Source organism: Ferrovibrio sp. GW821-FHT12D07 (assembly GCF_058807275.1).
Window position 1 is genome coordinate 1275059 of the sequence record NZ_JBXAQN010000001.1, and the last position, 54230, is coordinate 1329288.

A 54230-nucleotide genomic window follows, 5' to 3' on the forward strand; every position below is an offset into this window, starting at 1 on the left:
ATCTCGGCAAGCCCGCATGGAAGTGACGGGCCGCACCGTCACAACCCTGCAGGTCTCCCGGTCCGCCTGAGGCCGATGTCATGGCTTCAGGCGGACCGGGGCTCATTCCAGGTCTGATTCTGACCGGCTGATATTTCTATATTTCTATTAACCGCTGTCTCATTGCAGAAAAGGAAGACACCATGTTGAAGCTTTCGCATTTCTCCCGCAGCCTCGCCGTCGTGATGATGCTGGGCGGCGCCGTCGCCGTCTCGGCCTGCTCCTCCACCACCAAGCAGGAATCGACCGGCGAATACGTCGACTCCGCCGCCATCACCACCAAGGTGAAGGCCAACCTGATCAACGACCCGGTGACCAAGGCCTCGCAGATCAGTGTCGAGACTTTCAAGGATACCGTGCAGCTCAGCGGCTTCGTCGATACCGCCGCGTCCAAGTCGCGCGCCGAACAGATCGCCCGCAATGTGCAGGGTGTGAAGGCCGTGAAGAACGACCTGGTTGTGAAGTAAGGAGCGCGCCACCATGCCGATGGGACGTGTTCTGGGCGCCATGGCGCTCGTCGCCGGCCTGATCCTGCTGGGTTTCGGACTGAATGCGTCCGATGCACCGATGGACCAGATCAGCGAGACCTTCACCGGTCGCTATACCGACCGCACTATGTGGTACCTCGTCGGTGGCGGTGCTGCCGCCTTCGGTGGTCTGGTGCTCCTGCTGATGGGCCGCAAGGCCTGATACCGAAAAACGCCGGGGCGGTCCGCCGCCCCGGCGTTCGCATTTTCATCCATTTGTTTTTTAAGTCGTGGAGGTCTTCATGGGTATCGGCACCATTCTGCTCATCGTCCTGATCGTTCTCCTGATCGGCGCGGCGCCTACCTGGCCCTACAGCAGCGGCTGGGGCTATTACCCCAGTGGCGGCGTCGGCCTCATCCTGGTGATCGTGATCGTGCTGTTGCTGATGGGACGCATCTAGTCGTCCTCCCATCGCAGCCCGGACAGACGGTGCGCGGCGAAGGCTGCGCGCCGTTTTTCTTATTTGTGTTCCTGGGCGATGGCTTCGTGATGCCGAATCACTTCCTTGACGATGAAGGCGAGGAACTTCTCGGCAAAATCAGGATCGAGCCGGGCGCTCTCGGCCAGTTGACGCAGGCGGGCGATCTGCTGGGCCTCGCGGGCCGGGTCGGCTGGTGGCAGCTTCTCGGTGGCCTTCAGGCGACCGACCTGCTGGGTGCAGTTGAACCGCTCGGCCAACAGATGGATCAGCGCAGCATCGATATTATCGATGCTGTTGCGCAGACGCTGCAATTCGGGGTGCGTGGCGGTCGGGGTCTGGGTCATGAGATCGCGATGATGGCTGGGCTGAACGGGGCCCCATCATGCGGAGCGGGGCGGGCGGGTCAAGCTGTTCCCGCCGCGGGCCGGCTCAGGTGGTGTGGATGTCGATTTTGTAGCGTTCGTAGCCGGCATCGTCGACCATGCGATCGACGCCGATCGCGGTGACGTCCTGGCGCATGACCAACGTGGGCAGATGGCCCAGCAGATGGGCATAGGCCGCTTCGCCATTGGATGGTCCGTCGAAGGCGATGCCGATCGAAATCATGCGGCAGTCGACGCAATAGCCCGCCCGCATGTAGTCATGCGGCGAGGCCATGTCATGGAAGATGATGCCGTGGTTGCGCTCGGTCGCCGCCTGCTTGATCTGCGCCGTGGTCATGTCCTGGCCATCGATGCGGTAGGGGCGCTTCAGGGTCTGGAAATACGTCAGCGCCACCATCAGGGCCGCCTTGGTCTTGCCGCCGCCGGCCGGTCCGGAGACGTAGACGAATTGGGGCACAGCAAGCCGGACCGCCAGTGTCTGCACATGGAAGTCGGTGAAGCCGAAGGCGGCCAGTGGATTGTAGATTTGCTGCGTCATAGCCCTTTAGTACTGAATGGGTACTAATAGGGGTAGTGTTTACAAAGGTTTAAATCTCGTAATATCGCGAAGTATTCCGGAGCATAAGATGCTCCGGACGGCTCAGGCGGCCTGACGGCGGAGCCCCAGCCGCTGCCAGACGTCGAGCAGGGCGGTGGTCAGCGCCTGCATCATGGCGTCGGTATGAACCGGCGTCGGCGTGATGCGCAGCCGCTCGGTGCCGCGGGGCACGGTGGGGTAGTTGATCGGCTGGATGTAGATGCCGTGCTCGGCCAGCAGCAGGTCGGAGGCGGCCTTGCACAGCGCAGCGTCACCGATCATCACCGGCACGATATGGCTCTGGTTGACCAGCACCGGCAGGCCCGCATTGATCAACATGCGACGCAGCGTGGCGGCCCGCTCCTGGTGGCGGGCACGTTCGACCTGGCTGCGCTTGAGATAGCGCACGCTGGCCGTGGCGGCCGCGGCGATGGCCGGCGGCATGGCGGTGGAGAAGATGAAGCCCGGGGCATAAGAACGCACCGCATCGATCATGGTGCTGCTGCCGGCGATATAGCCACCGACGACGCCAAAGGCCTTGCCCATGGTGCCCTGGATGATGTGAATGCGGTGCATGGCGTCGTCACGATCGGCAATGCCGCCGCCACGATTGCCATAGAGGCCGACCGCATGGACCTCGTCCAGATAGGTCATGGCATTGTACTTGTCGGCCAGATCGCAGATGGCATGGATCGGCGCGATGTCGCCATCCATCGAGTAGACGCTCTCGAAGGCGATCAGCTTGGGCCGGTCAGCCGGAATGCTTTTCAGCAATTCTTCCAGATGGGCGACGTCGTTGTGGCGCCAGATCTTCTTCTCGACACCGGAATGACGGATGCCCTCGATCATCGAGTTGTGGTTGTCGGCATCCGAGAGAATGATGCAGCCGGGCATCAGCTTGGCCAGTGTGGCCAGCGAAGTCTGGTTGGCGATATAGCCCGACATGAAGACCAGCGCGGCCTGCTTGCCGTGCAGGTCGGCCAGCTCGTGTTCCAGTTCGACGATGGCGTGGCTGTTGCCCGAGATATTGCGGGTGCCGCCGGCGCCGGCGCCAAACTGCGCGACCGCCTGCTGCATAGCTTCGATCACCACCGGGTTCTGGCCCATGGCGAGATAGTCGTTGGAGCACCACATGGTGATCTTCGCCGGACCGATACCGCTATGGTTCTCGGCCACCGGGAAACTGCCGCAGTTGCGGGCCAGTTCGGTGAACACCCGATAGCGCTTTTCGGCGCGCAATGTTTCGACCGCCTGGCCGAAGAGGGCTTCGTAGTCCATGGGGCTGATGCCTGGTCGCCGGAAGAACAGTCCGCCGGAAAAATCGTTGCTGGTGCCGGATATTAGCGTCTCGCCCGACCGGCTGGCTAGAGGGCCTGAAGGCCTGCAGGCGCGGCGAGGGGTCGCAGGCGGCCGCAGTTCACGGTCAGTTGAGTGGCCGGATCGCGATGCTGAGACAGATTCTCGGGCTATTTCGGGCGCACCATGCGGAACATCGTTTCCGGCGTCGCTTCGAAATAATCGGCCATATATCCGGCCCGCATGATCGGCCGCGCCGCGCTGGTGTCGAACAGGCCGTCCTTGATATAGGCCTTGTTGAGATGCACGCCGACGACCTGGCCCAGCACCATCCAGCCCTGCAGCGGATTGCCGTCCAGATCCTTCAGCGGCAGCACCTGCAGCAATTTGCATTCCAGCGCCGCGGGACTCTCGGCCACGCGCGGCGCCTTTACGTTCCGGCACGGCGCCGGTGTCAGGCCGGAGAGGGTGAACTCATCCACCTCATGGGGCACGGTGGCCGCGGTCTTGTTCATCGCCTCGGCCAGCGGCCGGGTCGCCATGTTGGCGACAAATTCGCCGGTCGCCTCGATATTGCTGACGCTGTCTTTGTTGTTCTCATTGTTTTTCCAGCCGGCACTGCCGAAGGCAATGATCGGTGGCTTGTCGAAAAACGCGTTAAAGAAACTGTAGGGCGCAAGGTTGACACGGCCCTGGGCATCGCGCGACGAAATCCAGCCGATGGGGCGAGGGGCGACAATAGCCTTGAAAGGATCGTGCTTGAGGCCATGGCCGGCGGACGGCTCATAGAAATGCATGTCGGTATCGGAGAGGGTGGTGGTGGACATTTCTGCTCCGCTGCTCTGTCGCAGGCTGGGGATAATGCGCTATAGAGTGGTGCAAAGCCGGGGCGGGGGCAATCGGCGAAGCAGAAGAGATCGCGTCAATGATCTGTGAAGTAAACGGCGTCTGTGAAGTAAACTGGGTCTGTGAAGTGAATGACCTGTGCAGTGAGGTGCGTGACCTTGCATGCCCTATGACCTGAGTCGCCTCGCCCTGCTGATCGTCGAATCCGACCCCGCCGTCATCATCACATGGCGGCGGCTGCTGACCACCCTGAAAATCCGCGATGCCCGTTTCGTGCCCGGCGTGACGCAGGCCTGGACGGTGCTGAGCGGAGCCCAACCGGACGAGCCGGGCTTCGATATCGTGATATGTCGCTGGGAACTGGCGGGCGAGGATGGCCTCAGCCTGGTGCGCCGTCTGCGGCGCGACGAGGCCTCGCCGAGCCCCTTCATGCCGGTGGTACTGGTGACGCAGACTGTGACGCGCGAACGCGTGGGGCAGGCGCTGCAGGCCGGCGTGCATGAAATCCTGGTGCTGCCGCTGGCCCCCAAGACGGTGGAGGCACGTCTGCGCGAGATCATCGAGCGACCGCGCAAGTTCGTCCGCAATGACGGTTATTTCGGGCCGGACCGGCGCCGGCAGCTGCGTCCCGGCTATGCCGGTCCGTTCCGGCGCACCGCCGACAAGGCCTGAGGCTTATTCGCTCGGCGCTTATTCGAAAGTCTTCTGGGCGGCGCCTTTCAGCGCCTCGACGATTTCCTCACCCAGCTCGCCGGCATGACCCTGGATGCGGTTGTCGACCACCGTGCGCAGCGCGGCGACATGCGCATCGATGACATCGCGGTCGACCTTGCTGTGATGGACGGCATCTTCGGTATAGCGGCACAGCAGCTGGCTGATGCTGGTGATCAGGGGGTAGCCGAACGTGCTGCCCTGTCCCTTGATGTCGTGGGCGACGCCATAGACCTCGCGCAGGGCGGTTTCGTTGCGGCCATCGGTTACCGCGGCGACCGCGACATCCAGCCGTTTCAGGTCGTCGGTAACCCAGCCGATATACTGGTCCGCCAGACCGGCGACGGCGGCCTGAGCGCTGGCGACCGCCGCACCAAATGCTTGATCGGGCGTGTTTTTCTTGGAATCGGGATGGGTCATGAGCCTGTTGGGGACGCGTAAGATTCGGGTCCCGGTATAGGAAAGGCCCGCCCCCCCAGAGTCTAGGTTATCAACTGATAACCTGACCTTACGAGGAGGTCACTCGGCCGGCGCGGCCTTGTTATCCACATCCGGACGCTGCTCAAGCTCCGATAGCTTGCGGGCGATGAAGCCGGCCGGTTTGGTGTACCGGGCCAGCAGCAGATACAGCACCGGCACCACGAACAGGCTGAGCAGGGTGGCAAAGGTCATGCCGCCCACGATGACCCAGCCGAGTGCCGAGCGCGATTCGGCGCCAGCGCCATGGGCGAAGGCGAGCGGTACCGCGCCGAAAATGGTGGCGATGGTGGTCATCAGAATCGGGCGCAGGCGGGCGATCGAGGCTTCGACGGCGGCGTCGTAGATATCGCGGCCTTCGTCGCGCAGCTGGTTGGCGAATTCCACGATCAGGATGCCGTTTTTGGCGATCAGACCCACCAGCATGATGATGCCGATCTGGCTGTAGATGTTCAGCGTCTGGCCCGCCAGCAGCAGGGCCGCCAGTGCGCCGGTCACCGCCAGCGGCACCGACAGGATGATGATGATCGGATGGATCCAGCTTTCGAACTGGCCGGCCAGCACCAGGAACACCACGATCAGCGCCAGCGCGAAGGTGACGAAGATCGCCGACGAGGAGTCCTTGAACTCGCGGCTCTGGCCGGCATAGGAAATGCGCACTTCCGGCGGCAGCACCTCGGCGGCGACACCATCCAGATAATCCAATGCCTGACCCAGCGTATAGCCGGGCACCATCGAGGCCTCGATCATCACCGACCGCAGGCGGTCATTGCGGTTTAGCTCACGCGCGTTGGCACCTTCCTTCAGTGTCACCAGGCTGGCCAGCGGTACCAGCTTGCCGCCGGTGTTGCTGCCGCGCACATAGATGTTGTTCATGTCGTTCGGGGTGACGCGCTGTTCGACCGGCGCCTGCACCAGCACCTTGTACTGCTTGCCATCGCGCTGGAAGTTGGTCACTTCACGCGAGCCCAGCATGGTTTCCAGCGTGCGGCCGATAGTCTCGATCGGCACGCCCAGATCGGCGGCGCGGTCGCGGTCGATCTGCACCTGCACCTCGGGGCGGTTGGGCAGATAGTTCTTGCGCACGCCCAGCAGGTTCGGATTCTGCAGGGCACGCTCGATCACGCGATCCGACCATTCGTCGAGCTGCGCATAAGTCGAGCCGCCCAGGATGAAGCGCACCGGCGCCTGCGCGCCCGGCAGGCCAAGGCTTGGCGGATTGACGACGACGGCGCGGACGGAGGTCAGGGTCAGCAGCTTCTGGAAGGCCTGGCGGGCCACTTCCTGCTGCTTCACGTCGCGGTCGCCCCAGTCGGCCATGCGGACGACGATGAAGCCGGAATTGACCGGCGAGGGCCGGCCGCCGAAGGCTGGCGCGACATTCGACTGCACGACGGTCACGGCGCCCGACTTGATGAAGGGCTCGAGTGCCTGCTCGATGGCGACGACGGCCTTGCGGGTATAGTCATAGGACGCGCCCTCAGGGCCGTCGACAATGACGAAGAAGACGCCACGGTCTTCGGTCGGCGCGAATTCGCGCGGCAGCACCTTGAACATCAGGAAGGCGGCGACCGAGACGGCGGCGCCAATGGCCAGCACCATCATCGGCGCACCCAACGACAGGCGCAGGATGCGGCCATAGCCGTTGCTCATGCCGACGAAGAACTTCTCTGTCACATGGTAGAACCAGCCTTCTTCCTTGGCGTCGTGCAGCAGCTTGGAGCACATCATCGGGGTCAGCGTGAGTGCGACGAAGCCCGAGAACATCACGGCGGCCGCGACCGACATGCCGAATTCGCGGAACAGGCGGCCGGTATTGCCATCCATCAGCGAGATCGGCACGAACACAGCGATCAGCACCACGGTGGTGGCGATGACGGCGAAGCCGATCTGGCGTGCGCCGCGTAAAGACGCCAGCAAGGGTGGCTCGCCCAGCTCGATGCGGCGATGGATGTTTTCCAGCACCACGATCGCGTCGTCGACCACCAGGCCGATGGCCAGCACCAGTGCCAGTAGGGTTAGCACGTTGATCGAATAGCCCAGCGCGCCGATCACCATGAAGGAGCCGATCACCGACACCGGAATGGCGACGGCGGGGATCAGTGTGGCGCGCCAGGAGCGCAGGAACAGGAAGATCACGCCGATCACCAGCGCCAGCGCGACGGTGAGCGCGTGGAACACTTCATAGATCGACTGGCTGATGAATTTCGACTGGTCGTAGGTCACTTCCATGCGCACGCCGGTCGGCAGGCTGCCCTGCAGACGTGCCACGGTGGCGACGACGCCATTGGAAATGTCCATGGCATTCGCTTTGGACTGCCGGATGACGCCGAGGCCAATGGCCGTGACGCCGTTGATGCGCTGCTCGGTGCGCTCGTCTTCTGCGCCCAGCTCTACTTTGGCCACTTCACCCAGACGCAGCAGGTAGCCGTCCTGCTCGCGCAGCACGATGTTACGGAACTGGGCGGCGGTGCGCAGGCCGGATTCGGCGCGCACGGTGAATTCGCGCATGTTGCTTTCGATGCGGCCGGACGGCAACTCGACATTCTGGCGGCGGATCGCTTCCTCGATGTCCTGCACCGTGACATTACGGGCCGCCATGGCCATGCGGTCGAGATAGACGCGCATGGAATAGCGGCGCGCACCGTAGATGTTCACCGAGGCCACGCCGTCGATGACCGACAGCTGGTCGACCAGGAAGCGGTCAGCATAGTCGGTCAGTTCGAGCAGGTTCAGGCGTTCGGAGAACAGCGAGATGTAGATGATCGGGCGGGCATCCGCTTCGGTCTTTGCAATGATCGGCTGGTCGGCTTCGTCAGGCAGCTTGGACAGGATGCGGCCGACCTTGTCGCGCACGTCGTTGGCAGCGGCATCGACATTGCGGGTCAGGTTGAATTCGATGCTGATCGAACTGGATTCCTCGCGGCTGGCCGACGTAATGGTGCGGATGCCCTCGATGCCAGCGACCGAATCCTCGATCACCTGGGTGATCTTGCTTTCGATGATCTCGGCCGAGGCGCCACGGTAGATGGTGGTGACGTTCACCGCCGGCGGATCGATATCGGGATATTCACGCACCGCCATGCCGCGCAGGGCAAAGAGGCCGAAGATCACCAGCACCAGCGACAGCACGGTGGCGAAGACCGGGCGCTTGATCGAAACGTCGGAGAGGACCATGACTGCGTTCCCGTGCGGCGCGGTTTAGCTGGCGGACTTTGCAGGTGCGGCGCCCGAGATCGGCGGGGTGCCCGACTGCGTGTTGGTCTGGCGCACGCGCGAACCGTCGCGCAGCTGCTGCAGGCCCGTCACGGCGATCTGGTCGTCAGCATGCAGGCCGTTGGTGATCTGGGCGAGACCCGGCACGCGCTGGCCGATGGTGACGCGGGTACGGGTAGCCTTGCCGTCGCGGATGATGAAGACGAACTGTTCGCCACCCTGGGCCAGCAGCGATTCTTCGGGCACCATCATGGCATCCGGCACCTTGCCCATGCTGAGCGCCACGGTCATGAACATGCCGGGCTTCAGCATGTCGTCGGCATTGGGGATCTGAGCGCGCACGCGGACGGCGCGGGTGGTGGGGTCGACGCGGCTGTCGACCGTGCTGACCACGCCCTCGAACTTGGTGCCGGGCATGGCAGCGGCTTTCGCGCTCACCGTGTTGCCGATGGCGATGCCGCTCAGCACGGTTTCCGGAATCTCGAATTCCAGCTTGATCACGCTGGTATCATCCAGCGTGGTGATGATGTCGCCCGGACGCACCAGTGCACCGAGGCTGACACGGCGCAGGCCGAGTTTGCCGGCAAACGGCGCCTTGATCACGCTGTCGGAGAATTTCGCCTGCTCGGCACGCAGGCGCGCCTCGGCGCCTTCATAGGCCTTGCTCAGTTCGTCCAGGCGGGCCTGAGCAACGGTCTTGGTCTCGATCAGCTGCTTGGCGCGGTCATAGGCCAGCTTGGCCCCGTCGCGGGCGGCGCGTAGCGCGCCGATATTGGCGGCACCCTCGGCCGCTTCCAGTTCGACCAGGATGACGCCGGCCTTGACCAGTTGGCCTTCCTGGAAGTTCAGGCGCTCCACCATGCCGGTGGCCTTGGCGGTGATGGCGACGGCTTCATTGGCCTGGGCGGTGCCCACGGCCTCGATGGTGCGGGTGATGTCCATGCGGCGGACCGGCACGGCCTCGACCGGAATGACCGGTGCGCCGGTGGCGGCCTTGGGGGTCGCCTGCCCGCTGCCAATGAACGGCAGGCTGTCACGATACGCATAGCCGAGCGCGCCGCCGGTCGCGAGCACGCCGATCACCAGGACCTGACCCCAAAGCTTCATTGCCCTCTACCACCCTGTTCACACGGGGCCGCTTGCTGGCGTACCCCGTAAATCCCCCGGAACTGCCGTTTCAGGGCCGCCTGACGGTGGTCCTGCTGATTTCGGCAGTCGTATGATCTATTGTATACGTGGGTCGGTGCAAGGTCCTGCGGTTTCACTTGAAATTCTTGTGTCGGGCCGGCCGGGAGGAGATGAATTGATGGTCATGGTGCTGATTTGGTAACCGGGCTGTTCACCCATGCCGCCTGCCTTTCCCATGATACGGGAGATGGTCATCCGGAATGCCCGGAAAGGCTGCAGGCTATTCTGGCCCGCCTGGAGGGCGAGGATTTCGCCTATCTGGATCGCCGCGAGGCCCCGCGGGCGACGCCGGAGCAGATCGCCCGCGTCCATCCCGGCGACTATGTCGAGCGCATGCTGCGGGCCATCCCGGAATGTGGCCTGAGCGCCATCGATGGCGACACCATCATTTCACCAGGCTCTGGCGAGGCGGCCTTGCGCGCCGCTGGCGCGGTTTGCGCCGCCATCGATGCGGTGATGCAGGGCGAGCTGCGCAATGCCTTCTGCGCAGTTCGGCCGCCGGGCCATCACGCCGAGCCGGAACAGGCCATGGGCTTCTGCCTGTTCAACAACGTTGCCGTCGGTGCCCAGCATGCGCGCGCCCATTGGGGCCTGAAGCGCATCGCCGTGATCGATTTCGACGTGCATCATGGCAATGGCACGCAGTCGGCTTTCGCAGCTGATGCCGATCTCTTTTATGCCTCGACGCACCAGATGCCGCTCTATCCCGGCACCGGGCGCGTGAATGAAGAGGGCGTGGCTGGCAATATCGTCAACGTGCCGCTGCCGCCCTATGCGGGTTCGGGCGAATTCCACATCGCCTTCGAACGCATCCTGTCGAAGCTGGAAGCCTTCGCGCCGGAACTGGTGATCATCTCGGCCGGCTTCGACGCCCATGCCAGCGATCCGCTGGCGCAGCTGCAGTTCAACGACCAGGATTATTACTGGGCCACCGAGCGTCTGGTGGCGCTGGCTGACAGGACGGCCAAGGGCCGGCTGGTTTCGGCCCTGGAAGGCGGTTACGACCTGCGGGCCCTGGCCAGCGCCACGGCAGCCCATGTGAAAGCCCTGATGGTGGCCTGAACCCCGTTTGCAGGGCTCCCGGCATTGCCCCCGTAGCCCCGTTTCTGTACAACTCGGCCGGATTTAGACTTCCAACGCCCGGAGCGAAAAATGGCGTCGTATCAGTACATTTACGTGATGAAGGATCTGGCCAAGACCTATCCGGGCGGCAAGCAGGTCCTCAAGGGCATCTGGCTCAGCTTCCTGCCGGGCGCCAAGATCGGCGTGCTGGGCAATAACGGCGCCGGCAAGTCCACCCTGCTGAAGATCATGGCGGGCCTGGACAAGGAATTCACCGGCGAGGCCTGGGCCGCCGATGGCGTCAAGATCGGCTACCTGCCGCAGGAACCGCATCTCGATCCCTCCAAGGACGTGCTGGGCAACGTGATGGAAGGCGTGGCCGAGACCAAGGCTTTGCTGGACCGCTTCGAGGAAGTCTCGATGAAGTTCGGCGAAGTGACCGATGATGACGAGATGAATGCGCTGATCGCCGAGCAGGCGGAGCTGCAGGAAAAGATCGACGCCGCCAATGCCTGGGATCTCCAGCGCAATGTCGAGATCGCCATGGACGCGCTGCGCTGCCCGCCGGGCGAGGCCGATGTGAGCAAGCTCTCGGGTGGTGAGAAGCGCCGCGTGGCGCTGTGCCGCCTGCTGCTGTCGAAGCCCGACATGCTGCTGCTCGACGAACCGACCAACCATCTGGATGCGGAATCGGTCGCCTGGCTCGAACGCTTCCTGCACGAATATGAAGGCACCGTGGTGGCGATCACCCATGATCGCTACTTCCTCGACAACGTCGCCGGCTGGATTCTCGAACTCGATCGCGGCTCGGGCATTCCGTGGGAGGGCAACTACTCCTCCTGGCTGGAACAGAAGGAAAAGCGCCTGGCCCAGGAAGGCAAGGAAGAGGATACCCGCCGCAAGTCGCTGGCCCAGGAACTGGAATGGGTGCGCCAGAGCCCGCGGGCGCGCCAGGCCAAGTCCAAAGCCCGCCTCAAGGCCTATGAAGAGATGCTGCAGCAGCAGAACGACAAGGCCGCCGATGCGGTCTCCATCACCATCCCGGCCGGTCCGCGCTTGGGCAATGTGGTGATCGAGGCCGAGGGCCTGTCGAAGGGCTTCGGCGACCGCCTGCTGATCGACAAGCTCGATTTCAAGCTGCCGCCGGGCGGCATCGTCGGCATCATCGGCCCGAACGGCGCCGGCAAGACCACGCTGTTCCGCATGCTCACCGGCGGCGAGCCGCCGGACCAGGGTGAGTTGCGTGTGGGCGAAAGCGTCAAGCTCGGGTATGTCGACCAGAGCCGCGACTCCTTGAACGACAAGAAGACCGTCTGGGAGGAAATCTCCGAGGGCAACGACATGATCTCGCTGGGCAAGCGCGACGTGCCGAGCCGCGCCTATTGCTCATGGTTCAACTTCAAGGGCGCCGACCAGCAGAAGAAGGTCGGCATGCTGTCGGGCGGTGAACGCAACCGCCTGCATCTGGCGAAGATGCTGAAGACCGGCGCCAACGTGCTGCTGCTCGACGAACCGACCAACGATCTGGATGTTGATACGCTGCGTGCGCTGGAAGAGGCGCTGGAATCCTTTGCCGGCTGCGCCATCGTGATCAGCCATGATCGCTGGTTCCTCGATCGCCTCGCCACTCACATCATGGCCTTCGAAGGCGACAGCCATGTCGAGTGGTTCGAGGGCAACTACCAGGATTACGAGGCCGACAAGAAGCGTCGCCTCGGCGCCGATGCCGACCAGCCGCACCGCATCAAGTACAAGCCACTCGAGCGGCGCTAAGCCGGTCTGATGAACCGGCCATGAACCGTAAAGAGCGACGGGCCCAGAAAAAAGCCGGCGGCGGCATCGCGCCGACCGCGGGCCAGCCGCTGGTCGCCAAGGCCGGTGCCGGCGGCATCAGTGACATGCTGATGCATCTGGGCGGCGTGAAGGTGCCGGTGCAGCCGGTGACGGTGATGGCGGAAGCGCCGGTCGATCCGCTGCATGCGGCGCTGGCGCAGTTACGATTGGATGAAAGTCTGGCGACGCGGCTCTCGCGTCAGGAACAGGCGCTACGCGACAATCCCGACTCTGTTGCTCTGCTGCATGCCGTGGCGCGCCTGCAGGTGCGGCTGGATCGTCGCGCCGATGCGCTGGTGACCTATCGCCGCCTGTTGGCCGTGCAGCCCGAGCAGGCTGAGGCCCGCCACATGATCGCCGTGCTGTCAGGCGTCGCGCCCGACCAGCCCGATGCGGCTTATGTGGAGAAACTCTTCGACAATTTCGCTGACAGCTTCGATGACAAGCTGGTCAACTGGCTCGATTACAAGGCGCCGCAGCAGGTCGCCGCGGCGACACGCGCGGTGCTGGACGGCGCCACAGCGGAGCATGCCATAGACCTAGGCTGCGGCACCGGCCTGCTGGGTCCGGAAGTGCGCAAGCTCTGCGCCCGGCTGGATGGCGTCGACCTGTCTTCGCGCATGGTAGAGAAGGCCAGGGAGCGTGGCAGCTACAACACACTGATTGTCGGCGAGATCGTCGCGACGCTGCAAAAGCGTAAGGCGGCCTATGATCTGGTGCTGGCCGCCGATGTGCTGTCCTATTTCGGCGATCTGCGCATGGTCTTCACAGCTGTGCATGACGGCCTGCAGGACGGGGGATTCTTCGTCGCCACGGTGGAGCGCGGTACGGGTGCACGGTATCACGCGACCAAGACTGGCCGTTACCAGCATGGCGAGGCTTACCTGCGTAAGCGCGCCTCTGAGGCCGGCTTTGCCGTAATCAGCCTGGAAGAGACTGTGCTGCGTCGGGAAGAAAACCGTCCGGTCGAAGGCTTTGTCTTTGCCCTGCGCCGGCTGGCCGCCAATGAACCCGGCGCCGAAGTTGCATTGTCGACGGAAGAACTGCTGACCGGCCTGGATTCACTGGGCGCGGAAGTGGTGCTGGCAGCCGCGCAGCGCACCATCGGCGAGGGTTTCACTGTCGGCTGGGCCGTCGATCTGGGTGGCTATCTGGGCCAGCATATCCTGACCCTGCGCGGCATGGCCCAGCATCTGGACATGGTGTCGCCTGACGAAGCGCGCAGCCGTCGCGCTTTCGAGGCTGGCATCTACGATGACAGCGAGGCGGAAGACATCATTCCGTTCCTGGAAAACCGCCCGGATCATTTCGATCTGATCCTGGCGACCGATCTGGCGCCGCTGGTCTCCGACCTGCCGCTGCTGTTCTCGGCCGTGAAGATCGCGCTGGCGCTGGCCGGCGCCTTCATCGGCCTGCTGCCGGCGAATGTCTGCACGGAAGCCGAGCTGCGCGAGATGGCGAAAGCCGAAGGCCTGTTCGTGCTCGCCGTCGATCCGGTGACGCTGGCCGATGGCAGTGCCGCGCTCTGCTTCTCGGCTGAAAGCTGAGTTTTATTTCGTCGCGGTGGCGCGGGTCAGCACTAGGCCGGCGATCACCACCGTTGCGCCGATCAGCTGCGCCGTCGAGATATGCTCGCCCAGGAATGCCACGGCGCTGAGCATGGCGAAGACCGGGATCAGGTAGGAATAGACCACCGACCGTGCGACGCCGATCCGGCGGATGCCCTCGTACCAGAAGACATATCCCAGCGCGCCGGCCAGGATCGCCGTGTAGAGGAAGCTGGCCCAGTGACCGGTGCCCATGGCGTCCCAGTGCATGTCGCTCCAGCCCCAGAGCATCGTGGGGATCAGCAACAGGGCGCCGAACAGCATCGACCAAGCCGAGACATAGAGCGCGCCCAGACGCGCGAGATAGGGCGGCGACAGTACGGAATAGAGCGCCCAGCAGAAGGCGACCATCAGGAACATCAGGTCGCCGATGACATGGCCGCCGCCCACCGTGATGGCGGTCAGGCTGTTGTTGATCACGAGGAAGACGCCGCAGAAGGACAGCAGCACACCGCCCCAGGCGAGCGGCGGCAGACGCTGGCCGCGCAGGCTGCTGAAGATCATCGCCCAGATCGGAGATGTGGCGACAAGGATCGCGCCTTTTGAGGCCGTGCTGAGCGCCAGGGCATTGGTCCACAGCAGCTGCATCATGGTGATGCCGAGGAAGCCGAAGCCGGTCAGCACCAGCAGGTCGCGGCGCTGCGGCAGTCTGAGGCCTTCGCGCCAGGCCAGCACCGCTATCAGGGTCAGCGCCGCCAGCATGTAACGCGTCGAGGCATAGACATTGGGCGGCATGATGCCCAGCACGTATTTCGCCGTGGGAAAGGTGTTGCCCCAGATGATGACGGTGAGCAGCAGGTAGGCGTCGCCGCGATCGTATTTGTTCTTCATGCACCGGCCTTCCTGTCCAATGCGCGCAGGCCCAGTGCCAGCAGCAGGCCGATGCAGCCCGCCGCCAGCAGCAGCCAGCGGCCGTCGCTCCAGCCGCCGAAATGCGTCACCAGGGCCGCCAGCGTCGGCGGGCCTATGAAGGAACCGATATTCAGCAATTGCACGACAATGCCGTTCACCGTGGCGATCTCGGCCGGATTCTGGGCCTGTCCGGGCACGCTGGCCAGCACGGCGGCTGGCAGCATGCCGCCGAAGCCGCTGGCGGCCATGGCAAGCGCAATGCGCAGCAGCACGGGAAGATCGGGCGCGAAGCACAGCACACCGAAGATACCCATCCCAAGACTGACGGTGGCGATGATGGCCCAGCGCGGCAGGCCGCGATGCATCAGCGCTGCCGAGGTCGTCGTGCCGACGGCATTGACCAGCACCACCATGGCGACGCCGATGGCGATGCCGGTATCGCCGATCAGGCCGCTGTCATGCAGATAGGTCGGCATCCAGGTGACGATGGAGAACCATTGCGTGGTGTAGCAGGCGAAGCAGCCGGCCAGCAGCCAGGGGCCGGGCCGCCGCAGCGCTGCGCCACTGAAGCCGCGTGCTTTGGGTAGCATCGCGCCGACGGTGAGGCGGTCGATGGCAATGGCGGCAATGACAAGGATGCCGGCCATGACCAGCCACAGGTCGCGCCAGTCGAGCAGGCCGAGATTGACGAACAGTGCGCCGAGCAGACCGCCGGAAACGCCGAGCGGCATATAGCTGCTCCAGAAACCGAGCGCGAGGCTGCGCTGGGCCGTGAGACTGGATGCGGCGATCAGGCTGGGGCCGCAGACCACGGTGAGCACGAAGCCCAGGCCTTCGATCAGGCGCGCGACCAGCAGCAGAATGGTGCCGGCCGCGCCATCAGGGGCGAAAGCGCCGAGGGCGCTGCCACAGGCTGCGATCAGCAGGCCGAGACTGACGCTGCGGCGGCCGATCCGGTCGCTGGCGAAGCCGGCCATGATGCCGAGCGAGGCGCCGATCAGGTTGACCGAGGAGGCAAGCAGTCCGCCCAGCACCAGGTCCAGGCCGAATTCGGCACGCAGCTGCGTCAACAGCGGCGGCAGCTTGCCGATCTGCATGGAGACGATGATGCCGGCGGCGAGGACGGCGAACACCGCCTGCCAGTTGGTCCGGGAGGATGCGGTCATTGTTATGGTTGGCGAACTGCGAAAGACGGACCGGGGAAGGCACAAAAGAAAGCGGCGGGGTTTCCCCCGCCGCCTGACTGTACCCGTTTTCGGTCATCCGATCACGGCATCATGCGCTCGGCTTTGGGCGGCAGGAAGCCTTCCTCGAAGAGGTCGGTGGCCTTCGGGGCCTTTTCCAGGCCGGTGGCGGCGGCCACGGCATCGGAAGACCGCTGCAGGCGGGCCATGTCGACACCGCCGAAGCCGTTCTCCTTGACGTATTTGGTGATGACGTTGCGCTCCAGCGACAGCTTCAGGCGGCGCAGTTCCAGCGCTTCGTCGGTCAGGCCATCGCGGGTCTTGGTCGCCTTGATGCCCACGTCGGGGTTCGCGGCAATTTCCTTCCAGGCCTTGATGGTCGCCTTGACCACGGCCTTGATGGCGGCAGGGTTTTCCTTGATGAACTTCGGCGAAGCGACAATGGCGTTGCCGTAGAAGTCCATGCCGGCATCGGCATAGGGGAAGGCGATGATCTCGCTTTCCTTCACGCCGATCTTCTCAAGGTCGAGAATGGACGAGAAGTAATGGCCGCTGATGAAGTCGACGCTGCCGTTCTTCAGGCTGGGTTCGCGCAGCGGCGGGGTCAGGTTGATGTTGGTCACCTTGCTGCGGTCGATGCCGACCTTGGCGGCGTAGGCCGGAAACAGCTTGAACGACGCATCGAAGACCGGCGCGCCGAGCTTCTTGCCTTCCAGGTCCTTCGGCGTCTTGATGCCTGACGACTTCAGCGCGTAGACGCCGAACGGCGGGGCGTCATAGGCCATCATCACGGCCTTCACCAGCCCATCGGGGTTCTTCGCGTTGTATTCGATCAGGGCGTTGATGTCGGCGAAGCCCATTTCATAGGCGCCGGTGGCGACGCGTTGCAGCGCGCCGGCCGAGCCCTGGCCCGCATCGATGGTGATGTCGAGGCCTTCGGCCTTGTAGTAACCCTTCTGCTCGGCGACCAGGAAGGCCGAGGTCGGGCCCTGGAAGGCCCAGTCGAGGGTGAATTTCACTTTGGTCTGGGCAACGGCCGTGCCGGCGGTTCCCAGTGCCAGCGCAAGGCCGGCCGCCGCAAAGGTCATGCTGCGCGCGAAGGTCATCGATAGTCTCCCCGTAGAACTGTTAATCCTGGCCGATCTTTGCGAGTCGGGTCGGTTGCAGGCCCGGCAGTCTATGCCTTGGGTTGCACACCCGCCAAGGGCGAATCGGGCACAGGCCCGGGGCAATCCGCATGCAATTCCAGGACCAGCCATGGGCCCTGTGGGCAAGCCCGGAAACCGGTTCAAAAACCAGTCCGTTACGGATGGGGCAGGATTACTGCCCAAGCTGCGGCCGCATTGCTTGCTTTTGCGGCAAAACATTGTCGGGCGACAAGTTGATATGTTGCACCGCCCAGAGGCCAGACGTATGGTTCGCCCGCCTTTCCCCTCTGTTTTTCGCGCCTAGGAGTCGCAATCGTCATGCCGTTCCTGTCCGATGCTCTCGGTCGCATCAAGCCGTCTGCCACCATTGCCGCCACCCAGAAGGCCCGCGCGCTCAAGGCCGCCGGCCGCGACGTGATCGGCCTCGGCGCGGGCGAGCCCGATTTCGAGACCCCGGCCAATATCCGTGACGCGGCCAAGGCTGCGATCGATCGCGGCGAGACGCGCTACACCGATGTCGACGGCACCGTCGCGCTGAAGCAGGCGATCGTCGCCAAGTACAAGCGCGAGAACAGCCTGGACTACAAGCCCGAGCAGATCAGCGTCGGCACCGGCGGCAAGCAGGTGCTGTTCAACGCGCTGCTGGCCACCATCAATCCCGGCGATGAAGTGATCATTCCGGCGCCTTACTGGGTCAGCTATCCCGATATCGTCAACTTCGCTGGTGGTACACCGGTGTTCGTGACCGGCAAGGCAGATGACGGCTTCAAGCTGCGCCCCGAAGCGTTGGAAAAGGCGATCACGCCGAAGACCAAGTGGGTGATCCTGAACTCGCCGTCCAATCCCTCGGGCGCCGCCTATACGCGTGACGAGCTGAAGGCGTTGACCGACGTGCTGGTACGCCATCCGCATGTCTGGATCCTGACCGACGACATGTACGAGCATCTGGTCTACGACAATTTCGTCTTCACCACGCCTGCCCAGGTCGAGCCTGCACTCTATGAGCGCACGCTCACCATGAACGGCGTGTCGAAGGCCTATTGCATGACCGGTTGGCGCATCGGCTATGCCGCCGGTCCCGTGCAGTTGATCAAGGCGATGTCGAACCTGCAGTCGCAGTCGACCTCCAACCCGTCCTCGATCAGCCAGGCGGCTGCTGTGGAAGCGCTGAACGGCCCGCAGGATTTCATCCCGAAGAACAACGCCGTGTTCAAGCAGCGCCGCGATTTGGTCGTCAGTATGCTGAATCAGGCCAAGGGCATCCATTGCCCGAAGCCGGAAGGCGCCTTCTACGTCTATCCGAGCTGCGCTGGCACCATCGGCAAGACCTCGAAGGGCGGCGTGAAGATCACGTCGGATCTCGATTTCGCCAATGCGCTGTTGGAAGAGAAGGGCGTCGCTGTCGTCTTCGGCGAGGCCTTCGGTCTTTCGCCGCACTTCCGCATCTCTTACGCCACGTCAACCGAAGCGCTCAAAGATGCCTGCGGCCGCATCCAGGAGTTCTGTGCCCAACTTTCCTGAGGGTAACTGGTGACGGCCATCACGCCGACCGGGAAGGCTGTCTTGGCGCGGACATATCCCGATGCTAAGCAGCCCCGGTCACGGCCCTCTGGCCGGGCAGGTTCGATATGCCGACGACGGTAAAGAAACGCTCCGTCGTTGTTGGCGGGCACCGCACCAGCATCTCCCTGGAACAGGCGTTCTGGGAGGCGATGCAGGTGCTGGCCGCCGCAGACGGCAAGACCATCAATCAGGTGGTCAGCGATATCGACTCAGCCCGAACCGGCAATCTTTCCAGTGCGATCCGGGTGTGGGTTCTGGAACGCGCGAAAGACGGGCTGCTGAAGCCGACGGATACCGCCGACAGAGCGGTGCTGCCGGCAGGGAAGCAGGAACAGTAGCGTACGGCGTTCGGGGGATTATCGACATCGCAGTGTAGAGGCGCTCCCGCCCGGCCGTCCGCAGAAGAGGCGGCGATGCGTGCGAACTCTCTAAAGCTCAATTCCATGAAACTCGCTGTTATGGCCGCGGCCCTAACGCCCGTGCTGCTGCTGGCCGCCTGCGGCCAGGATGCGCCGCCGCCCGAACCGGTCCGCCCGGTACGGGTCACCACCGTCTCGCCCCAGATTTTCGAAAGCCGCTCCAGCTATACCGGCGAAGTGCGTGCCCGTTATGAAACCAACCTGGCTTTCCGGGTCGGCGGCAAGATCGTCGCGCGCTATGTCGAGATCGGCTCGGAAGTGAAGAAAGGCACGGTGCTCGCGCGCCTCGATCCCGAGGACACGCGGCTCGCCATCCAGAATGCCCGCGGGCAGCTGAGCGCCGCGCAGGCCAACTTCAATCAGGCCCAAACCGAACTCAATCGCTACAAGAAGCTGTTCGACAGCAAGGTGATCAGCCAGGCCGAACTGGATCGTCGCCAGAATACCTACAACACCGCCGAGGCTCAGCTCGACAGCGCGCGCTCCCAGATGCGGGTTGCGCAGAACCAGATGGATTACACCGAGCTGCATGCCGATGCCGACGGTGTCGTCACCGCCATCGGCGTCGAGAGCGGGCAGGTGGTGGCCTCGGGCCAGACCGTGATGAAGCTGGCGCGGCCGGAAGAAAAGGAAGTGGTGTTCAACGTTTCCGAGAACCGGCTGGATGAACTGCGTCAGGCCACCGGCATTGCCATCAGCCTCTGGGCCCAGCCCGATAAGGAATATGCCGGTGTGGTGCGCGAAATCGCGCCAGGCGCCGATCCGGCCACGCGCACCTACGCCGTGAAGGTCAGCGTGCAGGCCGCGCCACCGAATATCCGGCTGGGCATGACGGCGACCGTGGCGATCATGCGCCGCGCCGATGCCAGCGTGGTGGCCCTGCCGCTTGCCGCGCTCTATCAGGATGGCGACAAGCCGGCGGTCTGGGTCTATGTCGGCGCTGATGGCAACGGTGGCCCAGGCAGTACTTCTTTGGGTAAGGTCGAACTGCGCCCGGTGCGTGTCGCCGCCTATATCGAGAAAGCCGTGCTGGTGGCCGATGGCCTGAAGGCGGGCGAGAAGGTGGTTACGGCTGGCGTGCACAAGCTGATCCCGGGCCAGACCGTGCGCCTGCTGCCCGAGACACGGTCGACTTCGTCGACGACCATGCTGCCGGGGATCAAGTCGTGAGCCAGCCGGAAGACACCGGCCCGGAAGACCGTTTCAATCTGTCCGCCTGGGCGCTGCGCCATCGCAGTCTGATCGGCTTCCTGATGGTGCTGCTGTTGGCGGCGGGCGCGATGTCCTATGTCCAGCTTGGCCGTGCCGAGGATCCGGACTTCACCTTCAAGGTGATGATCGTGCGCACCAACTGGCCGGGCGCCACTGCACGCGAGGTCGAGCAGCAGGTCACCGACAAGATCGAGAAGAAGCTGCAGGAGACGCCGTATCTCGACAACGTGCGCAGCTATTCCAAGGCGGCGGAGTCGACAATCTTTGTCTCCTTGCGCGACAGCACGCCGCCAAAAGCGGTTGCCGGCGTCTGGTACGAAGTGCGCAAGAAGGTCGGGGATATCCGCCAGAACCTTCCGGCCGGCGTGCAGGGTCCGTATTTCAACGACGAATTCGGCGACACCTTTGGCACCATCTATGCTTTCAGCGCCGATGGTTTCACTCACCGCGAGCTGAAGGATTACGTGGAGGACGTGCGCGAGGAACTGCTGCGCATCCGCGATGTGGGCAAGGCTGACCTGCTGGGCGTGCAGCCCGAGCGCATCTTCATCGAATTCTCGAACAAACAGCTGGCCAACCTGGGCATCAATCCGCAGCAGATCATCAGCGTGATCCAGCAGCAGAATAGCCAGACGGCCTCGGGCGTGGTGCAGACGGCGTCGGACCGTATTGCTACCCGGGTCAGCGGCGACCTGTCCACCGCGCGCGCCTTGCAGGAGCTTTCATTCCAGGCCAATGGCCGGCTAATCCGTCTGGGCGACATCGCCGAGATCAAGCGGGACTATGCCGATCCGCCGACCGCCCATGTGCGATTCAATGGCCAGGACGTGATCGGGCTTTCGGTGTCGATGGCCAAGGGCGGCAACATGATCGAGCTGGGCAAGCAGCTCGATGCCACCATGGCGCGGATCAAGGCCGATATGCCGATCGGCATCGAGGTCGAGAAGGTGGCCGACCAGCCGACCGTGGTGCAGCGCTCGATTTCGGAATTCATGCGGGTATTGCTGGAAGCCGTGGTGATCGTGCTGGGTGTCAGCTTCCTCAGCCTCGGCCTGCGCAGCGGTCTGGTGGTCATGTTCTGCATCCCGCTGGTGCTGGCGATCACCTTTGTCTGCATGCAGATATTCGGCATTGATTTCCACCGTATCTCGCTGGGTGCGCTGATCATCTCGCTTGGGTTATTGGTGGATGACGCCATTATCGCGGTCGAGATGATGCAGGTGAAGATGGAGCAGGGCTTCGACCGCTTCCGTGCCGCCAGCTTCGCCTACACCACCACGGCCTTCCCCATGCTGACCGGCACGCTGATTACGGCCGCCGGTTTCGTGCCGGTGGGCTTCGCCAAGTCCTCGGCCGGCGAATACACCTTCTCGATCTTCGCCGTGGTCACCATCTCGCTGCTGGTCTCCTGGGTGGTGGCGGTGATCTTTACGCCCTTCATCGGCTACACGCTCCTGCCTACGCCCAAGGCCGGTCATGGCCACAGCGAGGATGTCTACCATCGCGGCGTCTACCGCTTCGTCCGCCCGGTGGTGGAATGGTGCGTGGCCCGTCGCTGGATCGTCATCGGCGCCACAGGCGGCATCTTCCTGCTCAGCGTTTTGGGCTTTGGCCTGGTGCAGCAGCAATTCTTCCCGTCCTCCAACCGCCCTGAGCTGATGGTCGATCTGCGTCTGCCACAGGGCGCATCCATTGCCGCTACCGAGGCCGAGGCGCTGAACCTGGAGGCGCTGCTCAAGGGTGACAAGGATATCGAGAATTTCACCACCTATATCGGCAGCGGCTCGCCGCGCTTCTACCTGCCGCTGGATGTGCAGCTGCCCAACGAGAATTTCGCCCAGGTCGTGATCCTGACCAAAGGTGATGCCGAGCGCGAACGCGTGCGCGATCGCCTGATCAAGGCCTTCCAGGAAGACTTCACCCTGCTGCGCGGTCGTGTCAATCGGCTGGAGAATGGTCCGCCGGTCGGCTTCCCGGTGCAGTTCCGTGTCAGCGGTCCCGATCCGATGGAGGTGCGCCGCATCGCCTTTCAGGTCGCCGACGTGATGCGCGCCAATCCCAATACCCGCGACGTCAATCTGGACTGGAACGAGCTGTCCAAGACGGTGCTGCTGGATGTCGACCAGGCCAAGGCGCGTCTGCTGGGCATTTCCTCGCAGGACCTGGCCACCACGATGAACTCCATCGTGTCAGGCATCACAGTGACACAGTATCGTGAAGGCCGTGAGCTTATCGATGTGGTGGCGCGCTCGGAAGCCAGCGAACGCCTCAGTCTCACCGGCATCAAGGACCTGAATGTGGCTGGCGCCGACAGTACCCGTCCGGTGCCGCTCAGCCAGGTGGCTGAAATCCGCTATGCGCTGGAAGAGGGCATCATCTGGCGGCGCGACCGTCAGCCGGTGATCCTAGCGCGTGCCGATATCGTCGACGGCATCCAGGCACCGGTGGTGGCGATGCAGATCGAGCCGAAGCTGAATGACCTACGCAAGCAGTTGCCGCCGAATTATCGCATCGTGATGGGCGGCGCCATCGAGGAGAGCGCCAAGGCCAATGCCTCCATCGGCGCGGTCGTGCCGGTGATGATCATGATCATGGTGACGCTTCTGATGATCCAGCTGCAGTCGGTGTCGCGCATGTTCCTGGTGTTGCTGACCGCGCCGCTGGGCCTGATCGGGGTCACGCTCGGCCTGCTGGTTTTCCACGTGCCTTTCGGCTTCGTCGCCATGCTGGGCGCCATCGCGCTGGCCGGCATGATCATGCGGAATTCGGTGATCTTGGTGGACCAGATCGAGCAGGATATCGGCGCGGGCGAGACGCCATGGGAGGCGATCGTCAATGCCACGCTGCGCCGCTTTCGCCCGATCGTTCTGACGGCGCTGGCCGCCATCCTGGGCATGATCCCGCTGTCGACCAGCAACTTCTGGGGACCGATGGCCTATACCATCATCGGCGGTCTTCTGGTCGCCACGATGCTGACGGCGCTGTTCCTGCCGGCGCTCTACGCCGCCTGGTTCCGGGTGAAGCGCCCGGCCTGAGGAGAGAGGCTTACAGGGTCGACTCGATTCTGACCTTGTCGGCCTTTACCTTGCTGGGCGTATTCACCGGCTGATCAGTCCAGTCCTCGCCGCCGGTGACCACACAGGCGCGCCCGTCGGTGCTGGTAATCAGCAGCGTCCAAGATCCGCTTTGCGAGACTAGCAGTTCAACGACGCGGTCGCCGACGACGCCGGCAGCCTGCGGCTGTTCGCCGAAGCGCTGATTCAGCATCTTGCCCATTTCATCACGCAGGCCACAGAGCATCTGCTGCTGTGCCTGCGCAGGCGTGGTGGTTGTTCCGCTGATGGCGAGAGCAGTGGTGAACGCGAATGCACTGGTGAAGATGGCCTTGCGCATAGCGGCCTCCTTTGCGGTGTGTGCGTCTGCGTTCTGCAAACGCCATTCACTGACCAAACTGGAGGCGAGGTCTCAAGTTCCGTTTTTGGGGGAATTCCGCCGTGACAGGATCGTGATAAAAGGCCGGGCCGTGATAAAAATCAGGCAGCCGCGTCATTCAGATGGCAGGCGGACAGGCGGCCCGGCGCAATCTCTTTCAAAGGAGGCACTTCTGTTTTGCAGCGCGCGAAAGCCTTGGGGCAGCGCGGATGGAAATGGCAGCCCGGCGGCGGGTTCAGCGGCGAGGGGATTTCACCCTTCACCGGCATGTAGTCGCGCCGCTCGGCCACCAGCTTGGGGGCCTCCGCCAGTAGCGCCTGGGTATAGGGATGGTTCGGTGCGGCGAACAGCTGTTCGGTCGGCGCACTTTCCACCACGCGGCCCAGATACATGATGACCACGCGGTCGGAGATATGCTCGACGACCGAGAGATTATGGCTGATGAACAGATAGGTCAGGCCCAGCTGCTCGCGCAGGTCCATGAACAGGTTCAGCACCTGGGCCTGGATCGAGACGTCGAGGGCGGCGACTGCCTCGTCGCAGACGATGAACTTGGGCTGCACGGCAAGCGCGCGGGCGATGCCGATGCGCTGGCGCTGGCCGCCGGAGAACTGGTGCGGATAACGGCGGCGATAGCGCGGGTCGAGACCGACCTGCAGCATGATCTTCTCGACATAGGCGCCCATCTCGCTGCGCTTGATCAGGCCATGCGCCACCGGCGCCTCGCCGATGATCTCTTCAACGCGCATGCGCGGATTGAGCGAGGCGTAGGGGTCCTGGAAGATCATCTGGACGCCCAGCTTGTAGGCGCGCTGTTCTTCCACGCTGCGGTCGGCCACAACCTTGCCGCGATAGTTGATGGTGCCCTCGGTGGCGTCCAGGATGCCGGCGACGATGCGACCGAGTGTGGACTTGCCGCAGCCGCTTTCCCCCACCAGACCGACCACTTCGCCTTCCTGGATGGACAGGTCGACATGGTTCACCGCATGGACGGCGCGCTCCTTCATGCCGGCGCCGAACAGGTTGGCGATCTTGGCGGCAATATCCAGGCGCCAGACGAAGCGCTTGGAGACGGCTTTCAGTTCGAGAATGGGGATGGTGGTGCTCACGACACGGCCTCCGCCGGCGACAGCGGCTTGGCTTCGAAGGGATGGTGGCAGCGGGCGCTGTGCTGCGGATGCAGTTCGGTCAGATCGGGCATGGTGTCGCAGAGGGCATCGGCGCGACTGCAGCGGGCCTTGAAGCGGCAGCCCGGCGGCAGGTTGAGCGGCGCGGGCGCCATGCCCGGAATCTGGAACAGGCGTTTGCCGCGCGGCATGGCCCCGGGCACCGAGCCGATCAGGCCGCGGGTATAGGGATGCTGCGGACGTTCGATCACCGTGGCGATCGGGCCGGTCTCAACGATCTTGCCGGCATACATGACCATGATGCGGTCGGCTAGGCCGGCCACGACCGAGAGATCGTGGGTGATCCAGACCAGGGCGGTGCCGGTATCGCGGCAGAGCTTGCGCATCTCGTACAGAATCTGGCCCTGGATGGTGACGTCCAGCGCCGTGGTCGGCTCGTCGGCAATGATCAGGTCAGGCTTGTGCAGCAGCGCCGTGGCGATGGCAATGCGCTGGCGCATGCCGCCCGAGAACTGGTGCGGATAGGACTTCAGGCGATCTTCCGGCGCGGCGATGCCGACGGCCTGCAGCGCCTCGATGCAGCGGGCACGGGCGGCCTTGTCGCTGACCTTTTCGTGCGCCTGCACGGTTTCGATCATCTGGGTATCGACGCGCAGAACCGGATTCAGCGTCATCATCGGATCCTGGAAGATCATCGCGATGCGCGCGCCGCGCAGGTCGCGCAGGCGTTCCGGACCGGCGGTGGTCAGCTCTTCGCCCTTGAACTTAATGCTGCCGGCAGCGATGCGGCCGGGCTGGTCGATCAGACCGAGGATCGAGAAGCCGGTGATCGACTTGCCGGAACCGGACTCACCCACCAGGCCAAGGATTTCACCAGCCTCAACCGAGAAGCTGACGCCGTCGACCGCGCGGACGATGCCGTCGCGGCTCGGGAACTGGGTTTCGAGATTTTCGACCTGGAGCGTGGCGGTCATGGACTGGATCAGCGCTTGAGGCGGGGGTTGAGTACGTCGCGCAGCTGGTCACCGACCAGATTGATCGCGATGATGACCAGCGTGAGCACCACGCCGGGGAACAGCGAAATCCAGTAGACGCCGCTGAGCAGGTAGTCGAAGCCGTTCGAGATCAGCATGCCGAGCGAGGGCTCGGTCACCGGCACGCCCAGGCCGAGGAAGCTGAGGGTTGCTTCCAGCGTGATGGCGCGGGCGATGTTGATGGTGGCGATGACGATCAGCGGCGGCATGCAGTTAGGCAGCAGGTGCTTGAGCAGCATGCGGGTGCGGCTCAGCCCCAGGCAGCGCGCCGCCTCGACATATTCCTTGTTGCGTTCGACCAGGGCGGCGCCATGGGCGGCGCGGGCGAAATAGGCCCACTGCACGGCGATCAGCGCGATGATCACCTTGTCGACGCCGTTGCCCAGGACGGCAAGCAGGATCAGCGCGATCAGGATGGCGGGAAAGGACAGCTGGATGTCGACGATGCGCATGATCAGGGCATCGATCTTGCCGCCGCTATAGGCGGCCAGCATGCCGGCGACGGCGCCGATGGCCAGCGCCACCACCACCGACACCACGCCGACGATCAGGCTGATGCGCAGGCCGTAGAGCATGGCGCTGAGCATGTCGCGGCCCTGGCCATCGCTGCCCAGGATGAAGGTGAAGCCATCGCCCGACTTCTCGCCCGGCGGCTGGCGCGCATCCATGATGTCGAGGATGGCGAGGTCATAGGGATTCTGCGGCGAGATCAGCGGCGCGATCAACGCGGCAAGCAGGAACAGCGCCAGCATGACGAGGCCGAAGACGGCCAGCTTGTTCTCGGCGAAATCGGCGACGACACGCTTCCAGGGCGCCTCGGTCTTGGCCAGAGGCGCGCCGGTCGTGGCGGTGGCTGCGGCGGGAGCCTGGCTCATTTCACCTCTCCCAGCCGTACGCGCGGATCCAGCACGGAATAGAGGATGTCGACGATCAGGCTGATCATCACCAGCAGGAAGACGACGACGATCAGGTAGGCCACCACCACCGGGCGGTCGAGATGCACGATGGAATCGATCAGCAGCTTGCCGGTGCCGGGCCAGGAGAAGATCGTCTCGGTGATGACGGCAAAGCCGATTAGGCTGCCGAGCTCCAGGCCGGTCACGGTGACGATCGGCACCATGATGTTCTTCAGGATGTGCACGCCGATGACGCGACGCTCATTCAGGCCCTTGGCGCGCGCGAACTTCACATAGTCCATCAGCATCACCTCGCGCGCGGTGGCGCGGGCAAGGCGGATGATCAGCGCGCATTTCGACAGGCCGAGCGTCAGCGCCGGCAGCGCCAGGTATTTCCAGCCGGCCAGCGTCAGGAAGCTGACGTGGATGCCGAGCACTTCCACGGTGGGGCCGCGGCCTGAAGCCGGCAGCCAGCCGAACTGCACGGCGAAGACCATGATCAGCATCAGGCCGACCCAGAAGTTCGGCAGCGAGAAGCCCAGCACCGAACCGGCCATGATGGCGCGCGCGGTGACGGTCTGGTGGCGCAGGCCTGCGTAAAGCCCGAGCGGCACGCCGATGACGACCGAGAGGAAGGTGGCGATCAGGGCGAGTTCAAGCGTCGCCGGCAGGCGCTCGAGGATCAGGTTGATCGCGGGCTGGCCGAAGACGAAGGACTTGCCGAATTCCCCCTTCAACGCCGACAAGACGAAGGCGAGATACTGTTCCCAGACGGGACGGTCGAGGCCGAGCGCACGCGCGATCGCTTCCTTGTCGAGCTCGGTGGCTTCCGGGCTGACGAGAATGGCGAGCGGGTCGCCGATCATGTAGATGCCGATGAAGACCAGCACCGACATCACGGCCATGACGAGGGCCGCCTGCATCAGTCGTCTGATGATAAAGACCAACATGAGTTAGAGACGCCCCGAAACCCTGTTCTGCCGGTGCCAATTCATGGTCGTTGTTCCGGCTTCTCCTGACGTCAGCCTATACCGGAATCCCGTTGCAGTGCCTAGGCTTTCGTGAATGAACCGATAACGCCACGGCATGCCTTGGTGTGGGCGATCCGCTCGGCAGGCGTGCAGAGGCTGCGCGCTACGTAATCAGAAAGATGATCGCACCGCCGCTCGAACCATTGCGGGGGATTGGTTTGAATGCGGCATCCCTCTGTTCAGAAGGATTCGCAGGCTCGTACCAACGGTCTCGTGCGGCTGATGTGAAAAAGGCTCTGGCGGATGCCAGAGCCTTTGATCTCACTCTTCGCTGGTGCCGGTAGCTGGCGGCGCCGCGGGCGCCGCTTCAGTGCGGGCCTTGGCCCGGGCTTCGCGCGCGTCGCGCTTTTCCTTGTTGTCGCGGCGCTTGGCCGCGAGTATCAGCACGCGGTCGAGTTCGGTCTGGCTGCAGATGCCGAGATAGACCGGATCGCGCGGCTTGATGTTGGCGTAGTTCGGATGCGTGTGGTTCTTCACGCGATCAATCGTCGCCTTGGTGGTGCCGAGCAGCTTCTGGATCTGCGCAGTCGGCACTTCCGGATGATACTTGAGCAGCCAGGCGATGGCGTCCGGGCGATCCTGACGCTTGGAGACCGGGGTGTATTTCGCACCCTTGGTCTTCTGGCGCATCAGCGGCACACTCGGCGCCAGCAGGCGCAGGTCGGCAGAAGCATCGGTTTCGCAACGCTCGATCTCGCCCGGGGCGAGCTGGCCGTTGGCGACCGGGTCGAGGCCGACGATGCCGACTGCCACTTCGCCGTCGGCAATGCCCTTCACTTCCAGCGGATGCAGGCCGCAGAAGCGGCCGATCTGGTCGAAGGTCAGCTTCGTGTTGTCGATCAGCCACACGGCAGTGGCTTTCGGCATCAACGGCAACGCCATGGGTAAATCCTCATTGGTCCGGGCGGTCGGGCCCGATCAGAAACGTAAGGGGCGACCCCACCCGCGGGGCTTTGTAAGAAATCGCGCGACAATATAGTGCATCGGCCTGTCGGTGCAACCGCCCGATACTGGCTAAGCCATTGTTTTTAATTCAAATCGTTAGCAAAACTTTGCCCACATGGTCGCCATGGTCGATCCGGGCATGGGCCTGGGCGGCCTGATCCAGAGGGAAGCGGCTGTCGATGATGGCCTTCAACCGGCCATCGGCGAAGGCGGGCCAGACCTTCTCTTCCAGCGCCCTGGCGATGGTGCCCTTGAAGGCCGCCGGCCGGGGCCGAAGCGTCGAACCGGTGACGGTCAGGCGCTTGCGCATCAGCAGGCTCAGGTCGCCCTCGCCCTTGGGGCCGCCCTGTACGGCGATGATGACCAGTCGGCCTTCCTCGGCCAGGCTCTTGATGTTGGGTGCGAAATACTTGCCGCCAACCATGTCGAGGATGACGTCGACGCCCTTGCCATCGGTGAGTTCGCCGATGCGTGCGGCGAAATCCTCGGTCTTGTAGTTGATCGCCTTCTCGGCACCGATACTTTCGCAGAAGCGGCATTTCTCGTCGGTGCCGGCAGTGGCGAAGATGCGTTTCGCCCCAAGCAATTTGGCGAGCTGGATTGCCGCAACGCCGATGCCCGATGCGCCGCCGTGAATGAGAATGCTTTCGCCGGTCTTCAGCTGGCCGCGATCGGCGATATTGGTCCACACGGTGAACCAGTTCTCCGGCAGCGCTGCAGCTTCGGCCATGTCGAGGCCCTTGGGTACCGGCAGGCATTGTTCGGCCGGTGCGATGCAGTAGGTGGCGTAGCCGCCGCCGGCAACCAGCGCGCAGACCTGGTCACCCAGCTTCCATCTTTGAACGCCGCTGCCCACAGCAACGATCTCGCCCGCCACTTCCAGGCCCGGAAAATCCGGTGCGCCAGGCGGCGGCGGATACATGCCCGAACGCTGCAGCACATCGGGACGGTTCACACCGGCCGCGGCGACTTTGATCAGCACCTCACCAGCCGCGGGCTGGGGCAGCGGGCGCTGTCCGGGTTTCAGAACCTCGGGTCCGCCCGGCTGGCTGATCTCGATCACGGTCATCTGCTGCGGCAACATGGTGCTTTCTCCGTATGGCGATCTTTGATCTAACCGTCTGCCGGTGGTCCGGCAAGGCGGCAGGTTTCGCTTTATTGTGACTTTGCCGGCCGATTAGGATGGACCGGTACAGACGGGAGGACGGCATGGACTGGGATGAAGCACAATCGCGTAAACCGGCGCCGCCCAAATTCGACGTCATGTCGATCGAGGATCTCGAAAGCCGCATTGCCGATCTGGAAGCCGAGATCGTCACCATCCGCGGTGTGATCAAGCAGAAGCAGGCGGCGCGCGGCACCGCCGCCACTTTTTTCAAGAAGTAGGCGTTTCCGGCGCGCGGATATGCGCCGGCGCCAGGTCGCTGCTGGACGCATCGGCCCAGCGCAGGGCGACATGGCAGGTCGTCACACCCGGCTCGGCTTGGCTCTGCAGCACGATGAACTGCCCGCCGGCTGCTTTCGCCACCGCGCGGTCGTATTCCATCATCCGCCAGCAGGCCGATGTCTGCCTGCTGCCGCGCAGCGGGCAGGGTGTTTCGATGCGGGCATAGACGGTATCCGGCGTGACAGCGTCGACCGGCACCTGCTTGGCTGTGGGAAAGCCACGCTGCCAGGCCAGCCCCAGTCCGGCCAGATCGCTGGCCAGTCCGATCCGCTTGCTCCGGACGACCCGGGCGACGGGCCAGGCCGGCCGAAATCGTCAGCATGACGGCCATGCCCCGCCGGATCAGGATTTTCTGAAAGGGGTTCATTATATTTGACATATGACATTATTTGTCATATGTCAAAGCTGATCAGCGTGCGCGGACAGTTCTCATGATCATGTCGACCGCCGCTGCAGCCCGGTCCCGCCATACATTTTTATCCAGCTGGGCGGCCAGACGGAGGTCATGGAAGCGGCTCATCAGGTCGTCGATGGCCACGGCCAGTTTCTCGGCCGGCTCGCCCCGGAAGGCGCCCGCCATGCTGCCCTCGGCCAGCAGGCCGGTCAGGTGACGGCGGATGTGATTGCGATGTTGCAGCAAGATCGCGCCCAGGTTCTGCACCACCTCGTCCAGCACTTCGACCAGGCAGGGATCGCTCAAATATCGCCGCGTGCATTCGGCATCGGCAAGCAGAAAGGCCTGTAACCGTGCGGCCGGACTGCGTCCGTGGTCGCGTGCGATTTCAGCCAGCCGGGTCTCGTCCTCGGCCAGCCAGCGGGTGGCCAGCGCGGCCACGATGGCGCGTTTGTTGGGGTAATAGCGATAGACCGCGGTGCGGGCGATGCCGCCTTCGGCGGCGATGTCCTCGATACGGGTCCGCTTGCTGCCCAGGCGCCGGAAACAGGTCAGGGCGGCATCCAGCAGCCGGTCCTGCACGGGACCCGACAGGCCTTCGGGGGCTTCATCGGGCGAGGGGTGTGACACGGCGGCCGGATTTGTCATGGGCCGACCATACAGGAAGCGCCCCACTTCACGAAATCTTAAGTGGGCCCGGCCATACTGACCTCACTGAGATTTAGTTCGGTCATAGTTTCCTCCCTGTTGTTGATGACTTTGCAGGCCGCCGGCCCGTCCGGCGGCCTCTTTTTTATGTCTGCGGCGGTTTCCGGGGGGCTGGCTTGACTTCACTCCGGCACGCATGGATTAAGGACCCGGACAGATAACAATCCCGGGAGGCCGCCATGCTGGAAGCGAAATTCCTGCGGTTCGATACGCTCAGCCTGCATGCGGGCCAGCAGCCTGACCCGGTGACCGGCGCACGTGCGGTGCCGATCTACCAGACCACGTCCTATGTTTTCCGCGATGCCGACCATGCGGCGGCGCTGTTCAACCTTGAACGCGGCGGCCATATCTATTCGCGCATCTCCAATCCCACGGTCGCGGTACTGGAAGAGCGTCTCGCTGCCCTTGAAGGCGGCGTCGGTGCTGTCTGCACCAGCTCGGGCCAGGCGGCATTGCACCTCGCCATCGCAACACTGATGGGACAAGGCGGCCATATCGTGGCCTCGCGCAACATCTATGGCGGCAGCTACAACATTCTCGTGCATACGCTGCCGCGTTTCGGCATCACCACCACTTTCGTCGATCCGCGCGACCATGCGGCGTGGAAGGCGGCGATCAAGCCGGAGACACGGCTGGTGTTCGGCGAGATTCTCGGCAATCCCGGCCTCGAAGTGCTGGACGTGCCGGCCGTGGCCAAGATCGCGCATGACGCGGGCCTACCGCTGATGCTCGATTGCACTTTCGCCACACCGTATCTGTTCAAGGGCTTTGAGCATGGCGCCGATCTGGTCATGCATTCGGCCACCAAGTTCCTCGGCGGTCATGGCGTCGCCATCGGCGGCGCGCTGATTGATTCCGGCCGCTTCGACTGGGAGGCATCTGGCAAGTTCCCGACGCTGACCGAGCCTTATGCGGGCTATCATGGCCTCGACTTCGCGGAAGAATTCGGCCCGGCTGCTTTCATCATGCGGGCGCGCGCCGAAGGTTTACGCGATTTCGGTGCCTGCATGTCGCCGACCAATGCCTTCCATCTGCTGCAGGGCGTCGAGACGCTCCCCTTGCGCATGGCGCGCCATGTCGAGAACAGCCGCAAGGTGGTGGCCTTCCTGAAAAGTCATCCAGCTGTCGCCTGGGTGTCGTATCCCGAACTGAACGAGCATCCCGATCATGCGCTGGCGAAAGAACTGCTGCCCAACGGTTGCGGCGCGGTCTTCTCGTTTGGCGTGAAGGGCGGGCGCGAAGCTGGTCGCGTGCTGATCGAAGCGCTGCAGGTCTTTTCGCATCTGGCCAATGTCGGCGACGCCAAGTCGCTGGTGATCCATCCGGCCAGCACCACGCATCAGCAGATGAGTGCATCTGAGTTGAAAGCCGCCGGCATCGGTGAAGAACTGGTGCGTCTGTCGGTCGGCCTGGAAGACAGCCAGGACCTGATCGACGATCTGAACCAGGCGCTGCGCGCGGCCCAGAAGTCCGCGAAAGCGGCGGCGGAATAAGAGCGGAGACGAAGTCGATGTGGTTTGATGTAGCGGGCAAGAAGGTCTTCGCCGCCACCGGTGGCAAGGATTTCGACAAGACCAAGCCCACCGTTGTCTTCATGCATGGCAATGCCTGCGACCATACGGTCTGGGCGCTACAGACTCGCTGGTTTGCCTATCACGGTTATGGCGTGCTGGCGGTCGATCTGCCGGGCAATGGCCGATCCGAAGGTGCGATGCCCGACAATGTCGGCGCCTTTGCCGACTGGGTGCCGCAGCTGCTGGATGCAGCCGGTGTGCAGCAGGCGTCGCTGGTGGGACATTCGATGGGCGCGCTGATTGCCCTGGAAGCCGCGGCGCGGCATCCATCGCGCGTCAGCAGGATTTCGCTGCTGGGCTTTGGCTATCCGATGGTGGTCAATCCCGAGCTGCAGGCGCTGGCCGATCAGGGCGCGTATACCGCGGTTGAGCTGATGAATGACTGGATGATCGCCAAGCGCAACCAGATTGGCGGCAACAAGGTGCCCGGCTCCTATCTGCTGACCAGCAGTATCCGTTTGATCGACGGCGCGCCGCGCAGCGTGCTGGCGCAGGGCTTCCGCGTCTGCAACGGCTATGACAATGGCAAGCAGGCGGTGGCCGCAGTTGCCATGCCGGCCCAGATCATCGCCGGCGAGCGCGACCAGATGACGCCGCTGCGCGCTGCACGCGGCTGGGTGAAGGAATTCAAGAATGGCCGCATCGACGTGCTGCCGGGCTGCGGTCATCTGATGATGGGCGAACGTCCCGATGAAACACTGGATGCCCTGAAAAGCTTTATTGCCGGTTGAGTGAATGACAAAGACAGCCAAGACTGAACCCGTACAGCGCCTGTATCTGATCACTCCGCCAGTGATCGAGCCCAAGGTCTTTGCCGAGGACCTGAAGAAGGCATTGGATGCCGGCGATGTCGCCTGCCTGCAGCTGCGGCTGAAGGAAGGCGAGCAGACGGCTGGCGATCATGCCTTCCGTCATGCCACCGAAGCGCTGTTGCCTGTCTGTCATCAATACGATGTCGCCTTGCTCATCAATGATCGTCCCGATCTGGCGATCAAGCTGGGCGCCGATGGCGTGCATATCGGGCAGGAAGACGCGCCTTATGAGGAGGCGCGCCGCATTCTCGGGCCGGATCGCATCGTCGGCGTCACCTGTCATGATTCGCGCCATCTGGCGATGGAGGCCGGCGAGGCCGGCGCCGATTACGTGGCCTTCGGGGCCTTCTTCGTCACCGAGACCAAGCAACCCAAGACTCGGGCCGAGCTCGAACTGCTGGAATGGTGGTCTGGCCTGTTTGAAATCCCCTGTGTGGCCATCGGCGGCATCACGGTGGAGAACTGCGCGCCGTTAATCGAGGCCGGGGCCGACTTCCTGGCGGTTTCGGCCGGTGTCTGGCGCCATCCCAATGGCCCGGCGGCGGCAGTGAAAGCCTTCAATGGAGCGATTGCCAAGCACGGGAACCGCTGATAGGTTCCGCGCCTTTCCGAAAGAGCTTTTCCCATGGCCCTGCGATCCGCCCTGATCAATGCGATGGCGAACGCCGCGCGTAAAGCGCAGCGCAGCCTCACCCGCGATTTCAATGAAGTCGAGCACCTGCAGGTCTCGAAGAAGGGTCCGGCTGACTTCGTATCCGCCGCCGACCGCAAGGCCGAGAAGATCCTGCAGCAGGAACTGGCCAAGGCGCGGCCGGAATTCGGCTTCGTCATGGAAGAGGGCGGCCGGATCGAGGCCAAGGATGGCAAAAGCTTCTGGATCATCGATCCACTCGATGGCACGACGAATTTCCTGCACGGCATTCCGCATTTTGCCATCTCCATCGGTGTGCAGCGTGAGGATGAACTGGTCGCCGGCATCGTACTCGACGTCGTGCGCGACGAACTCTTCTGGGCCGAGAAGGGCGCTGGCGCCTATGTGAACGAGCGCCGCATCCGCGTGTCGGCCCGTCGCAAACTGCCTGAGGCCGTATTCGGCACCGGCATTCCCTTCCATGGCAAGCCGGGCCATGAGCCCTTCCTGAAGGAAGTGGGTACCGTGATGGCCGAGGTTGCCGGCATCCGTCGCATGGGTGCGGCGGCGCTGGACCTTGCCTATGTGGCCGCCGGTCGCTTCGACGGTTTCTGGGAAACCGGCCTGCAGCCCTGGGACATCGCGGCGGGCATCGTGCTGGTGCGCGAAGCCGGTGGCACCGTCACCGATTTCGCCGGTGGCGAGAAGATGCTGGAGACTGGTCGGATCATTGCTGCGAACGATGTCCTGCATGGCCCGCTCAGCAAGCTGATCAAGGCCTGATCGGGCCTGTCGTCCGGACCATTCCCAAACCTGTGAAATACCCTTCCGGGGTGTACTGCCGGGTTGTCGGACTCGCTCGCCTCCGCTATCGTTCCCGCCATCTCTGGGGTTAGGGGGAATAATCCGATGGCCGCCAAGCCGGTTCCGCTTTCGCTTGCTGCCGTCTCGCTGGCTTTCACGCTGGCTGTGCCTGTTCAGGCGCAGACCGTGATCGGCAGCGGTAACGTCCAAATCAATCTTCAGGCGCTTGATCAGCTTGGCCGCGGCCGCGGCAACGCTGTGCCTGCAACGCCGCTGCTGGGCGCGACAGGTGCCCGTGGCGCCGCTGCTGCGACACCGGCTCGCCGTCTGCCGGCCGAACCGGCAGGCCCTCAGCCGCTGATCGGCGAAACCGGTCGTCAGCAGGTCGTAGCGGCCAAGCCGCGCAAGGCACCGGCCCGTCAGGCTGTGGCCACGGCCGCCGCGCCGGCTCCCGCTGCAGCACCGACGCCTTCGCCCGCTCCTGTTCCCGCGCCTGCAATGCCGCAGGCGACCGTGCCCGGCGGCCCGATGCCGGTGATGCCGGCCCCGCAGGCTGCTGCGCCCGCTCCTGAGCCGGTGCCTACACCGGCTCCCGCGCCTGCACCGCAGGCTGCGGCTCCTGCGCCTGCTCCGGCTCCGGCCGTGCCGCCGCCGGTTGCTGCTGCGCCGCCGGCGCCTGCACCAGCGCCCGCACCTGTACCGACTCCCGCGCCGGCTCCGCAGCAGATGGCGGCCGCGCCGGTTGCCCCGCGCCCGGCGCCTGCACCCGGCGTCCAGGGCGGCGTCACTACCATTGCCTTCGCGTCCGGTCAGGGCGACCTGCCCGGCAACCTGTCGGCGCTCGATGCGCTGGCCCAACAGTATGTCGCCGGCGAAGACCGGCTGCAGATTCGCGCCTATGCGGCCAACAGTGCCGGCGATGGCGGCAGCGGCGCGCGTCGCCTGTCGCTCACCCGCGCGCTGGCCGTCCGTCAGTATCTGATCGACAAGGGAATTCGCTCCACCCGCATCGATGTCCGTGCCCTGGGTGCACCCAGCGACGGCTCGCCTGACCGGGTCGAAGTCTCTTCGGTCGGCCGCTAAGCTGTCCTGAAAACCGGTTTCGTCACCATCCTGCGGTTGATCCCGCTATTCGGCCTGGGCGATCATGGCCGGACAGGGTTTTGATTCGCGGCGAACAGCCGATTTCTGTGCTGCACGCCGTGAAAATGCCGTATTCCATCGATACGGCAAATGCGGAAGGGTGATTGCATGACCAAGCCGGGCCGTTTCCTGTTTCGCATGATGCTGTTCCTCGTCGCTGTGGGCGTCGTGATCGCACTGCTGCACAACACATTGCTGCGTGCCTTCATGGCCAATCTGGCGCTGAACAGCCTGATCGTTTTCGTGCTGGTGGTTGGCATTCTCTATTCCTTCCGCCAGGTCTGGATCATCGGCCAGGAAGCCAGCTGGGTCGAAGCCTGGCAGCAGGCGCAGCGTGGCACCGGCGCAGGCAAGATCGGAGAGCCGTCCAGCCTGCTGGCCCCGTTGTCGCGTATGCTGGCCAATCGCGGGCCGCGGAGTTCCGTATCGGCGGCAGCGACACGCGCGCTGCTGGATTCTGTGGGCTCACGCCTAGATGAGTCGCGCGATATCTCGCGTTACTTCATCGGCCTGATGGTGTTTCTCGGTCTGCTTGGCACTTTCTGGGGCCTGCTCGAAACCATCAACGGCGTCAGCGACACCATCAACGGCCTCTCGCTCAATGCCAGCGAAGACATCAACGTGATGTTCAGCAAGCTGAAGGGCGGCCTGGAAGCACCGCTGACCGGCATGGGCCTGGCTTTCTCGGCTTCCATGCTGGGGCTGGCCGGTTCGCTGGTGCTGGGCTTCCTCGATCTGCAGGCCGGTCAGGCGCAGAACCGTTTCTACAACGATCTGGAAGAATGGCTAGCCGGCTTCACCCGCGTCGGCGGTGGCGCGGTGATGGAAGGCGACCAGTCGGTGCCAGCCTATGTGCAGGCGTTGCTGGAACAGACGGCCGACAGTCTCGACAACCTTCAACGTACAATGGCTCGCTCGGAAGATAATCGCGGCCAGAGCGGCGCGGCACTGATGCAGCTGAATGAAAAGCTCAGTCTGCTTACCGAGCAGATGCGGGCTGAACAGGGTCTGCTGCTGAAACTGACCGAACACCAGATCGAGATGAAGCCGATCATGGCCAAGCTGGCGCAGGGCACCGAAAGCGGCGGCTTCGATTCTGCCAGCCGCGGCCACCTGCGTAATATCGACATCCTGTTGAGCCGCCTGCTGGATGATGCGGCGCAGGGCCGCGCCAAGCTGGTCGACGAGATGCGTTCGGAGATCAAGCTGCTGTCGCGCACCATCGCCGCTTCCGCCGACACCCAGCGCCGGAGCTGATTGAGCCATGGCGCTCAGCCGCAGGCGCAACGATCACCAGAGTGCGGGTCCCTGGCCCGGCTATGTGGATGTCTTGTCTACGCTGCTGATGGTCATCGTCTTCGTGCTGGCGGTGTTCATGCTGGTACAGTTCTTCCTCGCCAACGCGATTTCCGGACGCGACAAGGCCATTGATGGCTTGCGCAGCGAACTGGCCGGGCTGGTCGACCAGTTGTCGCTGGAAAAGCGCAATAACGCGCAGCTGCGGCTCGATTTGTCGGGTTTGCAGGCCACGCTGAGCAGCGCCAATGCCGAGCGCGATCAGCTTGCCGCTGTGCTGGCCGACAGCCAGGCGCGCGCTGATGAAGCCGAGAAGAAGCTGACCGAGCAGCAGCAGATTGTGGTCGATCTGCAGGGCAAGCTGGTGTCGAACACCGGGCAGCTGGAGCAGGAAAAGCGCCTGACCCAGGACGCGCGCAGCCAGGTTGACCTGTTGAATCGCCAGCTGCTGGCCCTGCGTGAGCAGATGGCCCAGATCGAGCGCATCCTGAAGGAAAGCGAAGAGAAGGATAAGAACAACCAGGCGCAGGTCAGCGACCTGGGTCGCCGCCTGAATGCCGCGCTGGCGCGCAAGGTTGATGAACTGACCAATTACCGCTCTGAATTCTTCGGTCGTCTCCGGCAGGCGCTGGGCAACCGGCGTGACGTGCAGATCGTGGGCGATCGCTTCGTTTTCCAGTCAGAGGTGCTGTTCGACTCCGGTGCGGCTGAACTGAAGCCCGAAGGGCGCGAGCAGATTGCCCGGCTGGCCAGGACGCTGATCGACATCAGCGGCAAGATTCCCACCGACCTGCCCTGGGTGTTGCGCGTCGATGGCCATACGGACAAGCAGCCGATCAATACGGCGCAATTCCCTTCCAACTGGGAATTGTCGGCCGCCCGCGCCATTTCGGTGGTGAAGTTCCTCGCCAGCCAGGGCGTGCCAGTCGAGCGGCTGGCTGCGACAGGTTTCGGCGAGTTCCAGCCGCTGGATGCGCGCGAGGACCAGACAGCCTTCCGCCGCAACCGGCGCATCGAGTTGAAGCTGACCGAAAGATAGCCCGATGTTCGAGGAAGCCTTCCTGAAAGTCGGCGAGCGTCTGGGCGCGCTGCAGGCCAAGGCGATTTTCGCACTGGCTGCCGCCATCCTGGCGCTGGCAGTCACGGTGGCCGGCGGTATCTATGTTTGGCTGTCGCCACTGGCGCTGTGCCGCCAGCAGACCACGCAGCTTTATTTCGGCACCCATATCAACGAGAACGGCAATGTTGCCCATGTCGATGTTGATAACTGGAAGGGGTTTGTCGAAAGCGCCATCGTGTCGCGTTTTCCAGGCGGCTTCACCGTGCATGACGGTCATGGCTTCTATCGCTCGACCCGGGACGGCAATACGGTGCGGGAGCCGGCTTATATCCTGACCGTCGCCCACCGCGGCAGCCGCGAGAGCAACGGCCGACTGGATGAAATTGTCCTCGATTACAAAAGCAGGTTCCGTCAGGAAAGCGTGCTGCGCGTCGACCAGTGCAGCGCCTATCGCCTTTAGCCTTCTGTTTCGCGCAGCTGCGCGGCATCCAGCTGGCAATCCAGGATTGTGGGCTGGAAGATGGCGCCGATCAGCAGCCGGCCGTCATGCTGCACGGCTGTGCTGGCGCCTGACAGCAGTGTGCCGGGATCGCCGAAGGCTTGCGCCGTCCGTACAACGCCGCGCGGGTCGCGGCTGAGGCGCAGCACCATGCTGGGGCTCTGCTTCTCGGCACTCATGGCATGGCCGATGAAGGCAAAGGAATTGGGGTGGGCTGCGACCCAGAGATCGCCATTGCCATCACGACGGATATTATCGGCGCCACCGGGCAGGGTAAGGCTGCCGCTGCGCAGCAGCATGCCGCTGCTGGGTTCGCGGGTGAAGGCCAACACCATCCGCCATAGGGTCGAGCCGACCAGCACCGTGCCGCCATCAGCTGTCACCTCGATGCCGTTGGCCATGGCGATGCCGTCGGCCACCACGCGCGCGCCGCGGCCGTCATGGTAGACGATGGTGGAGCGCGCCAACTGCAGCAGATTTTCTGCCGTGTGCATCCAGCCGGGGCCGGCACCGCGGTCGTTGGTCAGATAGAAGGCTTCCGGCCCGGCAGCGGCGATACCGTTGGGATGGACGAACAGGTCACTGGCCACGCTGCCGCGATGCCGCAGCACCGGCGCGGCGCCAGCGGCGACATGCACGGTGAAGATTTCCACCGTGTGTTTGTCGGCGCTACGGTGGTTGATCACCTGCAGGAACAGCTGGCCGTCGGCAGCGGCAAACAGGCTGAGGCCATGCGGATGGAACGGCATGGCGGGCGGCGTGTCGATCTTGATGAATCGTCCTGGCCGGCTGCTCAGATCATAAAGATAGAGCGCACCGGTCGCCGACCGGTCGCGACGGTCCTGGCTTGAGACGATGACGCCGCTGCCACCTGGCAGCATGGCCATGTCCTCCGGCCCTGGCGGCGCATCGACGGCCATACACTGGCCGGCTGTGAAGGCATCGGCGCTGCGGAAGGCGCCGCCGATCCAGATGATGTAACCGATGTAGACGACCAGGCCGGCCAGCGCAAATTTCCACCAGAAGCGCAGCAGGCGGCCGGGCAGCGGTTTCTCGTCGCGGCGTCTACGCGGCATCGGCTGCCCCGCCTGTATCTATTCCGTGCATGAACTGCAGGCGGGCGAGGCGCGCGTAAAGACCATCCTCGGCCATCAGGGTGTCGTGGCGGCCGGCGGCGACAATGCGACCATTATCCATGACAACGATGCGGTCGGCCTTCTGCACGGTGGCGAGGCGATGCGCGATCACCAGTGTGGTGCGGCCCTGCATCAGGCGCTCCAGTGCTGCCTGCACCTTGCGTTCGGACTCGGCATCCAGCGAGGAGGTCGCTTCGTCCAGCAGCAGCACCGGAGGATCGCGCAGCAGGGCGCGTGCGATGGCGATGCGCTGGCGTTGGCCGCCTGAAAGGCGCACGCCGCGTTCGCCCAGATAGGTGTCATAGCCCTGCGGCAGGCCCTGGATGAAACCATGCGCCGCAGCCGCTTCGGCGGCGGCCTGCACTTCGGCGTCGCTGGCTTCGGGCCGGCCGTAGCGGATGTTCTCGGCCACGCTGGCGCCGAAGATCACCGGCTCCTGTGCGACCAGGCCGATATGGCGGCGCAGTGCCACCGGATCGAGCTGGGTGATGTCGATGCCGTCAAAGCGAATCTGGCCTGCATCCGGATCGTAGAAGCGCAGCAGCAGCTGGAACAGCGTGGTCTTGCCAGCGCCGGAAGGCCCGACGATGGCGACGGTTTCGCCGGCATTGATGTCCAGGCTCAGGCCATCCAGCGCCGGTGTCTGCGGCCGCGCTGGATAGTGGAAGCGCACGGCGTCGAATTGCAGTCGGCCCGACGGCAGGGCGGGCAGATGCTGCGGATCGGCGGGTGCCTGGATGCCGGGCTCAGTGGCCAGCAGCTGCATCAGGCGTTCGCCAGCCCCGGCTGCACGCTGCACATCGCCCCAGATTTCTGACAGCGCGCCGACGGAGGACGCACCGATGATGGCATAAAAGACGAAGGCGCTGAGTTCGCCGCCTGACATTTCACCGGCGAACACGGCCTTGCCGCCGATCCACATCACGGCATTCACGGCACCGAAGACCAGCAGCATGACCAGTGCGGTCAGCCAGGCACGCGCCCGGACGCGCCGTGCTGCCGTGTTGAAAGCGGCTTCGGTATTGATCGAGAAGCGGGCGCTTTCACGGGCCTCGTAGGTATAGGCCTGCACGGTGGTGACGGCGTTCAGGGTTTCACCGGCCTGGGCAGAAAGATCAGCGATGCGATCCTGGCTTTCGCGCGACAGCTTGCGCAGGCGGCGGCCGAGAATGACAATCGGCAGGACCACCAGCGGGATCACCAATGCAACCAGCATCGTGAGGCGCGGCGAGGTGATCACCAGCAGGACAGCGCTGCCCAGGAACAGCAGCAGGTTGCGCAGCGCCACCGAGATCGACGAACCGATCAGCGACTGGATCAGTTCGGTATCGGTAGTCAGGCGCGATAGCACCTCGCCGGTGCGGGCCGATTCAAAGAAGGCGGGGCTCAGTTTCAGCACATGGGTGTAGACGGCGCGACGGATGTCGGCGACCACACGTTCGCCCAGCCAGGTCACGCAATAGAAGCGCGCAAAGGTGGCGACCGCGAGGACCGCCACCACACCGAACAGGGCGCCGAAATAAAGATCGAGATAGGTGCCGTTGCCATGGCCGAAACCGACATCGATCACGCGACGGATCGCCTGGCCGATACCCAGCACGGCGCCGGCGGCAACGACGAGGGCGACAACAGCACCCGCGGCCATCCAGCGATAGGGCGCGACGAAACGGAAAACCGGTCCCAGCGCATTCAGGTTGGCGCGCTTCGGGTCAGACGTGGCGGAAGACGGCATCGATTCTGCGCTTTGCTTGAAATACCAGCCGGTTATAGACGCCGCTTCCCCGGGTCACAACGCGACCGCTGCGGCACCGCGCAGGCTTGTGACGGGCTGCAAGCGCATGCACTTGTATGATCCTGATATGATCTTTTAAATTTCCATATATGTTCTATTCTCTGGGGGTCCGTCGGCTCACACAAAAGAGCAATCCATGCCAAGGCTTCTCGTCCTCGCCATTGTCTTCATCTTTGTCGTTGGGTGCGCGCCCAGCGCACCACCGGGTGTCTTGCCTGTCATCGAGGCCAAGCCGGTCGTGCTGGCCAGTGGCGAAACGGTGCAGCCGATGGCAAGCAGCGCAGACATGGGTGGCAATCGCCCCCTGCTTCAGTTGACGCGCATCCAGTTCGATGTGCCGCGCGGCAAGGAAATCGGTCTGGTCAGTGGCTATGGTCAATGCCAAGGCGTTAAGCGCGGGCCGGTCTATCACACTGGTAGCCGGAATCTGGAGCGTCCGCGCGAGTGGCAGGATACTTTTCGCAAGGTGATGTCAGGTCACGGTTACCGCGTACCGAATGAAGCGGGTCGACTGTTCATCGAAACAGAGAACGATGGCGCGGATATTCAGGTCGGCGCCAGCATTACCGATTTTCATCTTGAGAGCCGGCTCAATTGCAACCACATCACCGAGAAGGCGATCGGTCTGCGGCCCAAAGCCAGAATCACCATCGACTGGCAGATTTATGATCCCGTGCGCCGCACGATCATCGGGCAGTGGGAAGGTGAAGGAGTGTACGACTCCGAAATCGTTCTGCCGCTTGATGCCGGATTGCCGATGCAACTGGTGTTTGCCGACGCCTTGAACCGCCTGGCAGCCGATCCGAAATTCCGCGATCTGCTGATGCGGCGTGGCGAAACGCTGGCTGGATCGCGCGGCATGGCGGCGTCGCCCGCACGCCGCGGCTTGTCACGGGAGAAGCTCTTCGATCAGCCTATCGCACAGCGGATCGATTACATCCGCAGTGCGACAGTTCTGATCGAGAACAGCGTCGGGCACGGATCTGGTTTTCTCGTCTCTGCGGATGGCCTGATCGTGACCAACAGCCATGTCGTCGGCGCCGACCGGTTTGTACGGGTGCGGCTGCTATCCGGCCAGACTGTGGCCGGCGAGGTTGTGCAGCGCCATGGCGCGCGCGATGTCGCACTGGTGAAGATCGAGGGTGACCGCCATCCGGCCCTGCCGGTTCGCGAGACGCCGGCCAAGGTGAGTGAAGAGGTCTATGCCATCGGCGCGCCGCAATCCAAACAGCTTGGCTGGACGGTGACGCGGGGTGTGATCAGTGCCTTCCGCCCGGCGCGGCCACCGGCCCAGTTGCACGACCTGATCCAGGCCGATGTGCCGATCCACGGCGGCAACAGTGGCGGTCCGCTGCTCGACCGGCAGGGCAACCTGGTGGGCATCGCCGTGCTGGGCTGGGCCTCCGATGAGGCCAGGCGGAACAGCAGCCTGAACGGCTTTATTCCCATCCTGGACGGGATCGACAAACTCGGACTCGATCTTGTCGATCCGGCCGAGTTTGAGCGGCGCCGGAAGGTCGCGGCCAGCCGATAGGTAAGGCATTGATATTAATACAATTCCTATAACGTCTCGACGGCCCGGTCTTCGGGCTTGCAGGGGGGGCTGGTTCTGGTTATAACGCCGGCCCATTGAGGAATTTTCGGGCTTTCCACGGGAAGGCCCAGGAGAACTGTCATGAAGGCCGAGATTCATCCCGACTACCACGAGATCAAGGTGCAGATGACGGACGGTACCGTCTACACCACCCGTTCGACCTGGGGTAAGCTGGGCGACACCCTGATGCTCGACATCGATTCGACCTCGCATCCGGCCTGGACCGGCGGTCCGGCCCGTCTGAACGAGGCTGGCGGTCAGGTGGCCAAGTTCAAGAAGCGCTTCGGCACTTTCGGCCTGAAGAAGTAAGCCGTATCCTGATTTTTGCCGGATTTTGGTCCGGTCTGAAGGCGGCCCGGGTTCCGAGGCCGCCTTTTCTGTGTCCGGACGCTTTCTCAAGCATATTTTGCCGGACCCTACATTTCATTAACCATAGAGGCCTTACGCCTATAGGCTGACCAAGCGCGAAACCAACATCACGATAACAGCGCACTTCATGGCCCAAGTTTATCAATCTGCTTCGATCAAGCTCGGCGACGAGATCATCACGGTGATCTACGTTTCCTATTCGGCCATTGCCACCGATGAGATGGCAGGGCGGTCGCTCGCCTCCATGAAGCCGCTGTTCAAGAATTCCACCTTGGTTCTGGCCGCCCAGGGCCCGAGCCTGGCGCCGGAATTCGTCGGGCCCAAGCATGTGGTCGATATCCTGCGCGGCCGTGCACTCGCCGATTTCAAGTGGTACCCGATTTCCATCGGGTAATTATGCTGCCAGCCGGGCGCGGTTTTCCGGCCTGAAAATTTCTAATCCTTCCTCCTCTTGAAGGGTGCGTCCGCGCTCCCTACCTCTGTGTCGTGCCGGATGCTCAAGATGAGGTCCGGCCGTCACGGCGGCCCGGCGCTAATGCGGGAATGCCTCCTGCCTTTCATGGCGGGCCGCGCAAACGACTCATCGCTTGAAGGAGGATGACTCATGCGTGCTTTCGATCTTTCCCCCCTGCTGCGTTCCAGCGTCGGTTTCGATCATGTGAACCGGCTGTTCGAGCTGGCCAATCGCGTCGACGAGGCGGCCACCAGCTATCCCCCGTACAACATTGAGAAGCGTGGCGAAGACGCCTATCGCCTCACCATGGCGGTGGCCGGCTTCAGCGACGCCGAGCTTGATGTCACGGTGAAGGAAAACAGCCTGATCGTCACCGGCAAGGCGGCCGAGCAGTCGTCCGCTGATGCAGAGCAGGTTTCCTATCTGCATCGCGGCATCGCGCGCCGTGCCTTCGAGCGCCGCTTCGAGTTGGCCGATACCGTGAAGGTGATCGGCGCCGAGCTGAAGGACGGCCTGCTGCATGTCGCGCTGAAGCGCGAGGTGCCTGAAGCCAAGAAGCCGCGCCAGATTCAGATCAACACGGCCGCCCAGAGCGGCACCATTGGCGGCACCGTGGGCGGCACGGTGATCGAAGCGCAGCCCAAGGCTGCGTAACTGGGCTGCCTCACAGCAATAGCCTGAAATGAAAACGGCCCCGGTAGCGATACCGGGGCCGTCGTCATGTGATGGATGCAAAAGGTCGCTTACGCGGCCTTGAAGTCCTGCTCCAGCTTGGCTTCGTACTTGCCCAGTGCGGCCAGGCCGTTCAGGCGGGCGCGATGCAGATAGCCCTTCTGCGCGTTCGCCACGTTGGCGGCCTTGCCGCCCCAGAGCTTGAGCGGGAAGGCCTGCAGGGCGCGGCCATAGGAGAAAGTCAGGGCCCAGGGCAGGTTCGGGTGACGCGCGTTCATGGCGCCCAGATGCGCCGAGGCCAGCTCATCCGACTGGCCACCCGACAGGAAGGCGATGCCCGGCACGGCCGACGGCACGCAGCGCTTCAGCACCTGCACGGTGGCATCGGCGACTTCGTCGATGCTGGCGACCTTCTTGCACTGTTCGCCCTGGATCACCATGCCTGGCTTCAGGATGATTCCTTCCAGCTGCACGTTGTGGATAGCGAGGTATTCGAACACGGTTTGTAGCGTACGCTCCGTGGCAGCGAAGCTGGTGGCCAGATCATGGTCGCCGTCCATCAGGATTTCCGGCTCGACGATCGGCACGATGTTGTTGGCCTGGCAGATGCCGGCATAGCGCGCCAGCGCCTCGGCATTGGCGACCAGGGCCTGACGGCTCGGCTTGCCGTTGGCGATGTTGAGCACCGCGCGCCACTTGGCGAAGCGGGCGCCAAGCTGGTGGTACTCGGCCATGCGCTTGCTCAGGCCATCGAGACCTTCGGTGATCTTCTCGTCGGCGCTGCCGACCAGCGTCTGTACACCCTTGTCGACCTTGATGCCGGGAATGATGCCACGCTTATTGAGGATGTCTACGAGGGGCGTGCCATCCTTGGCCTTCTGGCGCAGCGTCTCGTCATACAGGATGACGCCCGAGATGTACTTTTCGGACTCGGCGGCGGTGAACAGCATCTCGCGATAGTCGCGGCGGTTCTCCTCCGTCGACGGCACGTTGATGCTGGAGAGGCGCTTTTCGATCGTGCTGGTGCTTTCGTCGGCGGCGAGGATGCCCTTGCCCGGCGCGACCATACCAACGGCGATCTTGTTGAGTTCCTTGAGGTTCATTGTGTCAGCTCCCGATACGTCAGAATTCGAGGTCGTTTAAACGAAAAATCCGGCCCCCTGTTTCTCGGGGCCGGATTTTATCATGCGATCATTTGGCGGCTACCGTGGCCGACAGGGCGGCCACGCCCGGCAGCGGCTTGCCTTCCAGCCATTCCAGGAAGGCGCCGCCAGCGGTGGAAACATAGGAAAACTCTTCCGCAACCCCGCCATGGCGCAGGGCCGCAACGGTATCGCCGCCACCAGCCACGCTCAGCAGGCGGCCAGAGGCCGTCAGCGCCGCTGCCGTGCGCGCCACGGTGACCGTGCCGGCATCGAAGGGCGGTGTCTCGAAGGCGCCCAGGGGGCCATTCCAGACCAGTGTTTTGCAATCCGCCAGGATGGTGCCGAGGCGAGCCGCGGCCACCGGGCCGATGTCGAGGATCATCTGGTCTTCCGGCACGCGCTCGGCCGGCACCACCTTGCTGGGAGCGCCGGGGCGGAACTCGCGGGCGACGACCACGTCATCGGGCAGGATGATGGCGCAGCCCCGCGTCACGGCATCGCGCAGGATGTCGCGGGCGGTATCGGCGAGGTTCTTCTCGCACAGGCTCTTGCCCACCTCACGGCCCTGGGCGAACAGGAAGGTGTTCGCCATGCCGCCGCCGATGATAATTTTGTCGACCTTGCCCAGCAGGTTGCCCAGCAGTTCCAGCTTGGTCGAAACCTTGGCGCCGCCGATCACGGCGGCAACAGGCTTCTCCGGTTGCTCAAGGGCGGCCTGCAGATGCTTGAGCTCCACTTCCATGTTGCGGCCGGCATAAGCCGGCAGCAGATGCGCCAGAGCCTCGGTCGAGACATGGGCGCGATGGGCGCAGGAGAAGGCGTCGTTGACATAGATATCGCCCAGGCTGGCCATCTGTTTGGCCAGGGCGCCGTCATTCTTCTCTTCGCCCGCATGGAAGCGGGTGTTCTCCAGCAGCACGACGCCGCCGGGCTTCAATTTGGCGATGGCGTCCTTGGCCTTGTCGCCGACGCAGTCTTCGGCGAAGGCGATGGAGGAACCCAGTGCAGTGGCGAGCGCAGCCGCCACCGGCTTGAGCGACATCTCCGGCACGGGCTTGCCGTCAGGCCGACCGAAATGCGACAGCACGACAACCTTGGCACCCTTGCGCGACAGTTCATGCAGGGTGGGCAGGATGCGGCTGATGCGCAGGTCGTCGGTGATCTTGCCGTCCTTCATCGGGACGTTCAGATCGACGCGGACCAGCACGGTCTTGCCGGCTACGTTGACGTCATCGAGAGTGCGGAACTCCGGCATGCTCAGCGGCCGCTTAGAGCTTGGCCATCGCCACCGCAGTATCGGACATGCGGTTGGAGAAGCCCCACTCGTTGTCGTACCACGACACCACGCGCACCAGATTGCCTTCCATGACCGTGGTCTGCTTCAGGTCGAAGGTCGAGCTGGCTGGGTTATGGTTGAAGTCGCTGGAGACCAGCGGCTGGTCGTTGGTGTCGAGGATACCTTTCAGCTTGCCGGCGGCAGCCTTCTTGATGGCGTCGTTGATCTCTTCGACCGTGGTGTTCTTCTTCGAGATGAACTTGAAGTCGACCAGCGACACGTTCGGGGTCGGGACGCGGATGGACGAACCGTCCAGCTTGCCCTTCAGCGACGGCAGCACCAGGCCGACGGCCTTGGCGGCACCGGTGGTGGTCGGGATCATCGACAGCGCCGCGGCGCGTCCGCGATAGAGATCCTTGTGCATGGTATCCAGCGTCGGCTGGTCGCCGGTATAGGCATGGATCGTGGTCATGTAGCCCTTCTCGATGCCGACGGCGGCATCGAGGACGAAGGCGACAGGCGCCAGGCAGTTGGTGGTGCAGGACGCGTTCGAGACGATGGTGTGCTCGGGCTTCAGCTGGTCGTGGTTCACGCCATAAACGACGGTGAGGTCGGCATTGGTGGCAGGCGCGGAGACCAGCACCTTGCGGGCGCCGGCGGTCAGGTGCAGCGCGGCCTTCTCCTTGTCGGTGAAGATGCCGGTGCATTCCAGCGCGATGTCGACCTTCAGCTCCTTCCAGGGCAGCTTGGCCGGATCGCGCTCGGCAGTGACCTTCATGAAGCCACGGCCAACATCGATGCCATCGGCCTTGGTCTCAACCTTGCCATTGAAGCGGCCATGCACGCTGTCATAGCGGAACAGATGGGCGTTGGTTTCCACCGGGCCCAGATCGTTGATGCCGACAACTTCGATATCCGTGCGGCCGCTTTCGATGATGGCGCGCAGCACATTGCGGCCGATGCGGCCGAAACCGTTAATCGCAACCCGAACCGTCATTTTCCTGATCTCCGTGGGATGGCGTGACGAGGGGCGGGCGGGGTGCCCGCGACCGCTCTTTTTTCGGGGCCGGGTTTACCGTTTTTGAAGCTGAGTCGCAAGGCGAGCACGGCTTGATCACGGGGCAAAAACCCATCCGAATTCAGCAAAATCGGGTGTTGTTCAGAAGTGTGACAGTTTGATGTCAAGACCGGCTCCACATCAGCCCGAAGGGCAGTGGAGTCCACCAGCCTGTGGGCAGTCCGGCGGCGCGTAAACCGGCTCCGATCCACTCGTTGCAGGTGCGGAAAGGGCTGTAGCGGCCGATGGCCTCGTAAAAGGCATCCTCCGCGCCGAATCCGGCCTCGGGAATCTGGCGGGGGCGGCCGTCCGGCCCCGGGCTGAAGCCGGCCCGGATATAGGCGACCAGGGCATGATACTGCAGCGAATCGACGTCCAGGCGGCGCACCCGGTGAGATTCGATATCGGGCTGGTCGATGCGCATGACATGCATGGCGGCCGGTCCCCGGCCCAGCAGGGCAGCGGCGGCAAGGTCAGGCCGGAAATCGACCGGCCGGCGGGTGTTCAGGTAGAAATCCCGGTCGCCCCAGCCGAAGGCCACATAATCCCGGGCTTCTATCTGACCGGCAGTGCCGCTGGCAGCGGGCCCCTGATTGCCAGCCAGCCAGCTGCTCCAGTCGGCGCCCTCCTGATGGACCGGCAGTGCAACCCAGACATGCCAGCCGTTGGATACCAAGTAGACCGGCACCTTTGGCTGGTCGGGGAGGGCATCGCGATACGGTGCCGGCAGCAACCCCAGTCCCAGCGCAGCCAGGGCATAGAAGGCGGGCACAGCCAGGACGGCGATGCTGAAGACGGCGGCAAGGCGGCGAAGAAAACGCATGGAAGTCTTTTGCCTGGGAAATGTGGCGAGAATTCAACGTGTCAAGCAAGGTGCCGAGAATTGATAACCCCTTGGCGATGCGATGATTCTCTGGCTAATATGCTTGCGGAAGAGGGTAATTTCGCCAGGTCCGGATCAATCCGGCCGGCCAGACGGGGGATGAGGATTATGCGTCATTCTGTGTGCTTGCAGCTCGCGGCAGGCGTTTTTGCGGCTGCGCTGATGATGGTTTCTGCGCCTGCGGTTCAGGCCGGCGAGGGCAGCGGCGATCCATCCTTTGTCACCTTCACCGCGGGCTACCACGATGTTCATGATGACCATGACGCCTTCGAGGGTCGCGTCGAATACCGCCATGGTGAGAAGTTCTGGATCTTCAAGCCGCTCATCGGCGTGATGGGCACCAGTGACGGTGCTCTCTACGGTTATGCCGGCGTTCTGGTGGATATCTATCTCGGCCGCCGCTGGGTGCTGACGCCGAGTTTCGCACCGGGCGCCTATCACAAGGGCGATGACGGCAAGGATTTGGGCGGCGCCATCGAATTCAAGTCGCAGCTGGAACTGAGCTATCGTTTCGACAATCGCTCGCGGCTCGGTATCGGCATCAGCCATATGTCCAATGCCAGCATCTATGAGCGCAATCCCGGCACCGAGACGGCCTTCATTACCTATTCACTGCCGTTGGGTGGCGTAAAGTAACCCCACCAGCATCGTCTGGGCAAGATCGGGGCGCGCCATCACGGCGCGCCCTTTTTCGTTTCAGGAAAACGCAGCTGGCTCCAGACCAGCCTGTCGCCAGACCGCAGCGGGGCTCAGGCCGCTGTCGCGCATCTCGCGCAGGCTAGGGGCATTCTTTCGCTTGGCCAACCGTTCGCCGCTCTGATCGTGCAGCAATGGATGATGGGCATAGGCCGGCACTGGCCAGCCGAACAGCGCCTGCAACAACCGGTGCAGATGCGTGGCTGCGAACAGGTCGTCGCCGCGCGTGACCAGCGTAATGCCCTGCAGCGCGTCGTCATGGCTGACGCAAAGATGATAGCTGGCCGGGGTTTCCTTGCGTGCCAACACCACATCGCCAAAACCGCCGATCAGCAGTTCCGGCGTTACTGACTGTTCGCCAGCGGTTTCGTCCCGCCAGGTCAGGGGCCAGCGCCCGGCATGCCGGCAAGCAGCATGCATGTCCAGCCGCAGGGCATAGGCCTCGCCGGCCGCCATGCGGGTCTCACGTTCGGCCGCGGACAGATGCCGGCAGGTGCCGGGATAGACCGCGCCTTCAAAGCCATGAGGCGCCTGGCCGGCCGCATTGATCTCGGCCTGGATCTGTTTGCGCGTGCAGAAGCAAGGATAAAGCAAGTCACGCATCCGCAGTTGATCCAGCGCGCGTGCATAATCGTCAAAATGCTGTGATTGGCGGCGCACTGGCTGTCCCCAGCGCAGGCCGAGCCAGGACAGGTCCTGCAGGATCGCATCGGTGAATTCGGGCCGGCACCGTGTACCGTCGATATCCTCGATGCGCAGCAGGAAGCGTCCGCCCATCTGTCGCGCACGCAGGAAGGCGATTCCGGCCGCATAGGCATGGCCCAGATGCAGGTACCCGGTCGGGCTTGGCGCGCAACGCGTAACGATGTCAGACTGCATGCAGCGATTCTCTCCACAGGCAGCTTATGGCAAAGCCTCTCCCCGCCGCAAAGGCCGATAACCGCAAGCGCACCAAGCAGGCACTGGCGCAGCTTTGCGCCCGCGAGCCGAAGCTCGCGGATGTGCATGCCATGGTCGGCTTCATCACCGACCGTCGCCGCCCCGCCGATTTCGCCACCCTGTGCCGTATTGTGATCGAACAGCAGATTTCGGTCGCCGCCGCCAACACCGTCTGGGGCCGGCTGGAGGCCGTCGTGCAGGGCCGTGCCAATGGCGTGTTCAGCGCCGAGCGTGTGCTGAAGCTGAGCGAGGCGCGCCTGCGGGCCTGCGGCCTCAGCGGCCCAAAGGTGCGCTATGTCCGCAACATGGCGCTGGCGGCGAAAAGCAAAGCCATCGACTTCGAGTTGTTGCCGAAACTCGACGATCATGCCGCGATGGCGATGCTGATCGAGGTTAAGGGCATTGGCCGCTGGACAGCGGAAATTTTCCTGATGTTCGCGTTGGATCGCGAGGATATCTGGCCCGCGCATGACGTGGCGCTGCAGGAAGCGGTGAAGCAGGTCTTCGGCCTGAAGACGCGGCCGGACGTGAAGAAGATGGATCGGATGGCGGAAAACTGGCGGCCACACCGCGGCGTCGCCGCACGCCTGCTCTGGCGCTATTATGCCGTCGCGCGCAATCGCCTCACTACAGACCATGTCAATGCAAAGGCTCCGCCATGACCACGATTGACGGCCCCCGACTGCCTGCCGCCAAAGGCCCGGCCCGTAAGCTTGTCGTGCTGATCCATGGCTATGGCGCCGATGGCAACGACCTGATCGAACTGGGCAAGCAATGGAGCGGCCTGCTGCCCGACGTTGCTTTTGCCGCACCGCATGCGCCGGCGATGATCCCGGGTTTTCCACCGGGCATGATGGGCGGCCGGCAGTGGTTCGCGCTCGACTCCTACGATCCTAATCTGCTGCGTCGCGATCCCCAGTACACGGCCGGAATCTACGCCACTATGCAGAAGGCGGCTGAACAGGCTGCGCCGGCACTGGAGCAGTTCCTGGATGCCGAACTGAAGCGGCACAATCTGAAGCCTGCCGATCTGGCGCTGGTCGGGTTCAGCCAGGGCACCATGATGGCGCTGCATGTGGGCCTGCGCCGCGATCCGGTGCCTGCAGCGATCCTGGGTTATTCCGGCGCATTGCTGGGCGGCGTAGGACTGGAGAAGCAGATTCGTGGCCGACCGCCGATCCTGCTGATTCATGGCGATGCTGACGAGGTCGTGCCGATGGAGGCCATGCATGCGGCCCTGAAGGCGCTGAATGACGCCGGCTGTCCGGCCCGTTTCCATGTCAGCCCTGGTCTGGGCCATGGCATCGACGGCCATGGCCTCGACCTGGGCGGCCGCTTCCTCGCCGAAAGCTTTTCCGGGGCTAGGTAATCGGTGTGTCCCATGTGGATAAGCCTGCGAGCTTACAAAATAAGGTGGTTGTCATGATGCGGTAACCCCGCATATGGTAATGACATTCGGCGTACGGACCTGAGGGAGACGATGACCCCAGAGAGTTGTCCAGCGTTGGTTTTGAATGCGGATTACCAGCCGCTCTCATATTTCCCGCTGTCGGTCTGGCCGTGGCAGGAAGTGGTCAAAGCGGTCTGCATGGACCGCGTCACCATTCTGTCGGAATACGAACAGGAAATCCGCTCTCCCAGTTTCAGCATGCGCCTGCCCAGCGTGGTGGCGCTCAAGCGCTACATCGCTCCGGCGCGTCGCCCCGCTTTCACCCGGTTCAACCTGTTCCTGCGCGACCGCTTCTCCTGCCAGTACTGCGGCAGCCGACATGAGCTCACCTTCGATCACGTGGTCCCGCGCTCGCGCGGCGGCCTGACGCGCTGGGACAATGTGGTGGCGGCCTGCGCGCCCTGCAATCTGGCCAAGGGCGGCCGCATGCCCGACGACTGCCATATGCATCCGCGCATGCGTCCGCATATGCCGACCGTGCAAGAACTGCAGCGTAACGGGCGGGGTTTCCCGCCCAATTTCCTGCACGATAGCTGGCGCGATTTTCTTTACTGGGACAGCGAGCTGGAGCCGTAACGGCGCTCGCTGTTTAAACGCGTTCGGACAGCCAGATGGCACCGCGGGTGATCGCCTTGATGCCCTTCGACAGCAGCGTGTAGCCTGGTGCTTCCGCCGCGCCCTCGGCGCGCGCGGTGTCGCGGTGGTTCACCTCGTCGGCGCGGAATTTCTCGATCGTTTCGCGCAGTTCGGGTTCGGCCTCGCCCAGCGCTTCGACCTGTTTGGCATAATGGGAGTCGATCACTTCCTCCACCGCTTCGGTGCAGGCCATGGCAGCCTTTTCGCCCAACATTGCCGTGGCGGCGCCAAGTGCGAAGCCGCCGACATGCCACAATGGCGACAGCAGGGTGGGGCGCACGCGATGCCTGGGCAGCAGGCGGTCGAAGGCATCTAGATGCGCCTGCTCCTGCTCGGCCATGTGGCGGATGGTGGGCGCTGCGGGAGATTTCTTCAGTACGGCCAGCTGGCCGTCGTAGATGCGCTTGGCGCCGTATTCGCCGGCATGATCGACGCGCAGGATGCGTGCCAGCAGCTGACGCGGATTAGGATCACCGGCGAGACGGCGCTTCTGCATCACGCAGCCCTCCTGGCAGCCAGCAGGGCGAAGACGGCCAGCGCTGCCGACCACAGCGCATTCCAGCCGGCCATCGACAGGCCAAGCACGCGGATGGCTGCCTCGTCGCAGCGCACGACCGGCGTGGCCATCAATTGCGCGCGCAGGTCTTCCAGCGTGGTGGCGCTGGACGTGGTGCTGCAACTGGTCAGGCCCTGCCACCATTTCCATTCGACGCCGGCATGGAACGCCCCGATGCCG

Annotated in this window: 57 protein-coding genes (2 of these 57 running past the window's edge); 29 read left to right on the forward strand and 28 right to left on the reverse strand. The window is 63.7% G+C overall.

Going from position 1 to position 54230, the window contains the following annotated elements:
• From AC1RRE_RS06400 to AC1RRE_RS06415, 4 genes are all read left to right on the forward strand, one after another.
• A protein-coding gene (locus AC1RRE_RS06400) for a YMGG-like glycine zipper-containing protein (protein ID WP_492980273.1) crosses the window boundary here: on the forward strand, nucleotides 1-26 show its 3' portion. Its footprint begins 241 nt before the window's first position; 26 of the gene's 267 nt are visible here — the last part of the coding sequence; its start codon lies beyond the left edge, outside the window; it ends in the stop codon at nucleotides 24-26.
• Between the two features lie 156 nt (nucleotides 27-182).
• Complete coding sequence (locus AC1RRE_RS06405) at nucleotides 183-506, forward strand: BON domain-containing protein (RefSeq protein WP_492980274.1); 324 nt, start codon at nucleotides 183-185, stop codon at nucleotides 504-506.
• Between the two features lie 13 nt (nucleotides 507-519).
• Nucleotides 520-729: a DUF3185 family protein gene (locus AC1RRE_RS06410; protein WP_492980275.1), complete on the forward strand. Its 210-nt coding sequence runs from the start codon at nucleotides 520-522 to the stop codon at nucleotides 727-729.
• A gap of 79 nt (nucleotides 730-808) precedes the next feature.
• A complete protein-coding gene (locus AC1RRE_RS06415; RefSeq protein ID WP_492980276.1) occupies nucleotides 809-967 on the forward strand; it encodes a DUF3309 family protein in 159 nt (52 codons plus the stop codon).
• 59 nt (nucleotides 968-1026) lie between these two features.
• On the opposite strand, the gene AC1RRE_RS06420 is transcribed toward AC1RRE_RS06415, so the two are convergent.
• From AC1RRE_RS06420 to AC1RRE_RS06435, 4 genes are all read right to left on the reverse strand, one after another.
• Nucleotides 1027-1332: a chorismate mutase gene (locus AC1RRE_RS06420; RefSeq protein WP_492980277.1), complete on the reverse strand. Its 306-nt coding sequence runs from the start codon at nucleotides 1330-1332 to the stop codon at nucleotides 1027-1029.
• 85 nt (nucleotides 1333-1417) lie between these two features.
• Entirely contained in the window at nucleotides 1418-1909 is a 492-nt protein-coding gene (locus AC1RRE_RS06425) for a hypothetical protein (protein WP_492980278.1), read from the reverse strand.
• A gap of 102 nt (nucleotides 1910-2011) precedes the next feature.
• On the reverse strand, nucleotides 2012-3226 hold the full coding sequence (hemA, locus tag AC1RRE_RS06430; protein ID WP_492980279.1) for a 5-aminolevulinate synthase: 1215 nt from the start codon (nucleotides 3224-3226) through the stop codon (nucleotides 2012-2014).
• A 188-nt stretch (nucleotides 3227-3414) separates the two neighbouring features.
• Nucleotides 3415-4071 (reverse strand): flavin reductase family protein, encoded by a 657-nt coding sequence (locus tag AC1RRE_RS06435; RefSeq protein WP_492980280.1) that lies wholly within the window; start codon nucleotides 4069-4071, stop codon nucleotides 3415-3417.
• A gap of 181 nt (nucleotides 4072-4252) precedes the next feature.
• On the opposite strand from AC1RRE_RS06435, the gene AC1RRE_RS06440 reads away from it, so the two are divergent.
• Nucleotides 4253-4762: a response regulator gene (locus AC1RRE_RS06440; protein WP_492980281.1), complete on the forward strand. Its 510-nt coding sequence runs from the start codon at nucleotides 4253-4255 to the stop codon at nucleotides 4760-4762.
• 18 nt (nucleotides 4763-4780) lie between these two features.
• Here the strand turns inward: AC1RRE_RS06440 and AC1RRE_RS06445 are convergent, their stop codons facing one another.
• From AC1RRE_RS06445 to AC1RRE_RS06455, 3 genes are all read right to left on the reverse strand, one after another.
• Nucleotides 4781-5221 (reverse strand): hypothetical protein, encoded by a 441-nt coding sequence (locus AC1RRE_RS06445; protein ID WP_492980282.1) that lies wholly within the window; start codon nucleotides 5219-5221, stop codon nucleotides 4781-4783.
• Nucleotides 5222-5320: 99 nt separating this feature from the next.
• On the reverse strand, nucleotides 5321-8455 hold the full coding sequence (locus AC1RRE_RS06450; RefSeq protein ID WP_492980283.1) for an efflux RND transporter permease subunit: 3135 nt from the start codon (nucleotides 8453-8455) through the stop codon (nucleotides 5321-5323).
• Nucleotides 8456-8479: 24 nt separating this feature from the next.
• On the reverse strand, nucleotides 8480-9601 hold the full coding sequence (locus AC1RRE_RS06455) for an efflux RND transporter periplasmic adaptor subunit (RefSeq protein WP_492980284.1): 1122 nt from the start codon (nucleotides 9599-9601) through the stop codon (nucleotides 8480-8482).
• Between the two features lie 216 nt (nucleotides 9602-9817).
• Between AC1RRE_RS06455 and AC1RRE_RS06460 the strand changes: the two genes are divergently transcribed.
• The 3 genes from AC1RRE_RS06460 to AC1RRE_RS06470 all read left to right on the forward strand — a co-directional run bounded on the left by AC1RRE_RS06460 (nucleotide 9818) and on the right by AC1RRE_RS06470 (nucleotide 14124).
• Nucleotides 9818-10744, forward strand: a complete 927-nt coding sequence (locus AC1RRE_RS06460) for a histone deacetylase family protein (protein WP_492980286.1) — start codon at nucleotides 9818-9820, stop codon at nucleotides 10742-10744.
• Nucleotides 10745-10834: 90 nt separating this feature from the next.
• Nucleotides 10835-12517: an energy-dependent translational throttle protein EttA gene (ettA, locus tag AC1RRE_RS06465; RefSeq protein WP_492980288.1), complete on the forward strand. Its 1683-nt coding sequence runs from the start codon at nucleotides 10835-10837 to the stop codon at nucleotides 12515-12517.
• 20 nt (nucleotides 12518-12537) lie between these two features.
• Nucleotides 12538-14124, forward strand: coding sequence for a class I SAM-dependent DNA methyltransferase (locus tag AC1RRE_RS06470; RefSeq protein ID WP_492980289.1), 1587 nt, complete (start codon nucleotides 12538-12540; stop codon nucleotides 14122-14124).
• Between the two features lie 3 nt (nucleotides 14125-14127).
• Here AC1RRE_RS06470 and AC1RRE_RS06475 read toward each other — a convergent pair whose 3' ends face one another.
• The 3 genes from AC1RRE_RS06475 to AC1RRE_RS06485 all read right to left on the reverse strand — a co-directional run bounded on the left by AC1RRE_RS06475 (nucleotide 14128) and on the right by AC1RRE_RS06485 (nucleotide 17326).
• Entirely contained in the window at nucleotides 14128-15015 is an 888-nt protein-coding gene (locus AC1RRE_RS06475) for a DMT family transporter (RefSeq protein ID WP_492980290.1), read from the reverse strand.
• A complete protein-coding gene (locus tag AC1RRE_RS06480) occupies nucleotides 15012-16202 on the reverse strand; it encodes an MFS transporter (RefSeq protein WP_492980291.1) in 1191 nt (396 codons plus the stop codon). The genes AC1RRE_RS06475 and AC1RRE_RS06480 overlap by 4 nt, the downstream gene beginning before the upstream one ends.
• Before the next feature lie 101 nt (nucleotides 16203-16303).
• Nucleotides 16304-17326, reverse strand: a complete 1023-nt coding sequence (locus AC1RRE_RS06485; RefSeq protein ID WP_492980292.1) for an ABC transporter substrate-binding protein — start codon at nucleotides 17324-17326, stop codon at nucleotides 16304-16306.
• 360 nt (nucleotides 17327-17686) lie between these two features.
• Here AC1RRE_RS06485 and AC1RRE_RS06490 point away from each other — a divergent pair, with 360 nt between their 5' ends.
• The 4 genes from AC1RRE_RS06490 (at nucleotide 17687) to AC1RRE_RS06505 (ending at nucleotide 23597) form a co-directional block, all read left to right on the forward strand.
• Nucleotides 17687-18889, forward strand: coding sequence for a pyridoxal phosphate-dependent aminotransferase (locus AC1RRE_RS06490; protein ID WP_492980293.1), 1203 nt, complete (start codon nucleotides 17687-17689; stop codon nucleotides 18887-18889).
• 107 nt (nucleotides 18890-18996) lie between these two features.
• Complete coding sequence (locus AC1RRE_RS06495) at nucleotides 18997-19269, forward strand: ribbon-helix-helix domain-containing protein (RefSeq protein ID WP_492980294.1); 273 nt, start codon at nucleotides 18997-18999, stop codon at nucleotides 19267-19269.
• Between the two features lie 120 nt (nucleotides 19270-19389).
• Nucleotides 19390-20520 (forward strand): efflux RND transporter periplasmic adaptor subunit, encoded by a 1131-nt coding sequence (locus tag AC1RRE_RS06500; protein ID WP_492980295.1) that lies wholly within the window; start codon nucleotides 19390-19392, stop codon nucleotides 20518-20520.
• Nucleotides 20517-23597: an efflux RND transporter permease subunit gene (locus AC1RRE_RS06505; RefSeq protein ID WP_492980296.1), complete on the forward strand. Its 3081-nt coding sequence runs from the start codon at nucleotides 20517-20519 to the stop codon at nucleotides 23595-23597. The genes AC1RRE_RS06500 and AC1RRE_RS06505 overlap by 4 nt, the downstream gene beginning before the upstream one ends.
• A 10-nt stretch (nucleotides 23598-23607) precedes the next feature.
• On the opposite strand, the gene AC1RRE_RS06510 is transcribed toward AC1RRE_RS06505, so the two are convergent.
• The 7 genes from AC1RRE_RS06510 to AC1RRE_RS06540 all read right to left on the reverse strand — a co-directional run bounded on the left by AC1RRE_RS06510 (nucleotide 23608) and on the right by AC1RRE_RS06540 (nucleotide 30111).
• Entirely contained in the window at nucleotides 23608-23955 is a 348-nt protein-coding gene (locus AC1RRE_RS06510; RefSeq protein ID WP_492980297.1) for a hypothetical protein, read from the reverse strand.
• A gap of 140 nt (nucleotides 23956-24095) precedes the next feature.
• Nucleotides 24096-25103, reverse strand: coding sequence for an ABC transporter ATP-binding protein (locus tag AC1RRE_RS06515; protein WP_492980298.1), 1008 nt, complete (start codon nucleotides 25101-25103; stop codon nucleotides 24096-24098).
• Nucleotides 25100-26095 (reverse strand): ABC transporter ATP-binding protein, encoded by a 996-nt coding sequence (locus AC1RRE_RS06520; RefSeq protein WP_492980299.1) that lies wholly within the window; start codon nucleotides 26093-26095, stop codon nucleotides 25100-25102. The genes AC1RRE_RS06515 and AC1RRE_RS06520 overlap by 4 nt, the downstream gene beginning before the upstream one ends.
• Nucleotides 26096-26103: 8 nt before the next feature.
• Nucleotides 26104-27030 carry an ABC transporter permease gene (locus tag AC1RRE_RS06525; RefSeq protein ID WP_492980301.1) on the reverse strand — a complete coding sequence of 309 codons (927 nt, stop codon included), beginning with the start codon at nucleotides 27028-27030 and terminating at the stop codon, nucleotides 26104-26106.
• A complete protein-coding gene (locus tag AC1RRE_RS06530; protein ID WP_492980302.1) occupies nucleotides 27027-28001 on the reverse strand; it encodes an ABC transporter permease in 975 nt (324 codons plus the stop codon). The genes AC1RRE_RS06525 and AC1RRE_RS06530 overlap by 4 nt, the downstream gene beginning before the upstream one ends.
• A gap of 342 nt (nucleotides 28002-28343) precedes the next feature.
• Entirely contained in the window at nucleotides 28344-28964 is a 621-nt protein-coding gene (locus tag AC1RRE_RS06535) for a cell cycle transcriptional regulator TrcR (protein WP_492980303.1), read from the reverse strand.
• 151 nt (nucleotides 28965-29115) lie between these two features.
• Nucleotides 29116-30111, reverse strand: a complete 996-nt coding sequence (locus tag AC1RRE_RS06540) for an NAD(P)H-quinone oxidoreductase (RefSeq protein ID WP_492980304.1) — start codon at nucleotides 30109-30111, stop codon at nucleotides 29116-29118.
• A 125-nt stretch (nucleotides 30112-30236) separates the two neighbouring features.
• Here AC1RRE_RS06540 and AC1RRE_RS06545 point away from each other — a divergent pair, with 125 nt between their 5' ends.
• Entirely contained in the window at nucleotides 30237-30413 is a 177-nt protein-coding gene (locus tag AC1RRE_RS06545; protein WP_492980305.1) for a DUF1192 family protein, read from the forward strand.
• Here AC1RRE_RS06545 and AC1RRE_RS06550 read toward each other — a convergent pair.
• The gene (locus AC1RRE_RS06550) at nucleotides 30403-30672 is read right to left on the reverse strand and encodes a hypothetical protein (protein ID WP_492980306.1); all 270 of its coding nucleotides are present in this window, start codon (nucleotides 30670-30672) and stop codon (nucleotides 30403-30405) included. The two genes, AC1RRE_RS06545 and AC1RRE_RS06550, sit on opposite strands and share 11 nt — an antisense overlap.
• A 211-nt stretch (nucleotides 30673-30883) precedes the next feature.
• Entirely contained in the window at nucleotides 30884-31516 is a 633-nt protein-coding gene (locus AC1RRE_RS06555) for a TetR/AcrR family transcriptional regulator (protein ID WP_492980307.1), read from the reverse strand.
• A gap of 239 nt (nucleotides 31517-31755) precedes the next feature.
• On the opposite strand from AC1RRE_RS06555, the gene AC1RRE_RS06560 reads away from it, so the two are divergent.
• From AC1RRE_RS06560 to AC1RRE_RS06595, 8 genes are all read left to right on the forward strand, one after another.
• A complete protein-coding gene (locus tag AC1RRE_RS06560) occupies nucleotides 31756-33069 on the forward strand; it encodes an O-acetylhomoserine aminocarboxypropyltransferase (RefSeq protein WP_492980308.1) in 1314 nt (437 codons plus the stop codon).
• 17 nt (nucleotides 33070-33086) lie between these two features.
• The gene (locus tag AC1RRE_RS06565) at nucleotides 33087-33881 is read left to right on the forward strand and encodes an alpha/beta fold hydrolase (RefSeq protein WP_492980309.1); all 795 of its coding nucleotides are present in this window, start codon (nucleotides 33087-33089) and stop codon (nucleotides 33879-33881) included.
• A 4-nt stretch (nucleotides 33882-33885) separates the two neighbouring features.
• Nucleotides 33886-34554, forward strand: coding sequence for a thiamine phosphate synthase (thiE, locus tag AC1RRE_RS06570; RefSeq protein ID WP_492980310.1), 669 nt, complete (start codon nucleotides 33886-33888; stop codon nucleotides 34552-34554).
• 33 nt (nucleotides 34555-34587) lie between these two features.
• Nucleotides 34588-35376, forward strand: coding sequence for an inositol monophosphatase family protein (locus AC1RRE_RS06575; RefSeq protein WP_492980311.1), 789 nt, complete (start codon nucleotides 34588-34590; stop codon nucleotides 35374-35376).
• 126 nt (nucleotides 35377-35502) lie between these two features.
• Nucleotides 35503-36480 (forward strand): OmpA family protein, encoded by a 978-nt coding sequence (locus AC1RRE_RS06580; protein WP_492980312.1) that lies wholly within the window; start codon nucleotides 35503-35505, stop codon nucleotides 36478-36480.
• A gap of 168 nt (nucleotides 36481-36648) precedes the next feature.
• Complete coding sequence (locus AC1RRE_RS06585) at nucleotides 36649-37797, forward strand: flagellar motor protein MotA (protein ID WP_492980313.1); 1149 nt, start codon at nucleotides 36649-36651, stop codon at nucleotides 37795-37797.
• Nucleotides 37798-37804: 7 nt separating this feature from the next.
• On the forward strand, nucleotides 37805-38875 hold the full coding sequence (locus AC1RRE_RS06590; protein WP_492980314.1) for a peptidoglycan -binding protein: 1071 nt from the start codon (nucleotides 37805-37807) through the stop codon (nucleotides 38873-38875).
• 4 nt (nucleotides 38876-38879) lie between these two features.
• Nucleotides 38880-39356: a DUF3574 domain-containing protein gene (locus AC1RRE_RS06595; protein ID WP_492980315.1), complete on the forward strand. Its 477-nt coding sequence runs from the start codon at nucleotides 38880-38882 to the stop codon at nucleotides 39354-39356.
• On the opposite strand, the gene AC1RRE_RS06600 is transcribed toward AC1RRE_RS06595, so the two are convergent.
• Complete coding sequence (locus tag AC1RRE_RS06600) at nucleotides 39353-40471, reverse strand: hypothetical protein (RefSeq protein WP_492980316.1); 1119 nt, start codon at nucleotides 40469-40471, stop codon at nucleotides 39353-39355. The genes AC1RRE_RS06595 and AC1RRE_RS06600 overlap by 4 nt on opposite strands.
• Nucleotides 40461-42263 carry an ABC transporter transmembrane domain-containing protein gene (locus tag AC1RRE_RS06605; RefSeq protein ID WP_492980317.1) on the reverse strand — a complete coding sequence of 601 codons (1803 nt, stop codon included), beginning with the start codon at nucleotides 42261-42263 and terminating at the stop codon, nucleotides 40461-40463. Before AC1RRE_RS06605 ends, AC1RRE_RS06600 begins: the two co-directional genes overlap by 11 nt.
• A gap of 196 nt (nucleotides 42264-42459) precedes the next feature.
• On the opposite strand from AC1RRE_RS06605, the gene AC1RRE_RS06610 reads away from it, so the two are divergent.
• From AC1RRE_RS06610 to AC1RRE_RS06625, 4 genes are all read left to right on the forward strand, one after another.
• Nucleotides 42460-43857 (forward strand): S1C family serine protease, encoded by a 1398-nt coding sequence (locus tag AC1RRE_RS06610; protein ID WP_492980318.1) that lies wholly within the window; start codon nucleotides 42460-42462, stop codon nucleotides 43855-43857.
• Between the two features lie 141 nt (nucleotides 43858-43998).
• Complete coding sequence (gene rpmE, locus AC1RRE_RS06615; protein ID WP_492980319.1) at nucleotides 43999-44226, forward strand: 50S ribosomal protein L31; 228 nt, start codon at nucleotides 43999-44001, stop codon at nucleotides 44224-44226.
• Nucleotides 44227-44413: 187 nt separating this feature from the next.
• Nucleotides 44414-44680: a hypothetical protein gene (locus AC1RRE_RS06620; RefSeq protein WP_492980320.1), complete on the forward strand. Its 267-nt coding sequence runs from the start codon at nucleotides 44414-44416 to the stop codon at nucleotides 44678-44680.
• 210 nt (nucleotides 44681-44890) lie between these two features.
• Nucleotides 44891-45394 (forward strand): Hsp20 family protein, encoded by a 504-nt coding sequence (locus AC1RRE_RS06625; protein ID WP_492980321.1) that lies wholly within the window; start codon nucleotides 44891-44893, stop codon nucleotides 45392-45394.
• 89 nt (nucleotides 45395-45483) lie between these two features.
• On the opposite strand, the gene AC1RRE_RS06630 is transcribed toward AC1RRE_RS06625, so the two are convergent.
• The 4 genes from AC1RRE_RS06630 to AC1RRE_RS06645 form a co-directional block, all read right to left on the reverse strand.
• Nucleotides 45484-46515, reverse strand: coding sequence for a class I fructose-bisphosphate aldolase (locus AC1RRE_RS06630; RefSeq protein WP_492980322.1), 1032 nt, complete (start codon nucleotides 46513-46515; stop codon nucleotides 45484-45486).
• An 88-nt stretch (nucleotides 46516-46603) separates the two neighbouring features.
• Nucleotides 46604-47812 carry a phosphoglycerate kinase gene (locus AC1RRE_RS06635; RefSeq protein WP_492980323.1) on the reverse strand — a complete coding sequence of 403 codons (1209 nt, stop codon included), beginning with the start codon at nucleotides 47810-47812 and terminating at the stop codon, nucleotides 46604-46606.
• A 13-nt stretch (nucleotides 47813-47825) separates the two neighbouring features.
• Entirely contained in the window at nucleotides 47826-48830 is a 1005-nt protein-coding gene (gene gap, locus AC1RRE_RS06640; protein WP_492980324.1) for a type I glyceraldehyde-3-phosphate dehydrogenase, read from the reverse strand.
• Between the two features lie 184 nt (nucleotides 48831-49014).
• The gene (locus tag AC1RRE_RS06645; RefSeq protein WP_492980325.1) at nucleotides 49015-49713 is read right to left on the reverse strand and encodes a TIGR02117 family protein; all 699 of its coding nucleotides are present in this window, start codon (nucleotides 49711-49713) and stop codon (nucleotides 49015-49017) included.
• A 168-nt stretch (nucleotides 49714-49881) separates the two neighbouring features.
• Here AC1RRE_RS06645 and AC1RRE_RS06650 point away from each other — a divergent pair, with 168 nt between their 5' ends.
• Complete coding sequence (locus AC1RRE_RS06650) at nucleotides 49882-50409, forward strand: acyloxyacyl hydrolase (protein WP_492980326.1); 528 nt, start codon at nucleotides 49882-49884, stop codon at nucleotides 50407-50409.
• Nucleotides 50410-50469: 60 nt separating this feature from the next.
• Here the strand turns inward: AC1RRE_RS06650 and gluQRS are convergent, their stop codons facing one another.
• The gene (gene gluQRS / locus AC1RRE_RS06655) at nucleotides 50470-51348 is read right to left on the reverse strand and encodes a tRNA glutamyl-Q(34) synthetase GluQRS (RefSeq protein ID WP_492980327.1); all 879 of its coding nucleotides are present in this window, start codon (nucleotides 51346-51348) and stop codon (nucleotides 50470-50472) included.
• A gap of 26 nt (nucleotides 51349-51374) precedes the next feature.
• Here gluQRS and AC1RRE_RS06660 point away from each other — a divergent pair, with 26 nt between their 5' ends.
• From AC1RRE_RS06660 to AC1RRE_RS06670, 3 genes are all read left to right on the forward strand, one after another.
• Nucleotides 51375-52070 (forward strand): DNA-3-methyladenine glycosylase family protein, encoded by a 696-nt coding sequence (locus tag AC1RRE_RS06660; protein WP_492980328.1) that lies wholly within the window; start codon nucleotides 51375-51377, stop codon nucleotides 52068-52070.
• Nucleotides 52067-52777 carry an alpha/beta hydrolase gene (locus tag AC1RRE_RS06665; RefSeq protein ID WP_492980329.1) on the forward strand — a complete coding sequence of 237 codons (711 nt, stop codon included), beginning with the start codon at nucleotides 52067-52069 and terminating at the stop codon, nucleotides 52775-52777. The genes AC1RRE_RS06660 and AC1RRE_RS06665 overlap by 4 nt, the downstream gene beginning before the upstream one ends.
• 111 nt (nucleotides 52778-52888) lie before the next feature.
• Nucleotides 52889-53434 (forward strand): HNH endonuclease, encoded by a 546-nt coding sequence (locus AC1RRE_RS06670; RefSeq protein WP_492980330.1) that lies wholly within the window; start codon nucleotides 52889-52891, stop codon nucleotides 53432-53434.
• A 13-nt stretch (nucleotides 53435-53447) separates the two neighbouring features.
• On the opposite strand, the gene AC1RRE_RS06675 is transcribed toward AC1RRE_RS06670, so the two are convergent.
• Both AC1RRE_RS06675 and AC1RRE_RS06680 read right to left on the reverse strand, forming a co-directional pair.
• Nucleotides 53448-53990: a demethoxyubiquinone hydroxylase family protein gene (locus AC1RRE_RS06675; RefSeq protein ID WP_492981334.1), complete on the reverse strand. Its 543-nt coding sequence runs from the start codon at nucleotides 53988-53990 to the stop codon at nucleotides 53448-53450.
• Nucleotides 53990-54230: the 3' portion of a disulfide bond formation protein B gene (locus AC1RRE_RS06680; RefSeq protein WP_492980331.1), read on the reverse strand. It continues 239 nt past the right edge of the window; 241 of the gene's 480 nt are visible here — the last part of the coding sequence; its start codon lies off the right edge, out of view; it ends in the stop codon at nucleotides 53990-53992. The genes AC1RRE_RS06675 and AC1RRE_RS06680 overlap by 1 nt, the downstream gene beginning before the upstream one ends.

Excerpts from the sequence above, each read along its gene's own strand:
- AC1RRE_RS06585 (WP_492980313.1), top strand. The coding sequence starts at position 36,649 with ATGACCAAGCCGGGCCGTTTCCTGTTTCGCATGATGCTGTTCCTCGTC.
- AC1RRE_RS06625 (WP_492980321.1), top strand. The coding sequence starts at position 44,891 with ATGCGTGCTTTCGATCTTTCCCCCCTGCTGCGTTCCAGCGTCGGTTTC.
- AC1RRE_RS06480 (WP_492980291.1), bottom strand. The coding sequence starts at position 16,202 with ATGACCGCATCCTCCCGGACCAACTGGCAGGCGGTGTTCGCCGTCCTC.
- rpmE (WP_492980319.1), top strand. The coding sequence starts at position 43,999 with ATGAAGGCCGAGATTCATCCCGACTACCACGAGATCAAGGTGCAGATG.
- gluQRS (WP_492980327.1), bottom strand. The coding sequence starts at position 51,348 with ATGCAGTCTGACATCGTTACGCGTTGCGCGCCAAGCCCGACCGGGTAC.
- AC1RRE_RS06450 (WP_492980283.1), bottom strand. The coding sequence starts at position 8,455 with ATGGTCCTCTCCGACGTTTCGATCAAGCGCCCGGTCTTCGCCACCGTG.
- AC1RRE_RS06510 (WP_492980297.1), bottom strand. The coding sequence starts at position 23,955 with ATGCGCAAGGCCATCTTCACCAGTGCATTCGCGTTCACCACTGCTCTC.
- AC1RRE_RS06620 (WP_492980320.1), top strand. The coding sequence starts at position 44,414 with ATGGCCCAAGTTTATCAATCTGCTTCGATCAAGCTCGGCGACGAGATC.
- AC1RRE_RS06670 (WP_492980330.1), top strand. The coding sequence starts at position 52,889 with ATGACCCCAGAGAGTTGTCCAGCGTTGGTTTTGAATGCGGATTACCAG.
- AC1RRE_RS06490 (WP_492980293.1), top strand. The coding sequence starts at position 17,687 with ATGCCGTTCCTGTCCGATGCTCTCGGTCGCATCAAGCCGTCTGCCACC.
- AC1RRE_RS06435 (WP_492980280.1), bottom strand. The coding sequence starts at position 4,071 with ATGTCCACCACCACCCTCTCCGATACCGACATGCATTTCTATGAGCCG.
- AC1RRE_RS06475 (WP_492980290.1), bottom strand. The coding sequence starts at position 15,015 with ATGAAGAACAAATACGATCGCGGCGACGCCTACCTGCTGCTCACCGTC.
- AC1RRE_RS06530 (WP_492980302.1), bottom strand. The coding sequence starts at position 28,001 with ATGTTGGTCTTTATCATCAGACGACTGATGCAGGCGGCCCTCGTCATG.
- AC1RRE_RS06485 (WP_492980292.1), bottom strand. The coding sequence starts at position 17,326 with ATGACCTTCGCGCGCAGCATGACCTTTGCGGCGGCCGGCCTTGCGCTG.
- AC1RRE_RS06425 (WP_492980278.1), bottom strand. The coding sequence starts at position 1,909 with ATGACGCAGCAAATCTACAATCCACTGGCCGCCTTCGGCTTCACCGAC.
- AC1RRE_RS06520 (WP_492980299.1), bottom strand. The coding sequence starts at position 26,095 with ATGACCGCCACGCTCCAGGTCGAAAATCTCGAAACCCAGTTCCCGAGC.
- AC1RRE_RS06575 (WP_492980311.1), top strand. The coding sequence starts at position 34,588 with ATGGCCCTGCGATCCGCCCTGATCAATGCGATGGCGAACGCCGCGCGT.
- AC1RRE_RS06440 (WP_492980281.1), top strand. The coding sequence starts at position 4,253 with ATGCCCTATGACCTGAGTCGCCTCGCCCTGCTGATCGTCGAATCCGAC.
- AC1RRE_RS06470 (WP_492980289.1), top strand. The coding sequence starts at position 12,538 with ATGAACCGTAAAGAGCGACGGGCCCAGAAAAAAGCCGGCGGCGGCATC.
- AC1RRE_RS06415 (WP_492980276.1), top strand. The coding sequence starts at position 809 with ATGGGTATCGGCACCATTCTGCTCATCGTCCTGATCGTTCTCCTGATC.
- gap (WP_492980324.1), bottom strand. The coding sequence starts at position 48,830 with ATGACGGTTCGGGTTGCGATTAACGGTTTCGGCCGCATCGGCCGCAAT.
- ettA (WP_492980288.1), top strand. The coding sequence starts at position 10,835 with ATGGCGTCGTATCAGTACATTTACGTGATGAAGGATCTGGCCAAGACC.
- AC1RRE_RS06665 (WP_492980329.1), top strand. The coding sequence starts at position 52,067 with ATGACCACGATTGACGGCCCCCGACTGCCTGCCGCCAAAGGCCCGGCC.
- AC1RRE_RS06405 (WP_492980274.1), top strand. The coding sequence starts at position 183 with ATGTTGAAGCTTTCGCATTTCTCCCGCAGCCTCGCCGTCGTGATGATG.
- AC1RRE_RS06455 (WP_492980284.1), bottom strand. The coding sequence starts at position 9,601 with ATGAAGCTTTGGGGTCAGGTCCTGGTGATCGGCGTGCTCGCGACCGGC.
- AC1RRE_RS06630 (WP_492980322.1), bottom strand. The coding sequence starts at position 46,515 with ATGAACCTCAAGGAACTCAACAAGATCGCCGTTGGTATGGTCGCGCCG.
- AC1RRE_RS06675 (WP_492981334.1), bottom strand. The coding sequence starts at position 53,990 with ATGCAGAAGCGCCGTCTCGCCGGTGATCCTAATCCGCGTCAGCTGCTG.
- AC1RRE_RS06445 (WP_492980282.1), bottom strand. The coding sequence starts at position 5,221 with ATGACCCATCCCGATTCCAAGAAAAACACGCCCGATCAAGCATTTGGT.
- AC1RRE_RS06535 (WP_492980303.1), bottom strand. The coding sequence starts at position 28,964 with ATGGCGTTGCCGTTGATGCCGAAAGCCACTGCCGTGTGGCTGATCGAC.
- AC1RRE_RS06650 (WP_492980326.1), top strand. The coding sequence starts at position 49,882 with ATGCGTCATTCTGTGTGCTTGCAGCTCGCGGCAGGCGTTTTTGCGGCT.
- AC1RRE_RS06410 (WP_492980275.1), top strand. The coding sequence starts at position 520 with ATGCCGATGGGACGTGTTCTGGGCGCCATGGCGCTCGTCGCCGGCCTG.
- thiE (WP_492980310.1), top strand. The coding sequence starts at position 33,886 with ATGACAAAGACAGCCAAGACTGAACCCGTACAGCGCCTGTATCTGATC.
- AC1RRE_RS06495 (WP_492980294.1), top strand. The coding sequence starts at position 18,997 with ATGCCGACGACGGTAAAGAAACGCTCCGTCGTTGTTGGCGGGCACCGC.
- AC1RRE_RS06555 (WP_492980307.1), bottom strand. The coding sequence starts at position 31,516 with ATGACAAATCCGGCCGCCGTGTCACACCCCTCGCCCGATGAAGCCCCC.
- AC1RRE_RS06545 (WP_492980305.1), top strand. The coding sequence starts at position 30,237 with ATGGACTGGGATGAAGCACAATCGCGTAAACCGGCGCCGCCCAAATTC.
- AC1RRE_RS06645 (WP_492980325.1), bottom strand. The coding sequence starts at position 49,713 with ATGCGTTTTCTTCGCCGCCTTGCCGCCGTCTTCAGCATCGCCGTCCTG.
- AC1RRE_RS06525 (WP_492980301.1), bottom strand. The coding sequence starts at position 27,030 with ATGAGCCAGGCTCCCGCCGCAGCCACCGCCACGACCGGCGCGCCTCTG.
- AC1RRE_RS06635 (WP_492980323.1), bottom strand. The coding sequence starts at position 47,812 with ATGCCGGAGTTCCGCACTCTCGATGACGTCAACGTAGCCGGCAAGACC.
- AC1RRE_RS06580 (WP_492980312.1), top strand. The coding sequence starts at position 35,503 with ATGGCCGCCAAGCCGGTTCCGCTTTCGCTTGCTGCCGTCTCGCTGGCT.
- AC1RRE_RS06560 (WP_492980308.1), top strand. The coding sequence starts at position 31,756 with ATGCTGGAAGCGAAATTCCTGCGGTTCGATACGCTCAGCCTGCATGCG.
- AC1RRE_RS06565 (WP_492980309.1), top strand. The coding sequence starts at position 33,087 with ATGTGGTTTGATGTAGCGGGCAAGAAGGTCTTCGCCGCCACCGGTGGC.
- AC1RRE_RS06610 (WP_492980318.1), top strand. The coding sequence starts at position 42,460 with ATGCCAAGGCTTCTCGTCCTCGCCATTGTCTTCATCTTTGTCGTTGGG.
- AC1RRE_RS06420 (WP_492980277.1), bottom strand. The coding sequence starts at position 1,332 with ATGACCCAGACCCCGACCGCCACGCACCCCGAATTGCAGCGTCTGCGC.
- AC1RRE_RS06600 (WP_492980316.1), bottom strand. The coding sequence starts at position 40,471 with ATGCCGCGTAGACGCCGCGACGAGAAACCGCTGCCCGGCCGCCTGCTG.
- AC1RRE_RS06605 (WP_492980317.1), bottom strand. The coding sequence starts at position 42,263 with ATGCCGTCTTCCGCCACGTCTGACCCGAAGCGCGCCAACCTGAATGCG.
- hemA (WP_492980279.1), bottom strand. The coding sequence starts at position 3,226 with ATGGACTACGAAGCCCTCTTCGGCCAGGCGGTCGAAACATTGCGCGCC.
- AC1RRE_RS06590 (WP_492980314.1), top strand. The coding sequence starts at position 37,805 with ATGGCGCTCAGCCGCAGGCGCAACGATCACCAGAGTGCGGGTCCCTGG.
- AC1RRE_RS06660 (WP_492980328.1), top strand. The coding sequence starts at position 51,375 with ATGGCAAAGCCTCTCCCCGCCGCAAAGGCCGATAACCGCAAGCGCACC.
- AC1RRE_RS06595 (WP_492980315.1), top strand. The coding sequence starts at position 38,880 with ATGTTCGAGGAAGCCTTCCTGAAAGTCGGCGAGCGTCTGGGCGCGCTG.
- AC1RRE_RS06500 (WP_492980295.1), top strand. The coding sequence starts at position 19,390 with ATGGCCGCGGCCCTAACGCCCGTGCTGCTGCTGGCCGCCTGCGGCCAG.
- AC1RRE_RS06540 (WP_492980304.1), bottom strand. The coding sequence starts at position 30,111 with ATGTTGCCGCAGCAGATGACCGTGATCGAGATCAGCCAGCCGGGCGGA.